This is a genomic window from Streptomyces sp. NPDC039462, from assembly GCF_055639375.1.
The window spans coordinates 109,648-163,258 of the sequence record NZ_JBVKAO010000010.1 but is presented as its reverse complement, the minus strand read 5'-3'; the positions used below and the strand labels follow the sequence as shown (position 1 = coordinate 163,258).

Sequence of the window (53,611 nt, the reverse complement as noted above, 5' to 3'; positions counted from 1 at the left end):
AGCCGAACGCGACCCTGCTGGACCGCGGTGTCACCATACGGACCGTCTACCTCGACAGCATCCGCAACCACCAGCCCACGCTCCGGCACGTCCAGTGGCTCCACGAGCGCGGCGGCCACGTCCGCACCGCTCCCAGCCTGCCGATCCGCATGATCATCGCGGACCGGACCGAGGCCGTCCTCCCCCTGGACCCCGCGGACGCGAGCTGTGGCGCCGTGGTCCTCACGGGGCAGGGCGTCATCACGGCCCTGTGCGAGCTGTTCGACAGCACCTGGCAGGCCGCGAACCCCTTGGTGCCCACGGTGGAACGGGACACCGACGGCCTCACCCCGCAGCACCGCGAGGCCCTCCGGCTGCTTGCCCAGGGGCTGAAGGACGATGCGATCGCCAAGCGCCTGGGCGTCTCCACTCGTACCGCCCGCCGCTTCGCGGCCGAACTCATGGACGCACTCCAGGCACGCAGCTGCTTCGAGGCGGGCGTCCACGCGGTTCAGAACGGCTGGCTCCCCGCGCACCGCACCTGACGGCCCGGCGGCGATCGCGCCACCGTTTCGACTGCCGGACACCAACCGAGACCCGACCGTCGACTCGTGCCACCGCCCCCTCCGCCCCCGGCACCCCTCTCCCCGTCAATGGCCTTCACCGCCCCAGCAGTTCGGCCAATCGGGCAAGGATGGCATCGATCTCATGCGGTGTGAGGGGTACGAGTTCGAACAGCAGCTCCTGCGCATCCCGCCGACCGGGCATGGCCCAGATCGACGGTGACCCTGCTCGCAGCGCTTCGTCCAGAGCGGCCGAGTCGATCGCCGACACAGCGGGATCCACCGCCAGCCGGGCGCGGGCGAAGGGCAGGCCGGTCGGGTCGGGGACGGACGACGCGGTGACGCCCCGGACGGCACCCGCCCGCTCGACGAAGTCCGCCACCTTGTCCGCCTGTTGCTGCCGCCACACCGCCATGTCCAGCTCCTGACGCGCCTCGAGCGCGGCGAGGACGCCGATCACCGCCTCCTTGCTCGCCTTCATCGCACGGCCGATGCCCCGTTCCTGCGCCCGCACCGCCGCCACCGCACCAGCCCGGCCCACCACCAGACCCGCGGTCGGGGAGCCCAGGTACTTCTGGCCACTGATGGCCACCAAGTCCGCTCCGGTGGCGAGGAGTTCACCGATCCTGAAGTCTTGCGCGGCACCATCGACGACGACGGGGACCCCCCGACGATGAGCGACCGCCACGGCGTCGGCCAGCTCGGCACCGGACCCGCGCACGAGACGGGACGACACCAGCAGCAGGCACGCGACGTCCTCTCGGGCGAGACCCGTCTCCAGATCCTCCAGCGTGAACCCGCTCTCCGTGCCCACGGGAACCGGGACCGCACCCGCCAGCCGGACGGCCTGCACGATGGGATGCCCGTAGTTGACCGCGTGTCCCGCCGGAAGGACGACTGCGCCGGGCATACCGGTCGTGTCCGGCAGCGCCTCGACGCGCTCCGGGGACTCCCCCGTCATCGCGGCGGCGACCGCGAGAGTGATCGCCGAGGCCGTGCAGTGCACGACGGTCCCCGCCTCCGCCCCGGTGAACCGAGCCAGGGACCGGTCAGCCGCCTCCTGCAATTCGTCCATCACGAAGAACTCCGACAGCGCCCCGGCGACCGCGGCGCCGACGTCGTCCCCACTGCGTGAGACACCGAGGGGTGTGTAGGGCCCTCGTGCGTTGATGATCCGGCTGAGTCCGTATGCGGCGTGCAGTCCCATGGGAGCCATCCTGCCCTCCCCAACTGCACCGGCAGCGACATGTAGTGCGACGCCCCCATCATCCGTGCGAAGCGCGGGCGCACCGAACGCCGCCCTCCGCTACGGGGCCGGCAACATGTGCCCTGGCAGTAGCCACGCTCCGCAGCGTCGCCGGGACGTCGGCAGTACCCAGGCAGCTCTGTGGGTCCGTGCAGCATCGGGGTGCTTCTGGTGAAGGTCCTGGTCATGCCGATGAGACCTGCGTTCGACCCGGGCAAGGGCCCGGAATACCCGGCGTCTAGGGTGAGCTTGTGCAGCATTTCGAGGTCGTGACAGCCGTCGCCGCACCCCCGGACCAGGTGTTCGCGGTATGCCTGGACGTGGAGTCGCATACCCGCTCGATGGCCGATTCTTCGGAGCGAGCGGTTGGCGGCAGGACCCGGGGCGAGCTGGCGCTCGGTGACACGGTGACCTTCCAGGCTCGCCATCTCGGTCTGACCTGGCGGCTCAAGGCCCGCATCACCTCCTACGACCGGCCCCGGTGTTTCGTGGACGAGCAGGAGTCCGGACCGTTCAAGCGATGGCGTCACGCCCACCACTTCGAGCCGGACGGCACCGGCGGCACCATCATGCGAGACGTCATCGACTTCGCCTCACCGCTGGAGCCTGTCGGACGCATCGTCGACAGACTCCTCCTGCGCCGGTATATGTCCCGCCTCATCAGAATCCGCAACGCCTACCTGGCCAGCACTTTCGACTGAGTGGCCGGGCCAGTAACCCGTGCTCCACCGCAATCGCCCCGCGCCGCCGGTGGACCGGGGCGGACGCGATGCGTCTCTACCCAGCAGCAACCCGACGGGACAGAGCACCAGGGCCCGAATTGACCAACAGCGTCCCCTCACGGGCGGCGGGCCGTCCCATGCGCTGACGTTATTTCTCGTGAACATTCCCGAGCCCGTCGGCCTCCAGCTGCTGCCACTTGAGGAGTCGTTTCGCGGTGAGTGCGGGTGTCGCGTTCTGCCCGACATTGCGATGTCGGTTTGTTTTGACGTCAGTCGGGGGCTCGCAGTGGGACTGTGAGGACGGCTAGGGCGATGACTGCGGCCAGGGGACCCAGCAGGGCCCACCGGGCCGAGCGGGCGAGGCGGCACACGCCGGGAGCAAAGCAGAGAGGGGCCAGCACGACAGCAGTCAGGCCGATCTGGACCGCCGCCACCTCCAACCAGGGGACCACCGACGTCAAAGGCTGTGCCCAGGCAACGCATAGAACGGCCAGGAGAAGGACCGGACCCACCACGATCAGTGCCGTCCAGCTCCAGAAGAACAGGGAAAGGCATCGGCAGGCTGGTCAGTCGGCCAGATCACGGGGTTTGACGTTCCTGGTGACGTTTACGATCCCAGCCTCCGGCGGGCGACCGGTTCACGACATGAGCGCGAATACTCAGCGGGCCCTCGCCGGCTACTCAGGCGGCCACGGTCACCGCCCCTCGCCTCCGGGCACCCTCACCCCGGGCCACCCAGACACAAAGGCCGACAGCGCGGCACGCTTGCCGCGCCTCCTCAGCCACCACCTGCGCGAGCGCCTGGCGGTCGACGTGCCGCTCCACCGCGGCGAGGACCAGGCGCTGCAGCTCGGCCGCATCCAGTGCCTCGACCTCCCACTGCACCGGGCGCCGGCGGTCGTAGCCGTGGCGCCTCGCCCATGCCGCCCACCGCGGGTCGGTGGCCTTACTCGCCGTGGGCGGCAACTCCTCCACGTACAGCAGCACCGTGGGGCGTCCATCGGCTGCGGTCCGCTCGCGGACCAGCTGTGCGTACGGCTCGCTCGAAAACCTCCGCACGGCCAGGGCCGGGCCCCCCAACTCATCTAGCCACGCGTCGATTTGGGCCCGGAGGGTGTCCTTCTCGCAGCACACGTACAGCGCCACGGCCTGGCCCCGGGTCCGGGTCCAGTCCAGCCGGAACGCCGCTTCAGGTGGCTGATTTGTCGAGCGGCTGCGGAGGTGCCTGGTTCGGTGGAGCTATGTCCTGGTCGGGAGTACGGGTCTGTGCTGCGTGGACCTGTGAGGTCTTGCGTCCTCGGGTTCCCATGAGGGTCGTGAGGGTGGAGGCGCCGGCGACTGCGGCGATGCCGAGCCACTGGGCCGTGCCGAGACGCTGTCCGAGGATGAGCAGGCCGAACAGGGCGCCCGCGGCGGGCTCCAGGCTGGTGAGAACGCTGAAGACGCGGGGCGGGATACGGCGCAGGGCCTCCAGGTTGAGGGTGTAGGGCAGCACGCTGGAGGCGATGGCCACGATGGCCGCGATGCCCAGGACTTCCGGGTCGAGCAGGCCGCTGCCGGCGTGGGCGATGCCGTAGGGGGCGCTGAGCAGGGCTGCCCAGCTGATGGCCACGGCCAGGCCCTGGCCGCCGCTCAGTCGGGTGGCCATGCGGGAGGAGGCGAGGATGTATCCGGCCCAGCAGCATGCTGCTGCGGCCGCCAGCGCGAGGCCGGCCGGGGGAAGGGGGCCGGTGCCCGTGCCGCTGAGCAGGATGACGCCGCCTGCCGCCAGGAACGCCGGCAGCAGGTCGATCAGCCGGCGTGAGCCGACCAGGGCGATGGTGAAGGGGCCGAGGAACTCGATCGTGGCGACGATGCCGAGCGGGATGTGGTCGACGGCTTCGAAGAAGGCGATGTGGTGGCCGGCGAGGAGGGTCCCGGCGGCGAGCACCGTCTTCCAGGCTCCCTTCGCCTCCGTCAGAGTGTGACGGCCGGGGCGCCACAGCAGGCACAACAGCACGCCGGCGATCAGCAGACGCAGGAAGACCACCCCGGCGGCGCCTGCTTGGGGATACGCGAGCGGGGCGAGGGCCGCACCGAACTGAATGCCGCTGACACCGGCCAGGACGAGCAGAGGGGCGGGCGCCCTTTCGGCCAGGGCGGAAACGCCCCGGGCCGGGCTGGAGTACTGCATGGGAATGTCCGTGTCCTCGAGACGGGGACGGCGCATGCGTCCCGGGCTGTTGCTTCTGGCGGCTGTCCGGCCTGCGACGGCGTGAGTTCAGGCGGCGACGCGCAGCAGGAGCTTGCCGGTGGAGGCGCGCCCGCCGACGAGGCGGTGTGCGCCTGCCGCGTCGGCCAGGTCGAATTCGGCGGTGACGGGCAGGGTGACCCTTCCGTCGGTGACGGCGCGCACAGCGCGCTCGGTCAGTGCGTGCAGGGCGTCGGGCGCCGACTGGGCGAGCGCGAGTACGGAGAAGCCCCCGATGGAGCGTCCTTGGGCATACAGCTCGCTCTGGCCGGCCTGCCAGGGTTCGGCCCCGCCGGCGTTGCCGAAGGACACCATGCGTCCGAAGACGGACAGTGCCTCAAGGCCGCGGCGCAGCGTGTCGCCGCCCACCGGGTCGAGGACCAGGTCGACGCCCTTGCCGCCGGTTGCCCGGCGCACGTCCCTGTCGAAAGCGGCGGGAGAGAACACTTCGTCGTAGCCGTGCGCCAAGGCGTACGCGGCCTTGGCGTCGGTGGAGGCCACCCCGTACACGGCACCGGCGCCCGCCGCCCGGGCCAACTGTCCCGCCACCGTGCCGATGCCCCCGGCCGCGCCGTGCACCAGCACGCTCTCGCCGGCTCGCAGCCGTCCCACCTCGTGGATCAGTGCGTGCGCGGTCGGCAGCACGATGGGGAGCGTGGCCGCGGTCCGCAAGTCCATCCCGCCGGGCAGCACGAACACCGTCGCGGCTTCGGCGAGGACCACTTCGGCATAGCCGCCGCCGTCGACGAGAGCGGCGACCTCCTGTCCCGTCCGCAACCCCTCGACGTCCTCACCGACCGCCCGGATGCGCCCGGACACCTCCAGGCCGGGGCGGTAGGGCAGCGCAGGCACCCGGTAACCCGCCGCCCGCGCTTTGACGTCCGCGAAATTCACCCCGGCCCAGACCACGTCGACCGTCACCTGGCCAGGACCTGGCTCAGGCACCGGAGCCTCCACGATGCGCAGCACCTCAGGGCCGCCGTGTTCCTGTAACTCAACCGCACGCATACGCAGCCCCCTGCCGCGAGTGTTCAACGGAAAGCGAACACTAGCACTGTATGATGAGCGTCGAACACTGGGCGCGGGAGGCTGAGTCGTGACGGACCGCACAGAGGGCAGAAGCCACCGCCAGTCACCGGTGCACACCCACCCCGACGATGTGCCACTGCTGACGGCCCTGTCCGCGCTCGCCGACCCCGTGCGCATCCAGTTGGTACGCGACCTCGCGAGCCACCCGGACTGGACACTCAGCTGCAGCAACTTCGACGTGCCGGTCGGCCGAGCCGCGAAGAGCCACCACTTCTCGGTCCTGCGCGACGCCGGACTCGTCGAGCAGCGCGACCAGGGGCCCAAGAGGCTCAACCGGCTGCGCCGCGAGGAGTTCGATGCCCGCTTCCCCGGCCTTCTCGACCTGACGCTCCGCGCCGATGATGCGGACTGACCTGCGGCTGACCTGCCCGTGCGCGGTGATGTGGCTCTGATCGACGATGGAAGCATGCCGGTTCGGCGGAGCGGTGGCGTTTCGATGTCGTCGGCCGGTCGTGGACGGCACTGCAAGGCCCAACCCGGCTCTGTGCGCGGACTGCGACTGGCAGTTCGTCACCCGCCTCCGGCAAGCCTGGTAGCACGCTTCACGGAAGTTGAGCGGAGAAGGACACCCTGCGCCGGCAACTGACCGGCCGGCTCGCCCCTGCGAGCATCCCGGTCCCGGTGGTTCGCGGCTTCGGCTCGCAGTCGTACGCCAACACCTTTCGGTGATGGGGCAGTTGGTTGGGGAGCGCGGTGCGGGTGGGCCGACGCCTGCCCATGTGGGCTTCTGCAGCTTCCTCGGTCACTTCTGGGATGCCGGGACGAGAGCGGGGGCGGCCTTGAAGGAGATGGCCTCCATGAGCGGCTTGCGCTTGGTGTTGTGGAAGGCGGCTACGCGCCACTGGCCGTCCTGCTCCCGGACCAGGGTGTAGGTCTGAACCTTGGTCAGCTTCTTCGGCTTGCTGCCCTTGTAGCTGTCGCCGCGGCCGGTGATCACTGCGGTGTCTGGACCGTAGAAGCGGATATCCAGGATCTCGTCGGCGAGTTGTGTGCCCTTGAGGAATTTGGCGAACAGCGTCCGGTGGCTGTCGATGATGTCGCGGCGGCCCTGGTAGTGCGTGCCGACGAAGGTGACGTAGGTGGCGTCCTGCGTGAACTGCGCACCGTACGCGTCGGCGTCGTGGCGTCGCCAGGCGTCGACGAGTGAGGCGATCACCGCGGTAACGGCATTCCTGTCGTCCGTGGTGGGCATGAAATCCTCCCGGTAGCTACACTGATGCAGATGTTGCAGGTAGACATTATCTGCATGTGTGCAGCTATCTAGGCAAGGGGCATCCAGGGACATGGCCGACCTGACGCCGGCGGACGAGCACGTGGTCTTCCGTCAGTACCTCGACGCTGTGGGACTCCACGGCATGGCCGGGGCGGAAGCGGTGGGGCTCAGCGCCTCCGAGTGGTATGCGCTCAGCCAGATCGCGTTGGAAGGCACGCTCACCTCGGGAGACCTGGCCGCACGCGCCGGTCTCACCACCGGGGCGACCACTCGCCTGATCGACCGCCTGGAGCGAGCCGGATTCGTCCGCCGGGCTGCCGATCCAGATGATCGGCGCAAGGTCATCATCGAGCCGGTGGCCGACTCCCTCGACCGTGTCGAAAGAGTGGTCGGGCCGGCCCGGCGCCAGATCACCGACGTCCTCAGTCGGTACACGCCGGACCAACGCGCCGTTCTCTTCGACTACTTCGCTCACGCCGCCCCTGCATTCCGGGTGGCCACCGAAGAGATCAGGGACGCAGCAGCACGCCGCCGTCAGCACAAGGGAGGTGCGGCGGCACGCCGCCCGTGAGGGTCGTGATTGTGACCGATGCAGGGTACGACGTCACTCGCCTGGCCTGGGTCCACATCGGCACTGGCAACCCACCGCCATCTACTGATCCGCCGCAACCGGACCACTGGCGAACTCGCCTTCTACCGCTGCTGGTCCCCCACCGAAGTGACGCTGGCCGAACTGGTCCGCGTGCCCAATAGAACCGCAACACCTCACCCGAACAGAGGCCGCCGTGGGTTCTTTGATGGAGAGCGCGCTGCGTCATCGTTGATCCGGCGGCCGCCGGATCAACGATGACGCAGCAAAACGAGATTTCACCCAGCCAGGTGGTCAGTCGATGAATGCGAAGCGGTTGTTGGCGGCTGAGCTGCACGACCACTGAATGAGGTCGGCGCCGTTGCCCCTGCTGGCGCCTTCAACATTCAGGCACTTCCCGCTCTTCTTGTTCTTGAGCCGGTACGTGCCGTCCGAGAACCCTTCCACGTACCACAGCCCGTTCGCCTGCTCGTTGCACGGCCACTGCACGACCTTGGCCCCGTTGGCGGTGCTGCCGCCCTTGACGTTCATGCACTTCTGGCTGTGGTAGTTCTTGACCTGGACTGTGCCGTCGCTGGCCCTGTAGAACCCCCACCAGAGGTTTCCCTGCGAAGCACATGACCACTGATCGAGCTGTACGCCGTTCCCGGTGTTCCACCCCGGCAGGTCGGCGCACTTCCCGGAGTGCGCAAACTTCATGTAGCCCCAGCCGTCACCGGCTTGAGCCGAGAACTGCTGCCCCACGCTCTGGCGCTCCACAGGAGTGTCTTGGGCCGCAGCAGTACCAGCGGGCATGACAGCGGCGGCCAGTCCGGCAAGAACCGCTGATGCGGCGATGCCAGCCCTCTGAAGTCTCAGCATGTTTCTCCCCGTGTTCCGGTCCGTTCGCGCCGGACCCCCCGGTGCGAATTTCACGGACGAGAACCTACGGAGCTTCGACTCGGTACAAATCAACCCAGGGGTGGGAATGTCAGTAAACCTTCGTTGTAGCTGTTCGTAAACTTGGGTGGTAGTGCTCACGCGTCCGGCCAGGCACGCACCGAGCTGGTGGTGCTGAGATCGATCCGTCTAGCCGCCCATGCCTGTCGGTGCTTCGACGGCCCCGGGCACCGCGCCCGCCTGGAGGAGATGCTGCGCACGCACGGGCCGGGCAGCAGGCCCGCCTCGCACGGCCGGTACGCGCTGATCGGACAGCCCGAGACCCTGGTCATCCTGGGGCGAATGGAGACTGCCCCATTCCTCCTGCGCGGCCAGTGGGAGAAGGAGTTGGAGACCGTCTTCCTGGACGGCCTCGAGTTCGTGCGGGGGCCGCGTGTCCGCCTCAGCCGGTGAGCAGCCGGGAGCGATGGCGGGACCCGGGCAGGGTGTTCATGTCCGGGCCCCGCTCTCGTCTCGTCAGCCGAAGTCGAGCGTGTCCTGTGCGAAGTCGGTTGGGGCCGGGCTGGGCTGGGGCGGTGGCGGTGCGCCGTCCTGACGCGTGGCCTTCCGGCGCTCGATCAGCTCGTCCTTCCAGCCCTTCTCCGGGGGCCACGGCACGCCCCGCTCAGCTAGTGCCGTATCAGGCAGCGTTCGCCTTGTTGTGATCGTGACTGGGTACCGCAGTTGACCAGTGGGCGCGCGATTTGTCAGCCTGCGCATTCGCGGTCCCGCTGGGCTCGGGCAGCCCAGGTGGGCCCGACTCTGGCGCGCTCAGCTGCGGACAGGTAGCTGGCGGGCGAAGCGGCGGACAGCGTCGGTGAAGGCATCTGGGTCGTCGAAGTTCGCGAGATGCCTTGCCCGCGGGATCAATTCGACGCGGGCGTGCGGATGCGCGCGGGCGAAGTCCCTCTCGCCGGACCGGAAGACGGCGTCCTTCTCGCCGTTCAAGATGAGCACGGGAGCCGCCACATGACGCATCGCACTCGCGTCGAAGCGGCCCAGCACCTCGCCCCAGGCGGCCGGCAGGGTGTGGAAGGCGTAGCCGGAGCGGATGGTCGCCTCCACCACCTCGGGTGGATAGAGCCGGCGCAGCAACCGGTCGTTCCACCGGGCCAGCCGGTCCGCCGGTAGGCGAGGGACGAGTCCGGCGACCCACCGATACGGCGTTGCCCATGGGCCACGAGTTGAGGCGCTGGCCCCAGCAAGGACCAGCCCCCGCAGCTGCTCGGGGCAGCGCCGCGCGAACTCCAGCGAGGCGTATCCGCCGAGCGAGTGCCCGACGATCAGAGCCGGTCCGCTGTCGAGCGAGTCCACCGCGGAAGCGATGATCTCCGTCGCCGTGTTCAGGCTCCAGGGTTGAGTCGAGCGGGCGCCGTGGCCTGGTAGGTCAACAGCGGCTACCGGGAAGTCCTCTTGGAGTGCGGCGAGCTGTGGGCTCCACTGTCCCGCGTTGAACCGCGTCCCGTGTACGAAGACGATGGGCGGTGCACCCGTTGCCGTCATGAGTCCCCCAGATCAGCGCTCTCCTCGGGCCGACTCTACCGGCGGGCCATCCCGGCGCTGAGGCGCGGAGGTGCCGGCCAGTGAGGACGCTCAGGCCCCATCCTTAGACCTGCACGTTGCGAGTAAGACCTCTGGCAGGAGCACGTGCTCGCCGTTAGCGTCGCTCGCATGCAGTGCTTCGCTTCCTGGCGTACTCGCCGCTGAGGGTCGGCCCGCCGCCACGACATGCCGCGAGCGGGCCACAGGTGTCCCCCTCTCCCCTCCCTCAGTTTTGCGAGGCACGCTTCATGCTCATTCGAGAGTTCGCTCAGAGCGACCTGGCACGCCTGACCCAGCTGACCATCGAAACCTTCCAGGCGTTCTACGAAGGGTCGTTCCGCCCACTGGTAGGCGACGCCGTCTTCGACATCCAGCACGGCAACTGGCGCGACGACTACCGCCAGCAGGTGCCTGGCCTGCACGACCCGGAGCAGAACAAGTACGTGGCCGTCGCAGAGACCGACAGCGTCATCGTCGGCTACGTCGGCTGGCAGGCAGACCCGCTCCGCGGACACGGCAGGATCGAGGTCCTCGTCGTCGCAGAGGACCACCGTCGCGACCACGTCGGCACCAGGCTGTGCCAGCACGCCTTCAGCGAGCTGCGCAGTCTCGGCGCGAAGATGGTCGAGATCGGCACAGGCGGTGACGCCTTCCATGCGCCGGCCCGCAGCCTGTACGAGAGCCTCGGCTGCGTCAAGCTGCCGACGGCGGTGTACTTCCGCCAACTCTGACCGGCCCTGGGTGGGCCGCAGGACCGCGGCCCACCCCAGTCAGCAGATCGCGTTTTGTGGTCAGGCAGGCTGCAGGGCGGGGGGCGGCCGCGGCACACGGCGCCCGGGACGCCTGAACGTCCTGCGCACATCCAACCGCCTCTGGACCTACTTCAGCCCTGCCGAGGAGATCGCTCCCGGCGAGCGCACCGGCCGTTTCCGGATCGGCGGCGACCAAGTGATCCGGCGCCGCCGGCCGCAGCAGCCGCATCTCAGCGGAGGATGCCGCCCTCGCCCTGGTCGACGAGGTGGAACTGCCCCGCTTCGCCCAACGCCGCCGGAGTGCTCGGGTGCACCTCACGCTCGATGCGCGGCATGATCTCGGGCAGATAGATCTTCTGGATGGCTTCGCCGGCATCGTGGGTCTCCCAGTGGCCCCGAGTCGCCCAGCGCTCGACCAGGACGAACCGGGCCGGATCCTCGTGCGAGTGGTACGCCTCCCAACTGACACAGCCGTCCTCGGCAAGGCACAGCGGGCGCATGCGGGCCAGGGCGTCGAGCCGCTCACGTGTGCCCGGCGCAGGCATCGACGGGCTGTCGTTGTCCGCCGGGTGGCGTGAGCGAGCGTTCGAACGTCCGGTCATTCGTCTTATTCGTCTCATTCGTCGCGCAGGCCGTCGGGACGCATCATGCGCCACATCGCCGGCAGGCTCAGCAGCGTGACCAGCAGGACGACTCCGCCACCGATCCCGGCCATCCCCGCAATGCTGGCCCAGGCCACCGCGAGCGGCAGGCCTGCCATCTTCAGCAGCATCGAGCCGAGACCCAGGCCGCCGACGACGGCCAGGGCCAGGCCGAGCAGGACCGGCAGCGCGGTCTGCCACAGCACCGACAGGCCGAGCGTCGAGCGCGGGGTGCCGAAGGCGACGAGCACCGCGAGCAGCTTCCTCCGCTCACGGAGCTGGTCCAGCATGATCACGAGCATGCTCGCGCCGATCAGCAGCAGCGTGACGGTCGCACCGATGAACAGGCCGCGCTTGATGTTCCTGAACTCCGGTGCCTGTTCGTTCTCCACGTTCTCTTGGACCTCGAGCAAGGGGTCGATCCGCGCGGCGGTGTTGCGGACTCGCTCGGCCGCGTCGCGGTCGGCAGGGTCCAGCTTCACCAGCAGTTCCGTGCCGGCGTCCGCCAGGTCGCGGGTCCTGATCGCCTCGGGCGTGGCGAAGACGCCGGTCGTGAAGGACCCCGCCGGGTCCGGCACCACCTGTGTGGCACGGGCGGTGGCAGGGACGGTCCACAGCTTGGGCGCGGCCTTCGGGGAACCCTCCTCCGAGGCGGCCAGGTCGACCTGTTCACCCGGGTCGGGGGTGTACGAGCCGCCCTTCAGGGGGTCCTCGCCCAACTCGTCGGCGACGGTGTAGACACTGCCGGGCCGGCAGCCTGGGGCCTCGACGACCTGCCGCAGGCTCGCGCAGTCACCGACGATCACGAAGGCTCCGGGCGCGTCGCTGCCGGGCTCGGCGGCATGGCCGAGCGTGTAGGTCAGGGCGGATGTCACGCCGGGCGTGGCCCGCAGGGCGGCCAGGTCCTCGCGCTGCCGGTTCTCACCCTCGTACGCCCCGGTGATCCGCAGCTCGCCGCGGACCGGGCTGCGGCCGGTGGTGTGCGTGTACCGGCTCTCCAGGCCCGAGAACAGCATGTGCACGGCGATCGCCCCGGCCACCGCGAGGGTGATGCCGCTGACCATGCGTGCGGCCGTGCCGCTGTCCGCCTGCAGGCGCCGGCCGGCGAGTTGCAGCGACAGCGGACCGCCCCGCAGCCGTCCGACGACGGCCTCCATCGCCCAGGGCAGCAGCGCCGTGACCCCCGCGAGGAGCAGCATCGCGCCCACCGCGATCTTCGGTTCGTTGACCCGGGTCTGCGGATCAAGGCCGTCGATCATCGGGAAGAGCAGCGCCACCCCGGCGGCCGGCAGCAGCAGCCGCCACCACAGCCGCCGCTTGACCGTACCGGCGTGCCGTACGACGCCGAGCGGTTCGACGGCGACGGTGCGCAGCGCGAACAACGTGACGGCGACGGCGAGGACCGGCACGCCGGCCACGATCAGCGCGGCGAGCACCGGGTCCGGGGCCACGTCGGAGGCGAAGACGCTGATCCGCCACAGTTCGACCGTGCCGACGAGCCGCCGTCCGCCCGCGAAGAGCCCGAGGCCCACGGCGAGTCCTGTCAGCGCGCCCACCAGGGCCTCACCGGCCGCGATGCGCCGGATCGTCGCGGTGTCCGAGCCGACGAGGCGCAGCGCTGCCAGCCGCCGGTCGCGGCGCTCGCCCCCGAAGCGGACGGCCCCGGCGATGAGCACCGCCACCGGCATCAGCAGCACCACGATGGCGATGACGAGCAGCAGCATGAGGAACGAGTCGAGTCCCTCGGAGGGGCTCGGGCCGCCGAAGTGGTCGGTCCGCGTCGGGTTGTCGCCCTTCGGGGTCAGGTCGTCCGCCCCCGCGTAGTAGGCCAGTTCGTGTGGGCCGAGCAGTCCCGCCTCGCCGATGGTGCCGGTGACGCGATGGTCCAGACGCTTCTTGAGCAGGGCGCCCTCGGCGGAGTGGAGCAGCTTCTCGAGTTCGGGGGAGACGACCATCTCGCCAGGGGCGGGCAGTTCGTCCAGGCCCGGCGGCAGGACCGGCCTGTCGCCGTCCGGCCGGACGAGCCGCCCGTAGATGTCCTGGCCCCGGTAGGTGGTGTTCGCTCCGCCGGTGACGACCGTCTCGTCGGTCGGTCGCATCGGCGTGCCGTACACGAAGTCGTTGCGGGCCGCGCCGCGGTCGTCCCGGGCGCTCAGCACGGCCGGAACGGCGGAGGCGAGGAGCAGCAGGGCCACGCCCAGGCCGACGCCGACGGCGGTCAGCAGCGTGCGGGTCCAGGCCGGGCGTCCGCCGCTCACCGCGAACCAGGCGCCGAACGCGAGGTCGCGTGCCCAGGCCGCCGGGCTGGTGCGGGCCTCGCCCCGGGCCGCGCGCCGGCGCTTCAGGCGGTCGCGGGTGCTGTGGCCGCCCCTCACGCGGTGCGCTCCATGTCCCGGGACCTGCCGTCGCGTACGACGATCTCGCGGTCGGAGTGGGCGGCGACCCGCGCCTCGTGGGTGACCAGGACGACGGCCGCGCCCGTGTCATGGGCGGCTTCGGTCAGCAGCCCGAGGACGAGTTCGCCGGTGAGGGAGTCCAGGGCGCCGGTCGGTTCGTCGGCGAACAGGACGCGGGGCTCCGCAACGAGGGCGCGGGCGAGGGCGACCCGCTGACCCTGGCCGCCGGATATCTCTCCGGGACGCCTGCGGGAGAGGTGGTCGATCTCCAGGCGCTCCAGCCATGCGAGGGCTCGGCGCATGGCGTCCTTGCGGGGGGTGCCGTTCAGCCACAGCGGCAGCGCCACGTTCTGCAGACACGTCAGTTCGGGCACCAGCTGCCCGAATTGGAAGAGGAACCCGAACTCGCTCCGACGCAGCCTGCTGCGTCCGGCGTCCGACAGCGTCGACATGGCCCGGCCCTTGTACGTGACCCGGCCGGCGTCGGGCAGGACGATGCCGGCGAGGCAGTGCAGGAGCGTCGACTTTCCGGAGCCCGACGGACCCATGACGGCGACGATCTCGCCCGGCCGGATGCTGAAGTCGGCGCCATCCAGGGCGTTGGTCGAGCCGTAGGCCTTGCGCAGGCGGGTGGCGGTCAGGATGGGGGCGTTCATGGACGGATCTTCGTGGCGAGCGGGCCGAGACGGGCGACGGTGAACTCTCCCGCCCCCAGAAGTGCGGTGCGGGCGCGACTGCTTGACATGCGGCGCACTCTACATGGCATGTATACCCGGCATGTATACCTGGCTTGTATAGCTGGCTTGTATAGCTGGCTTGTATAGCTGGCTTGTATAGCTGCCCGGGCTCTCCGCCGGGGCGGGGGGCTTCGACCGTCTTGGGGGGCGGGGCTTGGGACTTGGGGGCAGGGCTTGAGGTGGAGGTCCAGCCCTGGCCTGGGGGGCCGGCCCGAGCCGGGGGCTCCGCCCGCCGGGAGGTGACTCCCGCCGGGCCTGGCGGTCCGGCCCGTCCTCCGGCGGGCCGGCGGCTCCGGCGCGACGTCCTGGAAGATCTCCCACCATTCATGCGGCCCTAGCTGCTCAACTATGCCCAGGCCAGGAGCAACGAGCCGCAGCCAATCAAGACACCGTCCAAGCCGACGGGCGCACTCCAAATGCGCCATGGCCACGGCCGCTTGTGCGTCGTCAAAGCGGGCCCCGCGATCCAGGTTTGGTCAGCCAGGCATGACAACGCCCCCGCCCGGACTCCGGCGCGGGGGCGTCGTCGTGTGTGGCTAGCAGGTCACCGTGCGGTCGTACCAGCCCACGGTCCACACATCGTGGACGGTTCCTCCCGGCCGCATCGGGTAGCACGGGGAGTCCGGACCAGCCTTGATGATCACCTTGACCCGCATGTGTCGGCCGCAGTTGTTCTTCAGTTTGGCGTACCCCGGCGCGACGGTCCGCTTAATACACGCAGGGGCCGTGCCCTGCGCAGACATTTCCGAGGCACCCACCGCTGCTGAGCCCACGGACACAGAGCTCGCAGACGCGGGACCCGCCAGCCCGAGCACCCCGGCCACAGCACCAGCGGCCACCATCCCGACAATCGTCCTCCGCATAAGTCCTCCCCCGATGGATCACCAACCGAACGACAGGAGCGTAGATCCCGCCCTCCCCCCACCGAATCCCGCAGCAGGTTGAACCGTGCCTACCGCACACGGTTGACGACCCGAACACGTACAACTACCGCGGTAGGGACGCAAGCAACACAACACTGCCGCCCGGCCCTCTCCGCGCGGGCTTTGTGCTGCCCGGCCGAGAGGAGACGCACGCGAAACCGTTCAAATGCCGGGGGCAACGTGGCTCCATGCACCCCCTCATGCGCCGCGCACCGCGAGCCCTGGCTCATGCTCTCAAGGCCTGGGCGTACTTACGCGGCAGAGCCCTGACCTTGCAGAGAGGCTGGTGCGCACAGACGACTATCACCTTGGCGAGTGGATGAGCATCAAACCGCTGCCGGCTCTGTACGGGCTTTGGGCACTGTGCAGTCTCAAAGCCGAAGAGCGGCAGGTCTTGTTGTAGACGGCCGCTGTCTTGTGATGCCACGCGTGGCGGTTCCTCAGCTGACGCCGGGCATGAGGCCGTCAGTGGTCCGTGCTCGTGGGTATGGCCCCGGCTGGCTTGGCGCTCCTCGCCAGTGCGCAGTATGCCGCAGTCGAACTGACTCGAGCACCACAGCGGATACCGTCGATTTAACGTGAGTGCGTGTCAGCAACCGCTGGGTCGGGTTCCCGTGCCACGGTCTTCAAGTGGTCTCGGTACCAGCTCCCCCACCTTTCAAGCTGGTCGATCGTCTCTCGCAGACTTTCCCCGGCCTCGGTGAGTGAATACTCCACCCGTGGAGGGACTTCGGGGTAAACCGTTCGTGACACGAGGCCGTCGTCCTCCAATTCCCGGAGCTGCCGGGCGAGCATCCGGTGAGTGACTGTCGGCATATTGCGTTGGAGTTCGCCGAATCGGTGCGTTCCTGACAGGAGATACCTGAGGATCAGCAGCTTCCACTTCCCGCCGACGACCGACAGGACGACCTCGGTGTTGCACCAGTCGGCCATCTCGTCCACGCGCTCACGTACTCGCCTCATGGCCAACACTGTAAGCAGGTATACCGAACGACACTATGGGGCCGGAAGGGCACCGATGCACATTCAAGACCGTACTTGTGTCGCAAGTTTCATACAGCACACAGTGGTTGTGTGCTGACAGGGACTGAACGGACGACGCCGCACCGGTGGGCAGCCCTGGGTGTGCTGTGTGCCAGCCTGCTCATGGTCGGGATGGACCTGACGGTGCTGCATGTGGCCGTTCCGACGATCTCCAGAGAGCTCCTGCCGAGCGGGGCCGAACTCCTTTGGATCGTCGACAGCTATGCGCTTACCGTCGCTGCCGGGCTGATCACCTGCGGGACGCTCGGGGACCGGTTCGGGCGCAAGCGGATGCTGATGGGTGGCTTCGCGGTCTTCGGCCTCGCGTCGGTGGGTGCCATGCTGTCCGTCACGCCGGTGCAGCTGATCGCCGCTCGGGCGGCCCTCGGTGTCGGGGGCGCGATGATCATGGCGAGTACGCCGGCGATCATCAGGGCCGTCTTTCCCGACAGCCGCGAACGGGCGCTGGCCGTCGGCCTGTGGACCGCCGCGAACAGCGTGGGAGTGTCGGTGGGCCCGCTGTTGGGCGGTGTGCTGGTCGAGCACTTCTGGTGGGGTTCGGTCTTCCTGGTCAATGTGCCGGTCGTGGTGCTTGCCCTGGCCGGCGGCGCCCTGCTGGTCCCGGAGTCGCGCAACCCCCGCCCGCACCGGTGGGACGCGGTCAGTGCCGTGCTGTCGGCCGCCGGACTGGCTGCCGTGGTGTTTGCCTTTCAGCAGTTGGGAGAGCATGACGGGGTGTCGTCGGCGGTCTGGGGGGTCGGGCTCGTCGGAGCGGTGCTGCTGGTCGGTTTCGTCGTACGGCAGCGCCGGATCGCTGATCCGCTGCTGGACGTCACGCAGTTCGCCGACCGTCGCTTCTCTGTGTCGGCGCTGTGCATCATGGGGTGTTACGGGGCGTACACCGCGCTGTTGTTCCTGCTCACCCAGCGCTTCCAACTCGTGGACGGCTACTCGCCTTTGAGGGCGGGGCTGGCGCTGGTGCCGCTGGCGGTCGCCAATGCCGTCGGTGCGGCCCTGGCGCCGCGCTTCGCGGCGCGGTTCGGTCACCATCGTGGCTTGTGCGGCGGACTGCTGCTGTGCGCGCTGGCGTTGGCGGCGTTCGCGGTGTTCGGCGCCACGGGCAACTACGCGGCCCTGGTCGTCGTGGGGCTCGGCTCCGGGACGGTCATGACGTTGGGGTCGGACTCCATCCTGGGTGCGGCGAGGCCCGAGCGTACCGGTGAGGCCGGAGCCGTTCAGGAGACCGCCTTCTCTCTGGGGGCGGGGCTGGGACTCTCCTTCTTCGGGACCGTGCTCTCCCTGGCCTACCGCTCCGACTTCGATCCAGTGGCCGGCGCCTCGGCGCAGCAGTGGGAGACCGCGCGCAGTTCGGTGGGGGCCGCGGCCGAAGTGGCCGCGCGCGTCGGGGGAAAGGTCGGTGATGGGCTGCTGAACAGTGCGGAGCACGCCTTCGACACCGGTTTCGCGGTAGCGACCGGAAGTGCCGCTGCTGCCCTCGCGCTGCTGAGCGCCTTGGCCTGGAGAGCGTTGCGCGTGCCCGGCGGCAAGCACGATCCCCGGTGAGCGGGAGCGCGGGTAAGGGCACGGGGCTGGATCACCGTGCCCGGGCCTGCGCGAGCACCTTCCTCGTAAAGTTCACGCACTGTTACCTACTAAAACCGTACGAAGAGTGTTCGATGGGTGCTGGGCCGGACGTAGCCTGCTACTCCCCCACCTTCAGCTCTGTAGTAGGAGAACCACTCCCCTGCAGTGACCTTGCGGCCCGGGCCGGTGGTCGGGGTGGTGCGGGACTCGGCGAGGAGGACCTCCTCACAGGTGTCACACTCGTCACGGTCGTCATCAGTTCAGCGCTGGATGCAAGAGCGCTGGTATCCCTCCCCTTTCTCCGCGGCCGTGGGCAGAGCGGCGACCGCCTGCTTCAGCGCCATCGGAAGCGCAACCAGGCCGCCCGCGTCGGCGGCCGCAGCCGGAGACGCCGTGGAGGGGCAGGGCGAGGAAGGCTGCGGCCAGGGCACTCGTGATCACTCGCTGACGGCTGGAGTTGCCGCGGGCGCATCAGGTCTCTTGCTGGAGCCCTGGAAGCGGGTCTTTCCGAGAGCCCGTAACGGGCGCGGGACGCTCCTCGATTCGGTGGTCGAAGACAGCGCCCCCGACGCCGACCGTGGTCGCCCCGCCGTCGACGGTGAGGACGGCCCCGTTGACGTAGGAAGCGGCGGGTGAGAGCAGCCAGTTGATCGCCTCTGCGACCTCCTCTGGATCGCCCGGCCGCCGGGCGGGAGTCAACTGGTTCGCCTCCATGTAAGCCGCCTCAACGCCGCCTGCCAGTCCCGCCTCTGCCGCGAACCGCGCCATCCGCTGGTCGGCCATCTCTGTACGCACCCAGCCCGGGCACACCGAATTGGCCCGCAGCCCCCGCGGGCCATAGTCGACGGCGAGGGAACGGCACAGGTGGAGCAAGGCCGCCTTGGACGTTGCATAGGCGGCGTTGCCGACACTGTTACGGAGTGCGGCAACCGAGGCGACCGCTACCACCGCACCGCGGCTTTCCAGCAGATGCGGTAGCGCGGCGCGCAGCAACAAGAACGGGCCAGTGAGGTTGGTCCGTATCAGCTCTTCCCAGTCCTCGACCTCTGTGTCGCCTACCGCGCCGCCTCGTCCGATTCCGGCGTTGAGCACTATGCCGTCGAGTCTCCCGTAGGTCTTCACCGTCGTCTCGACGAGTTCACGCACGGCCTCGGGATCCGCGACGTCGGCAGGATGGGCCAGCGCTCCGGTCTCGGCAGCGACTTGCTGCAGCGGCTGCGGTCTCCGGCCAGCGATCACGACCTCGTGTCCGTCGGCCCGCAGCAACCGGGCCGTCGCGGCACCGATGCCCGTTCCCCCGCCAGTGACGACAACAACTCGCCGACCAGTCATGAACGTTGGGCTCCTCACCTGTTGACAACGTGCGGTTCGATCATATGCAGCACTGTCGAGTCCGGATGACCCGCTCTTGTTCGAACATGTCAGTGGCTGGTCATGTCGCTGACGATGGTGCAGCGGGTGATGTGTGGGGCGGCGAGTTCGCTGATTAGGTGATGTCGGCGGTGTGTTCGGCGGTCAGGACGTGGTGGAGGGCGGGGACGAAGGCGGCGACTTTGCGCTACGACGCCAAGGCCCGGCAACGGGCCCCCGAGCTGTACGAGCCGATCGACCGGGCCAGTGACGAAGAGGTGCTAGCGCGGCCGCGAACCGGGAGTTGATGGCCCAGCTGAACCGGTGACCGTGTCGTCACCAGTGGTTCAGTCGACGAAGGTCATCCGTGAATAATGGTGCGACTCTCCGATGCCCCAAGTCCGACAATCATTCGGTGACTGACAAGAAGCGTTGCCTCACCCTCCACGTTGCCGTTTCTAATCTTCCGCAGAGGGGCGCAATCGTGGAAGTCCGGCCGCTGGTCGACGGTGAGGACATCCTGGCGGAGGTGTTCACAGAAGGTCCGGGCGAAGATCCCAAATTTCTCCTGCTCCCGGAGGGTCCTCTTACGGCTGGTGCTGAGCCGCACGAGGTGCGACTGGCCGAGGCATCACGCACCGAGGGGTGCTGCGGCGCTCTCTACGTGACCATCCGACGTGACGGCGACCATGTGATCTGGAGCGAGTGGCGCAACTCCGACGAGAACGGCGTTGACCTGCCTGAGTTCTGGTTCGATGCAAGGAATACCAGGCAGAGATCGAGCGAGCGGTCGCGGACCATAGCTGGGAGTGGACAGCGCGCACTGTTGCGCGGCTGTTGGAGCTGGAGCTCAGTAAGCACACCGAGTGGCTCGTACAGTGGGGATGTGAACTCGGCGGTGTCTCCACCTGGCTGTGGGAGCCCGACCAGATCAACCTCTTTCTCTTCCATCCAGGCCGTTCGGCCATCAGAGAGAACCGCCCGTGGCGGCAGTTCCGGATGGTGCTTGATGTCTCCCGCGGCCGCCCCTGAAGTGCAGGCCGAGAGACTGGTTGAACAACTTGTGGCGGGTGACCCACGTGAGACAGCCGAGGTCTGCGGCGGATCGCCGGAATACGCCAGGCAGCTCGGCTACCCGTGGCCACAGCGGCGGAGAGTCTGAACGTCAGTACCGCCCGGACCCCCGTTCCCCGTGCAGCGCGCCCGGCAGTACCGCACGAGCTCTCCGGCGGCATGCGCCAATGCGTGCTGATCGCCCTGGCGACCGCCGCCCGTCCACGCCTGCTCGTCGCCGACGAGCCCACCTCCGCGCTCGACGTCACCGTGCAGCGCCGCATCCTCGACCACCTGCAGGATCTCGTGCGCTCCACCGGCACCGCGATGCTGCTGATCACCCATGACCTCGGCGTGGTCGCCGACCGGGCCGACGAGGTCGTCGTGATGGCCCGGGCAAGTGTCGTCGAGTCGGGACCCGTCCGGCGGGTCCTGACGGCGCCCGCCGACCCGTACACCCGCGCCCTGCTCGCGGACGCGCCGCGCCTGACGGCCCGCCCCCGGGCCCGGGCGGGCGCCGCCGGGAGCGCGGGCGAGGACGCAGGCACGGACGCGCTGCTGCGGGTGCGCGACCTCACCCGGATCTTCTCCGCGCGCGGGCCCGGCTCTCTCGGCCGGCCCCGCCGCGTCGCACTCGACGGCGTGAGCTTCGACATCGGCCGCGGCGAAACCCTCGGCCTGGTCGGCGAATCCGGATCGGGCAAGTCGACCACAGCCCGCCTCGTGCTGGGCCTGGACCGCCCGGACCACGGCACGGTGCGACTCGGCGGACAGGACGTCACCGCGCTGCGCGGCGCGGCCCGCCGCCGGCTGCACCGCCGGATGCAGCTCATCTACCAGAACCCCTACGCCTCCCTGAACCCCCGTTTCTCCGTCGCGGATCTCATCGCCGAGCCGCTGCACAACCACCGCGTCGGCGACCGGGCCGAACGCGCCGCCGCGGTGCGCCGCCTCCTGGACGACGTGGCGCTGCCCGAGCGGCTCGCCGGGCACAAGGCGGCCGAGCTGTCCGGCGGGCAGCGCCAGCGCGTCGCCATCGCCCGCGCCCTGGCCTTGGGGCCCGAACTGCTGGTGTGCGACGAGCCGGTCTCCGCGCTCGTTGTCACCGTGCAGGCCAGGGTCCTGGAGCTCCTGCTCGGCCTGCAGGAACGGCATGCCCTGAGCTATCTCTTCATCTCCCACGACCTGGCCGTCGTCGGCCAGGTCAGCGACCGGGTCGCGGTCCTGCGCGCGGGCCGTGTCGTCGAGACAGGGCCTGCGGCGGACGTCCTGCGCGCGCCTTCGCACCCGTACACCCAGGAACTGCTGGCCGCCGTGGCGGGCGGCCGGGGGTAGCTCCGCAGAAGCCGCAAGAGGGGGCGGGCCCCGTCCCCTGGACGAACCCCGCCCCCTCTTCCGCGCCCTACCAGCCCGTACCGAACCGCGCCATCGGTTCGATCAACTCCCGCTCCTCGTAGGCGAGGTGGGACAGCAGCGCGTCGGTGAGCAGATCGACCGCCGCGCGCAACCCCGTGCGGCCGGACCCGTCGCCGGTCTCGGTCACCGACGCGACCAGTTCCTGGTCGATGCGCTCGATGAGGCCGTGGATGGCATGGTGTTCCTCGGTCAGCCGGTCCAGCACCGGCCCGAGGGAGGGGTCGTTACCGCGCAGGTGGAGGAAGAGGTCCTGATCCTCCCTCATGTGGTGGGCGGTGGTGATCCGGCAGTACGAGGCGCAGTACGCACCCAGCGCCCAGGCGTTCTGACGCAGGCTCAGTGCCTGCAGCTCGGAGCGGGCCTCGCCCGGGGCGAGTGTCTCGGCGAGCACCTGGTCGACGATGTCCCGCAGCTGTGTCAGGTCCTCGCGCAGCTGGTCGTGGGCGGCGATCAGATTGCGCGCGGGTTCCTCCTGGGCCGGGGTGAAACGCCGCTGCGGGTCCCGGTCCGGTCCGGTCCGGCCGGCCGGGCCGCCTCGTCCCACAGGCGCTCGGCGCTGTGCCGCAGGCCCGTGTCGGGGGTCGGTTGCACGGAGAACGGGTGTCCGGCGGCCGCCGTCCCCGACGTGGCGCGTACGCCGGCCGCCGCCCGGGACATGCGCGGCTCGTCGCCCCGGGTGCGGGCCGCGGCGACGAGTTCCCGGGTGGCCGGGGCCACCTCCTCGGCGAACGTCCGGATCAGTTCCGGGTGCCCCGAGGGCAGCAGATAGGCGCTGGTGCCCACCTCGAAGGTGAGCTGTGCCAACTGCTCGGGCCAGTCGCCCGGCGTGCCCTGCGGGAAGCCGCCCGGGCCCGGGGAGAGGTTGTAGAGGCGGCGGACCTGCTCCGGTTTCCGCCCGGCCTCCTCGGCGGCCTCGTCGATGATCAGCTGCCCCCGGGCGAGCCGCGGCGGCGGCACGTGCGGCACGCTGGGCAGCCAGCCGTCGGCGGCGGCCCCGGCCAGGCGCAGCATCCGGGGGCCCACCGCGCCGAGCCAGACGGAGATCGGGTGGGCCGGTGCGGGCCCGGAGGCCGCGCCGGCCAGCTTGTAGTGCTTGCCCTCGAAGTGGACCCGTGCGCCGCCGGTCCACAGGGCGCGGAGGATCTCGATGGCCTCCCGGGTCGCGGCGAGGGCCTCACCGGGAGTGCGGTGGGGGCCGCCTTCGGCGGTGATGGAGTCCCAGTACGCCCCGGCGCCCAGGCCGAGTTCGACCCGCCCGCCGCTGAGCAGGTCGAGGCTTGCCGCGGTGCGGGCCAAGGCCGCGGGTGGACGCAGCGGCAGGTTCGCCACGTTGGGCAGCACCCGTATCCGCGACGTGGCGGCAGCGATCACCGCGAGGGTCGCCCAGGCGTCGAGGAACCCGGGCTGGTAGGGGTGGTCGGGTATGGATACCAGGTCCAGGCCGGCCGCGTCGGCGATTCGGGCCGCCGCAACGACCTCGCCGGGCCGGTCGGCCACGGGCGTCAGGACGGAGCCGAAGAGGAGTTCGTGACCGTAGTCGGGCATGCGGCGCTCCTCAGCGGGCGGCGGAGCCGCTGGGCTTGGGCGCCGCGGCACCGGAGGCAGGTGCGGTTCCCTTACGCAGGGCACCGGGTCCGGCGAGGGCGGCGAGGGTGGCCACGCCGAGGGCGACGGCCGACATGACGAACGCGGTCGTGTAGCCGGACTCGGCCGGCACGGGTGTGCCCGGTACGGTCTCGGAGGCCACGATCGACGCGGCGATCTGCGCGCCGAGGGAACCGCCGATGGTCCGCATGATGGTGTTGATGCCGGTCGCCTCCCCGACCTGCCGCGGGTCCACGGCGCCCACCACGAGGTTGGCGAGCGCGGCAAAGGCGAAGCCCACGCCGATGCCGAGCACACCGGAACCGGCGTACATGGCCCACTCGGTGTCGTGTGCGGCGGCGTAGACGACGAAGCCCACCACGCCGACCAGGCAGGCGAGTACCAGGGGCGGCTTGAAACCTACGGCCGCGCCCATGCGGGCGGCCAGCGGGCTCGCGAACAGCATGGTGGCCGCCATCGGCACCATGAACAGCCCGGCCTCGGTGACCGAGGCACCGAAGCCGTAGCCCACCTCGGACGGCGTCTGCGCGAGCAGCGGCACCAGGGTGAACGCGCCGTACATGCCGAAACCGATGATGAGCGCGGTCAGGTGGGAGGTGGCGACGGCGGGGCGGCGCAGCAGGTCGATGTCGATCAGCGGTTCCCTGATCCGCCGCTCCACGACCACGAACACCACGCTGAGGACCACGGCGGCCACGAAGAGGCCGACGACACAGACCGAGCCCCAGCCCCAGGACTTGCCCTCGCTGATGGCGAGCAGCAGGGCGACGACGGCGCCGCTCAGGAGGAAGACGCCGGCCCAGTCGATGCGGCCGGGCGAGCGGTTCGGGGACTCCTTGATGAACACGGCGACCGCGAGGATGCCGAGGACGATCACGATCAGTCCGAGCCAGAAGATCCACTCCCAGCTCAGGGCGTCCACGATCGGCCCGGGGATGACGAGTCCGACGCCGAAACCGATGCCGAACGTGGAGCTGATCAGGCTGATGGCGACAGGCACCCGCTCGCGCGGGAACTGGTCGCGCACGATCCCGAAGGCGAGCGGGAAGGCGGCGGAGCCGACGCCCTGCACGGCGCGCGCGAGGATCAGCATTCCGATGGACGTCGACAGGGCGGCGAGCAGGGTGCCGACGGCGAACACGGTGAGGCTGGCGATCAGCACCCGGCGCTTGCCGAACATGTCGCCGATGCGGCCCAGCAGGGCGGTTGCGACGGAGGCCGTGAGCAGGAACGAACTGAGCACCCAGGAGATGTTCGTCGTGCTCGTGTCGAACTCCTGCTGCAGGTCGGGCAGGGCGGGCACGACCATCGTCTGCATCAGGGAGAAGGAGAGCACCGCGAGCAGCAGCGCGGTGAAGGCGGCCGCCCCGCCGCCGGTGGCGGGGGCGGGTTCCGGCGCCGCCGGGGAGGCTTTCGAGGTGTTGGCATCGGTCATGGCGAGGTCCTTCGGAATGCGGGGGGAGCGGTCCTGTGGCCGGCACCGAGCGCACGGCAACGTAATGTCACCGAGAAATCATTACAAGACGACATGATTACGTCCAGTGATGCAGTCGGCTATGCTGGGGCCCATGGACACGAGGGAAGCGAAGGACGCGGACGCCTGCGGCAACGACGGCCGGGGCCGCCCGCCGAGCCTGCTCGAACTGCCCTCATACCTGATCAGCCACGTCTCCCGGATCGGGCACGACGTACTGATCTCGGCCGTCGCCGAGGCGGATCTGCGGCTGCCGCACTTCGCGGCCCTCACCGCCCTCGCCGACTTCGGCTCCCTCCCCCAGCACGAGCTGGCCGACCGGCTGGGGCTCAACCGCAGTCACCTCGTGGGCTACCTCGACACCATCGAGGGCCGCGGCTACGTCCGGCGCACCCGCGACCCCGTCGACCGCCGCCGGCAACTCGTCGCCCTCACGTCCGAGGGCGAGCGGCTCCAGCGCCACCTGTTCGAGGTGGCGCAGCGCTCGCAGGACCAGTTCCTCGGCTGCCTGGCGCCCCATGAGCGCGCCGCCCTGTCCGACCTGCTGCGGCGCGTCCTGGCCGCCGACGACCGGCACTCCGGCGACCTCGCGCCCTGACAGCACAACCCGTGCACCAGTCAGTGGACGAGGAAGACGTGCCGGCGCGGGCGTTGCCGTCCTGGAAAGAAGGGGACGCCGAGCTGCGCGCCGGGGCCGGCGAACCGGTGGGGCTGGGGCGGGTTCGGTGGGGTGGTCCAGCCGGGTGTAGAGGGCCTGTACGAGGGGCGCGGTTCTGGGCGCAGCACGCGGTGGGCTGGTGAGGAGGGCCCGGCCATGGTCATCGCCCCGCCACCAGGCGCCCCGGTCCGGCCCACCCGGACACGAACGCCGACAGCGCGGCACACTGCCGCGCCTCCTCAGCCGCCACCACCGCGGGCGCTTGGCGGTCGACGTGCCGCTCCACCGCCGCGAGGACCAAGCGCTGCAACTCGGCCGCATCCAGCACCTCGACCTCCCGCCGCACCGGGCGCCGGCGGTCGTAGCCGTGGCACCGGGCCCACGCCGCCCAGCGCGGATCGGCGGCCTTACCCGCCGTGGGCGGCAGCCCGTACTCCTCGACCTGGTCCCGCGTCAGCAACACCCGCTCCACCCCCGACCAACACCCGGCGCGCGCCACCCAGCCCCGCTCGACGCCCTCGCCCGATCCATCCCAGTCCCCCACGTACAGCAGCACCGCGGGGCGTCCATCGGCCGCGGTCCGCTCACGGACCAGCTGCGCGTACGGCTCAGTTGATGTCTTCGCGGTTGCCGCGGCTGCTGCGACTACTGCGGCCGGAAAGGAGAAAAACCGACGCCTCCTGACCGGCGGTCAGCTTTCCGGGTCCGCACCCTGCCGCGAGCATCATTGAATGTCCATCATCAATGAGACGCGGCAGGCCGACGACGGCGCGGAAGGGCCCGTGGTCTCTGCGAACACCGATGTGGTCCCGGCGGCGGAGCGGTTCGGCTGGTGGTCCGACATGGTCGGCGACGAGGTCATGCCGGTGACGATCCGCAGCCCGCACGCGGCCCGCTTCAGAGGCAGCGTGGAGGCCGTGGGGATGCCGCACAGCCAGGTGGCGGCCTTCGCCTTCTCCCCGATGACCGCGCGCCGTTCACCCCTGCAGATCCGGCGCCACGATCCGGAGGAGTACTACCTGGTCCTCGTCCGGGGAAGCCCCGTCCGGCTGGAACAGGCCGGCAGCGTGGCTTGCCTCGAAGCCGGTGACATGGCCCTGTTCTCCACTTCGGCTCCGCTCGTCAGCGACTTCCTCGACCAGGGCCGGCAGACCCGGCTGACGCTGCTGCGGCTGGCGCGGTCGGCGCTGCCGCTGGCCGGTGGCCGGGCGGACCGGCTGCTGGCCGAGTCGCTGTCCACCCGGCCCGGGGCGGGGTCAGCGGCACTGCTCGGCGCGTACCTGGGCGGGTTCCCGGCGGCCGCCCGCGCCTGCGATCCGGCGGAGTTGGCCCGGCTCGGCGCGATCGGCGCCGATCTGGCCGCGACCGTCCTAGCGGGGCGGCTCGGCGCCCAGGACACGCTGTCCCCGGAGACGCGCAAGGCCGTCCTGCGCGCCCGGATCAAGCTGTTCATCGAGCACAACCTGGGCGACCCGGAACTGCTCCCCGCAGCGATCGCCGCCCACCACCACATCTCCCTGCGCAGCCTCCACCTGCTGTTCCGGCACGAGCCGGAGACCGTGGGCGCCATGATCAGGCGCCTGCGCCTGGAACGCTGCCACGCGGACCTGACCGACCCGGCACTGGGCCACCGCACCCTCGCCGCGACGGCCGCGCACTGGGGCTTCCGCCACCCCGCGGACTTCGGCCGCGCCTTCCGCAAGGCGTACGGAGTCCCGCCGAGCGAGGTACGGGCGGCGGCCCGGGCACGGGCGCGTGCGCTGAATGCCCAGGAAGCGTGCGCTCGTTGCCGACGATCCACGGCCCGCCACGGTCCACAGTGAACGCACAGCGTTCCAGTGGCTTCAGGAGGGGACATGCGCAAGAGAATGGCGGCGACCGTCGCGGCGGTGGCGGCGGCCTTCGCGCTCGCCGCACCGACGGCGGCGAGCGCCGAGGAGAGCAGCGTCACCAAGATGCCGGGCGTGGAGGGCCTGTACTGGGTCAGCGGCAAGGATTATGGCGCCCGGGCCTGGTCGGAGTGCGGCAGCGGCTCGTGCTTCTTCCAGAACTCCAATGGCGGCGGCTGGCTCTGGGTGGTGCCCAGCTGCGGCCATCACGAGGTGCCCTCCTGGTTCGAGGACCGGGCGAGCTCGGCCTGGAACCGGACGCCCACCCGTATCCACATCTACAAGCACAGTGGCTACGAGGGGTACCTGGGCACTGTCCCCGGCTGGTTCCAGGGCAACCTCGCGTCCGGGCACAACGACGTGATGAGCTCCGTCTTCGCGGACTGCTGACAGCCCGACGCGCGGGCGCGCGTGCCCTGCACTGTCGAGGTGAGGGAGGGAGGGGAGAAGAGAGGAGGGACGCCACGGAGGGGAGGGAGAGGGCAGCGGGTGGACCGCCCGCCGTCCCCTCCCGGCCCTGGCTGGTCTGGTCAACCTCCCTTTGCGCTGCGTCCTGGCAGAATCCGTCGCGTCGTGACAGCGCGAACGGCAAGCGGGCACACAGGGAGCATTACGCCGCGCCCGCCCCGCAGTTCCCCGCATCGCATCGGTCTGCGCTCCGCCCCTTCCCCGATCGACGGTTCGACACGGGGCGAAGGCACGACGGTCTGGTGCGCGGCGAGCCCTCGACCCGTGCCCCCCAGACACAAAGGCCGACAGCGCGGCACGCTGCCGCGCCTCCTCGGCCACCACCGCCGCGGGCGCCTGGCGGTCGACGTGCCTCTCCACCGCGGCGAGGCCCAGAGCTTATTCTTCGCGGTCTGGCCTCAAACGATGTCCTGGACATGCTCGCGAATGGTGCGCCGTGTGGTGCACGGACGGGATGACAGGTGATCGACTACGACGGCGAGGCCCGGAGCTATGACGCTTCCCGAGGCGGCGAACCGCGGGCGAAGGCGGTGGCGGACGCCTTGGGACAGTTGCTGCCTCAAGGCCCCTGCACGCTCCTGGACATCGCGTGCGGCACGGGCATCGTCACCCGGAGACTGCTGCGGCCGGAGCGCACGGTGCTGGGGGTCGACCGCTCACCCGGGATGCTTGGCCTGGCCGCCCAGCGAGTGCCGGGAGCCACGGCATGCGGCGATGCCAGGCAGCTTCCTGTCGCGTCGGACCGTGTGGATGCCGTGGTGATGGTCTGGCTGCTGCATCTGCTGTCGGACCCTGCCGCGGTGCTGGCTGAGGCGGCCAGGGTGCTGCGGCCCGGCGGTGTGCTGATCACTACCGTCGACAAGGATGATGCGTACTTCGTCGAGGACAGTGACATAGCCCAGATCACAGCGGAGCTGCGACGCCAGTACGCGCCTCGTGTGCCTGATCACGTCGCCCGGGTGCTCGACTGGACGGCCGAGCACGGGTTGAGGCTGGTCGGCGAGGCCGTGTTCCCAGGTACGGGTCAGGGCCGCAGCCCGCGCAGGTGGCGCGAGGTGATCGGCGCAGGCCGCATCCCGTGGTGCACGCGTGCCGACCCGGATCAGGCTGCGGAGGTCAGTCGGCGGCTCTCCGAGCTACCGGACCAGGATGTACCGCGTCCGGACCCTCTGTATCGCCTCATCGCTCTGAAGGCATGAGACCGCAAGACGCAAAGTTCCCCAAGCGTCCCCCTCCCTCCTCCCCGCGAACTACGTGGCGGCCGGGGAGGGTTCGGTGAGGCGGTCCAGCCGGGTGTAGAGGGCCTGCACGAGGCGGGCGCGATTCTGGGCGCAGCGGGCGGATCCCTTGAGCGGGGCGGGCAGGCGGCCGTTCGCTTTCGCGGAGGACGACTTCGGCGAGGGCGCCGCGGCCGTCCCAAGGTCACCGAGATCAGCTTCACCGACAAGGTCTCCTGCGACGAGTTCGCCTACGCCTCCACCTACAACTCCGGCGGCATGCCCAAGAACATGGTCGGCTTGAACGAGGTCGACACCGGCAATGACTGCGTGCAGACCCATGCCACCCGGGTCAAGCAGGGTGAATGGCGCCTGTACGACGACGTCCGCACCGCAGCCCCGACCTGGAAGGAGAAGTGCGGCCGCTCGGCCATGTCCGGCTGGATCAACTCGACCTCGATGGGCGGCGCCTGGAGCAAGGGCTTCTCGGCCAAGTACCGCCTGCTGAACCAAGACCCCTACCGGGCGGACTTCCCCCAGTTCGCACACTGCGACGCATCCCGGCTGACCGTGACCTGCACGGTTCCCAAGCCGTAAGTTTCGGGACGCTGGTGGGGCGCAGTGGCAGCCGCTGCGCCCCACCAGCCCCGCCCGAAGACAAGGAAGTGGCTATGCCTGACAGCCTCGCCTGGATCGCCGATGCATGGCGCGCCACCAGCATGAATGCCGGTGACCTGTACATCACCTGCGCCCGCGGACTCAGCCCGCAGGCTCTGGCCGAGCGCCTCGCCGATCACCAGCCGGTGGAGGTCAAACCCGCCGCCACCCTCCACGAAGCATCCGCCATGGTCGACTTGGCCCAGGTCTACTGCGCGGGGCTCATCGGCCAAGCCGGCGACTGGGCGTTCATCGTGGAAAGCGGAGGCAGCGAGGGGTGGGCCCTGGACCCGGCTGTCTCCCACGGCGCCGAGATCCTCATCTTCGATCCACGCCCGGACGACCCGCCCGCCTTCTTCAGCTACCACGCCAACGGCGAGGTGCAGCTGCACTTCGAGCTGGGCGCAGGCTACGACCCTGCCGGAGCCCAGCCCGACCTGCTGCGCTCAGCCCTTGAGACGGACGGAGTCATCCCGCCACAGGACTCCGTCGACGACCTGCTCGGCATGGAGGAGGAAATGTCGTCACACGAACAACAACGCCGGGTGCTTACGGTCATTGGCGAACACTTCGGACTGTCCCTGCCCCAGCAGACCATCGTGAGCGGACGCCTGCCTGTCGTCACCACCCGCACCTCTCCCCCGACCTCCTGGTAGCACAGACCATCAGGATCTTGCCCACCGCACCATAGAGGGGTTGATTCGGCAGCACGTCGAGCACGCCACGGCCCTCAGTCGGTGGGTTGCGGAAGCGCCTCGATAGACCGGATGGCAACGGACAGCCCCGTCGCGATTCCGCCGGCCCCCAGCAGGACCGCCGCAGCCACGATCCAGTACCCGAGACTCTGGCCGCTGCTCAAAGCCACGGCCGCACCGATAACGCCTCCAACGGGCAGTCCCATCAGCGGCCTCCAGTCCAGCCAGCGCACAACGAGCGCGAAGCCAGGGGTGAGAACGATGACGCTGATGAACAGCATCAGCATGTGTGTGCCCGCGTTTGGGGCAGCGGGACATCCTCGCCCCTTTGAACATGGGGGCGCATCCATGAAGCCGGATATCGCCCACGCCAGGCCCACCGTGCCGACGAAGAAACTCACCGAGACCACGCTCTTCAAGAACATCCACGGATGTTACGTAGCAGCATGCTGGTCGCGTCAGCCCTCTACTCCAGCACGCCGAGCTCGGTGCCGGGCCGGCAGTGCGGGCAGGCGTCCACCCGGTCGACAGTGAGAGCGCGCCATGCCTGCTCGCGTGTGGCGCTGTGACTCTTCGGCGGGGCGGGCGCCATGCCGCAGTCGGCCGACCAGAGGTCTGGTCGATCTTTCTGTGAGGGATAGGGCCCTCAGGCACGCGGGCACTCCTGCCAGAACACAAAAACCGCAGATAAGAAGACTCCACATAGCGAGCCCCACACCCCGCATCCCCTCGTCCCACCCCGTCGCCGCCCGGGGTGATGCACGTGCAGTTCGGGGTCCGCGGGGTACAGCTGCCACGGCGAGCTCTCGCGGCTGCGTCACCCTGATCTACGCCGTCAGTGTCTCCGCCACGGCCACGTCCCAGACGGCAGCATCCGAGGTACGTACTTCAACGGGATGTTGTGCCCCCGCCCCCGTGACCGGGTCCTTCTGCGCTTCCTGCTTCCTGCTCCCTGCTTGATCGCATGTCTCCGACATCCGCGCGCGGTCCCGCCGAGAGCTGTTCCGGCGGGACCGCACCGCAGGTCAGCCCTCGACGGCCTCCAGGAAGTACTCGTAGGAATCCAGGCCGAGACTCACCTCGGCAAGCCGGCCGAGTGCGGCCGCCTGGCTCTCCTCAAGGGGGTACACGTCGACGAGACGATCGGCCGGGATGCCCACCACGTCGGCTGCAGTCTCCAGGCCAATCCCCGAGACATCCAACTCCCGCTCAGGAGAGTCGGAGTCCTTCCTGTAGAGGGTGATCAAAATCTTCACGGGGTTACCTCTCGTGGCTTGTCCGCGGACTTCGTCTCGGGCACCCGTGGTGGGGTCGTACTCGCCGAGATGTTTGCCTCGCTTGTTGTACTTCTCGACAGTGCCATGCTGGGAGTCCCATTCATAAATGTTGCCCTTCGGGTCCTTCCATCGCTTGCGAAGACCGCCGCCTCCCTGGACGAGTGTCTTGGGCTTGGCTTTGCTCGCTCCCGGGAATGCGGGGAGGTCATTCGGTGCACGTACCGAGCCGGGGTCTGTCTTCCTGGTGACGCCCCCTTGCTCTGGGCGTCCCGCAGTGCCGCTCTGAGGCCCTCGTCGATGCGGCCGATGCCGTCGGCGGACGTAAACGCGCCGCCGGCCAACAGCGTGGTGCTGACCGCTATGGCCGGGGCTCCGGCGAGACAGCCGACTCCAGTGAGGCGATGCCCAAGGCCCCGCTGCCGACGACCGTGTGCCGTCCTCCTACACCCCTACGGTGAGTGCGCTGACGCGGGCCCGTACGGTGCGGCGCGCCTCGGACCTCGACCGGCGCCTCATCCGGCGTCATCTGCTCGTCGCGCCCGCCGCCAGCGAACTCCCGGCGACCAGGCGAACGCCGGCCAGTCTCGCCACGCTGCTCCCCTCCAGGCAGCGCACCAGCCTGGTGGGCAGCGAGGCGACCTGGGACAAGGTCCACGAACTGCCCCGGCACGCCTGGGCGCATTCGTATCGCATGAGACGTATGCGCCGCGCTGATTGCGCCAGCCGAGGAGCCACGCAGTAGCGAGCACACCGACGCCACACCACGTCGTCGAAGTGGCGCCGGTTCCTGCACCGGTTCCTTGCGTTCGCCGGACCAGGTCGGCGGGACCGAAACCGCCAGGGCCGTGCAGGTCCGTCGAGCTCGACGCCGTCGAACAGAGCACACGCCCTGCACCGGGCCCTACTCCGCGAACGGGACCGCCGCCCCGAGCACCTGGGTGTCGTTCGTGCACTACGGCGTCTGAAGCCCCTCGGCTCAGCGCTTGCGGCCCACACCGCCCAACATGGCTGCCTCGTCCGGCTCTTCACCGCTCGCCGCCACACGCCAGCGCGAGCACGAGCACGAGACCATGCCCGTCCAGGAGCTCCAAGCCGTCGAACAACCGCTCGACCAGGCTCGGCCGGTGCGGCTGCAGTGGAGCTGGAGTTGTGGTGCCTGCGGATCACCCCGCACGCCGCCGCACACCCGAACGACAAGTGGGTACGTCACATCGCCCCCCCCAGCGCGACTCCATCGAATCCATCGAATCCACCCTCGGCCTCATCGCCAGCGCCTGCCCGTCTCTTTCGCGAGGACTGGCCAGCTTCGCCGGGCGGCCCCCGGCCGCAGGTCAACAGCGGGAGGAGAAGATGCGTCCACCGCCGCAGGTGAATGCGTGGCGGTGGATGCTGTCCAGTGACTTGTCTCCTGCGGCGAGGAGGAACCGTGGAGCGACACGACGGGATCATCGACATCGATTACAGCCACTTCTACGTCACCGAGCGGTTGGAGCACGGCTTCGAGAGCCTCGCCGAGGAACCCGGCTTCGCCGGCGGCCGTCCGGTACTGCTTACCCCCGGTCAGTTGACGGTGTGCAGCTGCGTGCAGTCCCACTACGCGCCGGTGGCACTGATCAGCACCGGACCGGACGAGAGCCTCCCGGAGCTCGGGGAGGGCTGGGCGCTGCTGGACACAGTGGAGTACCGGCCGGTGTACGGCGGGCGGATGGAGCTCTGGGGGTGCACCACCGGGCCCTCCAATCCAGCCGTCCATCTGAATGTGCCGACCTCGCGCACCCACACGGTTCGGGTGTACGCCAAGGGCCGGGAGGATGCCGACCAGCGGTTCATGGAGAGCCTTGACAGGGACGAAGTCCTCCACGAAGGGCTGGAGGAGTACGTGATCGTCTTCACGCCTGCCGGGTGGCAGGAGCCGCCACGGCCGGACGAGGAATTGCTGCGTGATTCGTTCCTGCTGGACCCCAGTACTGGACGGCGCAGGGTGCTCCATCCAAAGGAGTAGGCGGCTCGGGAGGCCGCCAGGCGGTCGATGGCAACCGAGCGCCAGGCAGAAAAGATCGATGCGGACGTTGGTGGCCTCTCGCCGCCCCTGCCCATGCCCATGCCCATGCCAGTCAATGTTCCCTGAGATCGGTCAAGGTTCAGTGAGACGGGACAGGATCCTCCCTCGGGGTGCCCGGGCGCGAGCTGTGTCCCGTCTCCGAGGAACTGGCCCCCGTCTCAAGGGAACTGGTCCAATCCGCTGGCGGTCTCAGGTAGCCTGGCTCGCCAACTTGTGAGACGCGGTGTGGGCGTACCACTGTGGCTCTCATCCGTGCACGGATGAAGTCACCTGTCGCCAGGCCGCTTCGCCCTCTCACTCGATGACTCGACCTGCCCGAAGGCGGACAGCACCGCAGCACCGACGGGAACCGGCACTGCGGTAGGGCCTGGACGAAGGCCCCGGCCGCCGCTGTGGCGGGCCGGGGCCTTGGAGCAACACGTCTCTTCAATATCCGATCGTGAAGCGCCGCTGCACGAACTGCGGCAGCTCCGCCTCGTCGATCAGGGCGACCGCCGCATCCTCCGCCGAGATGCGGCTGCGCCCCTCCGCGTCGCGGACCGCCTGGTCGCCGCCGATGCGGAAGCGGCCGGTGCGCTCGCCGGGGGCGATCTCCATGGCGGGGCTGAAGTAGGTCCACAGCCGGTTCGAGGTACGCAGGACGTCGAAGCCGTCACGGGCGCCGCGCGCCGCTGCCGCGTAGGCGCGGGGCAGCCCGAGCTGGTCGAGGATCTCGTGCATGCGCTCGTCCGAGTCGGCGAGCGCCAGCCCGGGCTCGACCTCCAGGCTGCCGGCGCCGCCGATCACGATCAGCCGGGTCCGCGGGTGGCTCTCCAGCGCCTTCGTCAGGGCGTGCGCCACGGTGGAGTGGGTCGTGGGGTCGCCGATCGAGCGCCGGACGGTGTCCTCGAAGTCCTTGGCGGCGTTGCCGGGCTGGTAGGCGCTGATAAGCACGTCGAGGCCGGGCAGCACGGCCGTGATACTCGCTGCGTCCAGGACATCGACGCTCGCCCAGGTGATGTTCTCCCGCTTCTCGTCGGCCCGTGGCCGCGACGCGTCGCGACTGAACGCCCTGACGTGATGCCCCCGTTCCAGGGCCTCGGCAACGACCCGGCTGCCGATGGTCCCCGTGGCTCCGACGACTCCGATGTGCATGGTTCTCCCCCTACTCGCATGCGGCACGAGGGCGCGGTCAACCGGATTGGTTGCGCCCGTGCAGCGACTATACGCCGTGAAGTTTCTATACGGCCATCAATTCGGGTAACGCTGTAGAGTGCCCGGGTGGCAGATACGGCGAGCAGGGCGGGAAACACGGGGCGGCGCGAGCGGCTCCGGGCCGAGACGACGGCCGAAATCAAGGACGTGGCAATGGAGTTGATGTCCTCGGGCGGACCCGAAGCCATCACCCTGCGGGCCATCGCCCGCGAGATGGGCATGACGGCCAACGCCATCTACGGCTACTTCGCCACCCGCGACGACCTGGTCACCGTACTTATCGGCGACGTGTACACCGAGCTGGCCGACGCTGTGGACACCGCGTGGGAGAGCGCCTCCGCCGATAGCCCGGCCACCCGGATCCAAGGCTGGGCCGGCGCCTTCCGGAACTGGGCCCTGGCCAACCCCGAGGGCTTCCGGCTCATCTACGGCGACCCCGTTCCCGGCTACAACACCCCCCACGGAGGCGCTGCCCCGGAGGCTGCCCACCGGGTCTGCGCCGGGCTCACCGCGCTCGCGGCAGCGGCCTGGCCGTACGCCGAACACCTCCATGAAAGCAGCGAGTTCGAGTGGTCCGACTTCGACGCCGGGCTCGTCGACAAGGTTCGCGCGGACTTCCCCGGCCTGCCGCCCGCCGCCGTCGCGCTCGCCCTGCGCATCTGGGGGCGCCTGCACGGCCTGGTGTCACTGGAGGTCTACGGCCATCTGCGCACCCAGACGGCCAGCCCGGACAAGCTCTTCCGGGAGGAAGTGACCCAGCTCGTGCGATCGTTGGACATCCCGCTGCGCAGCTGAAGTGCCCTTGGGTACAGCACGGCGCATGCAAGATTTTGTTCTTGTCCTTCGACGCGATGATGGACCGGTTCGTCGCTCGCGTGCATGACCTGGACAACCGCTTCGCTCGCCGGGGCGAGCGGGCGGCAGCCGCAAAAGGCCTTCGCGAAGCGTTCGGAGAGCAGTGGACTTCCGAGCCGCTGCCAAGCAGGGCGGCGGTTCGAAACGGCGGAGCCGGACCAGGACAGCTGAGACAACATCCGGCATCCACTCGCGCCGGACCAGATCAACCGGGATTCCCAGCATCCGCACGTCTCAACTGATCTGGTCGCTGCAGGTCACAGGTCTTGGCCGGGGACAGATCATTTGAGACGGGACAGGCTGTCCCGTCTCCGGCGAACGGCTCCCTGCCTCAAGTGATCTGGGCCGACTCGGCTGGCATCTCAGATGATCTGGCCCGTCAGGACTTGTGCATCCGGTCTCACCTGGCCCGGCGGGGTCTCACGCGTCTCAGGTGGCAGTCGGGTTCTGGCCCGGCTTGTGATGGTGAGTGTTCCGGGCGGATTCACCCGGAACACTCACCACGCCAGAGCCGCAGTTGGCTTACCTGGCGAGTTCAACCGGTTCGTCGAGTCTCGTCAGTTTCCGCGGGTTTCTCACCAAGTAGACCCGGGTGATCTGCCCGTTCTCCACGACGAGACTCACCGCCGTGGCCGGCTCGCCGTCGATCTCGATCCGGCCCGCAGGTGCTCCGTTGAGCCACACGGCCGTCGTCGCGAGCGGGGCCGCTTCCGCCCGGTTCGTGCGCGCGAGCACCTGCGCCACGAGCTCGACCCCGTGGATCGGAACCAGAGCGGCGGCCGCAAGTCCGCCACCATCGGCGATCAGGACCACGTCCGGCGCCATGACCTCCACGAGCTCCTGCAACTGCCCGGTACGCAACGCGAGCAGGAACCGCTCCACCACCGCCTGCTGCTCCGCCCGGCTCACCCGCACCCGCGGCTGGCGGGCCGCCACATGCCCGCGGGCTCGCCGCGCGATCTGCCGTACCGCGGCCGCGGACTTCCCGATGGCCTCGGCGATCTCGCCGTACGGCAGCTCGAAGACCTCGCGGAGTACGAACACCGCCCGCTCGGTCGGCCCGAGCGTTTCCAGGACGGTCAGCATCGCAATCGAGACGCTCTCCGCGAGCTCTACGTCCTCGGCGACATCTGGGGTGGTCAGCAGCGGCTCCGGCAGCCACTCGCCGACATAGTCCTCGCGGCTGCGCGCCAACGTCCGCAGCCGGTTGAGCGCCTGCCGCGTGACGGTCCTGACGAGGTACGCCCGCGCGTCGCTCACCCGCGACCGGTCGACGCCGGCCCACCGCAGCCAGGACTCCTGCAGTACGTCCTCCGCGTCCGCCGCCGACCCGAGCATCTCGTAGGCGACTGTGAACAGCAGGCTGCGATGGGCGACGAACGGATCCTCGGTCATGCCGTCGACGCTACGCCGGACACCTGAGGACGCCCGGCCAGCGGGATGTTGCAGGCATCGGAGTAGCCCTGCGAGGTGATCCCATGTGCGGTGTTGCACCTGGCCGCCAGGTTGGCGTAGCCGATGAACACGGTGAGCTCGACCAGCGCCGCCGGGCCGAGGCGGCCGAGCAGACTCGCCGACAGCTCATCGGTGACGGTCGTCGGCGTGTTCGTCATGGCCTCGGCGTACTCCATCACCTCCCGCTCCAACGGCGTGAACACCTCCGACTCCCGCCAGCGCGGCACCTGGCTCGCCTTGGCCAGGTCCAGGTTCTGGTTCAGTGCCGCGAAATAGTTGATGTCGAGGCACCAGCTGCAGCCGACCTGTGCCGCGACGGCCATGTGCGCGAACGTCTTGAGGCTCGCGTCAGCCGCGTCCCAGGTGGCCACCTGGGCCGAGAACTCCTGGTTGGCCTCGGCGAGCTTGGGGTTGTTCCACAGCACCTCGTGGGGCTCGGGCACGGAACCGAGCTGCTTGATCAGGTTTTCGCGGAGCCCGGCGGGGAGCTCGGCCTTCGGAATGCGTAGCGCCATGGTGTTCTCCTTGGGCGTCTGTCTGCTTTTTCATGAAGACACCGCCGGGCCCGCGAATGTGACAACCACCCTCGCCACCGCGCATGGATCGTCAGCGCGCACAGGCCGAACCACGCCCGCGCTCCTGGACGTCTACCAGGAGAAGTGGGGCTGTGACCCCGCCGCGATGGGGCAGGTGCGCGCGCATCCCAAGGCGGGTCCTCACCTGCAACATCAGCGGGAAGCCTTCTACTGCGCCGAGCAGCTGCGGGTGTTCGCCCGCGACAGTGTGCCGGAGGGGACCTTCGAATCGCTGCAGAAGAACGTCCACGACGGTGTCGTCAGTTACCGGTACACGGCGGCGTACCGCCGCAGCGACACCGGATCACTGGCGGAATCGATGACCATTGCGGTCAAGGACATACTCGGCACCTGCCCCGTCGACCTGGGCGGTGTGGACCGCGAGAAGCTCGCCCGCTGCATCGAGGAATGCATCGTCTGTGCCCAGGCGTGTACGGCCTGCTCGGATTCTTGTCGACTGCGCCGACATCTGCACCGCAACCCCGTCCCGCCACTTTGCCGACGGTGGCGTACGCCTGAAGGATCGCGCGGGTGAAGTCTGCGCCGACGAGTGCGAGCGCCACGCCGACCAGCACGGCCACTGCCGCGTGTGCGCCGAGGCCTGCCACCGCTGTGAGCAGGCGTGCAACGACTGATGCCCCCTGTGCCGAACACCCGGGCACGTCGAGATCACGCCGGACGGGCCCCTGCGAGCGTCCTTGGGGCAGGCGTGCGACGCTGTTCGTCGCGCGGGATCGAGTGCCGGCGCTTCCCTGCGGCGTGGCAGTGGCTACAGCCACGGTGCACTCGATGGGCGGCGTGCCAAGTCCAGGCACTGACCACCTCCGTGGAGGCTGCGCGCACTGACCAGAGGCGGCGGCTTCGCCCCTTCACCGACATGGCCGCCGCTGGGGGCGGTCTGCTGCCCGGGCCGTGGCACGAGAGGAGCCCGGGATGTCGGGGCTGATGGTCAGGCTTTCGTCGGCAGTTGGGCCGGCAGGGCGGCTGCTGGCTGTTCCTGCGCGGGCGGGGGCTGGGGTTTCCCGGTGCGCAGCACCTTGTTGACGTGGGCGGTGTCGAGGGCGTTTTCCCAGCGGGCGACGACGAGGGTGGCGACCGCGTTGCCGGCGAGGTTGGTCAGGGCGCGGCATTCGGACATGAACTTGTCGATGCCGAAGATGAGCATGATGCCGGCGGTGGGAATGGTGCCGACGGTGGTGAGCGTGGCGGCGAGGGCGATGAAGCCGGCGCCGGTGATGCCGCCGGATCCCTTGGAGGTGAGGATCATGACGGCCAGCAGGCCGAGCTGCTGGCCGATGCTCAGGGGGGTGTCGGTGGCCTGGGCGATGTAGACGGCGGCCAGGGACAGGTAGATGGAGCTGCCGTCGAGGTTGAAGGAGTAGCCGGTGGGGACGGTCAGGCCGACGATGTCGCGACGGATGCCGAGCCCTTCGAGTTTCTGCATCAGCCGGGGCAGGGCGCTCTCGGAGGACGAGGTGCCCAGGACGAGGACGAACTCCTCGCGCAGGTGGCGCAGCAGCCGGAAGATGTTGATCCTGAGCGCGGCGGTCACCGTGCCGAGGACGACGATCACGAAGAACGCCGAGGTGCCGTAGAAGAGCCCGATGAGCCGGCCGAGGCTGGTCAGGGTGGAGAAGCCGTATGTGCCGATGGTGAAGGCCATCGCGCCGAAGGCGCCCACGGGCGCGGCCAGCATGACGTAATGCAGGATCTTGAAGACGACGGCGCTCAGGCGCTGGATGCCGTCGACGAGAGGCTCGCCGACGGGACCGACGGCTTTGAGGGCGATGCCGAAGAGGACCGAGAAGAAGAGGACCTGAAGGATGTTGCCCTCGGCGAAGGCGCCGACTGCGCTGGTGGGCACGAGGTCGGTCAGGAAGTGCCACCAGGACTGGTCTTCCCCGTCTTTGACGTACTGACCGGCGTCTGCTGTCAGCTGGAGGTCGCCGGGGTGGGCGTGGACGCCGGCTCCGGGCTGGAAGACGTTGACCGCGACGAGGCCGATGAGCAGAGCGGTGAGGGTGCCGGCCTGGAAGTACAGCAGGGACTTCAGACCGACCCGGCCCACCCGGCCGAGGCTGTCGACGCCGCCGATGCCGGCCACGATGGTCACGAACACGATCGGCGTGATCAGCATCTTGATCGCGGTGACGAAGGTGGTGCCGACGGGTTCCATCGCGGTACCGGCCGAGGGCCACAGCCAGCCGGTGAGGACACCGGCGACGATGGCGGTCAGGACCCAGAAGTACAGCTGCCGGTACCACGGCTTCCTGGGCGCTTCGGCCGGGGAGGGTGCGGGGGCTGCGGGTGGCGGGGCGGATGCTGCCATGGCGTTTCTCCTCGTTGAGGAACGGGGCACAACCGGGACGCGGAAGGGTCCTCAGGGGTCGGGAGGGCCGGTGGGCGGGCGCGGGCGCGTAGGGGACGCGGGCGCGTAAGGGGCGCGGGCGCTGGCGGAGTGTGGGGCGGCTTCGTCCGGGGCGGCGTCGTCCGGGCCGCCGTAGAGAGGGTGCAGGGTCAAGAGGGCGCAGGGTCAGAGGAGTTCGAGGAGCTTGTCGGTGAACTCGGCCGTGGAGGCGGTGCCGCCCAGATCCGGGGTGCGTACGTCGGTCTTGGCCAGGACCGCGGCCATCGCATCGGTGATGTCCCTGGCCGCTTCCGGGTGGCCGAGGTGGTCGAGCATCATGGCGGCCGACCAGATCGCGCCCAGCGGGTTGGCGATGCCCTGGCCCGCGATGTCGGGGGCGGAGCCGTGGACCGGTTCGAACATCGAGGGGAACTCCCGCTCGGGGTTGAGGTTGGCCGCCGGGGCGACACCGATGGACCCGGCCACCGCGGCGGCGAGGTCACTGAGGATGTCGCCGAAGAGGTTGGAGGCGACCACGACGTCGAAGCGGGCCGGTTCGAGGACGAACTTGGCCGCGAGCGCGTCGATGTGCTCCTGGTCCCAGCCGACCTGCGGGAACGAGGCGGCCCGCTCGGCGACGAGTTCGTCCCAGAACGGCATGGTGTGCACGATGCCGTTCGACTTGGTGGCCGAGGTCAGCCGGCCCTTGCGCTGCTCGGCGAGGTGGAAGGCGTAGTCGAGCAGGCGTGTGACGCCGGCCCGGGTGAACACGGCCTCCTGTACGGCCATCTCGTCCGGGAAGCCCCGGTTGAGCCGCCCGCCGGCCTCGCTGTACTCGCCTTCCATGTTCTCCCGGACGACGACGAAGTCGACCTCGCCGGCCCGCGCCCCTCGCACCGGGCTGTCGATGCCCTCGAAGACTCGGATGGGCCGCAGGTTGACGTACTGGCGGAAGCCGCGGCGGATCGGGATCAGCAGTCCCCACAGCGAGATGTGGTCGGGCACCGCGGGGTGGCCCACCGCGCCCAGCAGGACTGCGTCCTTGTCGCGGAGCCGGGTGAGGCCGTCGGCGGGCATCATGGCGCCCTCGCGCAGGTACCGCTCGCACGACCAGTCGTCGTAGGAGATGTAGGAGAGGGTGAAGCCGTGCCGGCGGCCGAGGGTGTCGAGCACCTGCTGCGCGGGGGGCAGTACTTCGGTGCCGATGCCGTCACCGGGGATGAGGGCGATGCGGTGGTTCGTCATGCCTTCGATTCCAGCAACGTGCCCAGGCAGACGTCCAAGACCGAAACCGGATCTCCCTTATAGCGGCCGCCTATCAGTCGGTGGCCGCCGTCTGTCAGCCGGTGCCGGTGGGGACGGCCATCCTCCAGAAGGCGGCGGCTGCCGGGGACAGGACACCCCGGCGGCTGATCAGGGCAACATTCAGCGCGGTCGCGGGTTCGATGTCCAGCACGTCGGCCCCTGACCGCCGGGCGATCTCCCGCCAGGAATCCGTCACGACCGCGAGCCCGACCCCGGCCAGCACCAGAGGCAGCAACGCGACCCGGTGCTCCGTCTCCGCCGCCACGCTGAAGTCGATGCCCTGGTCACGCAGAGAGTCGACGTATGCCCGCATCCCCGTCCCGGGCTGTCCCACAATCAGCCGCTGACCCGCCAGTTCCTCGCACGCCACCGCTTCCCGGCCGGCGAAGGGCCCGTCCGGCGGGACCACCAGCACGAACCGCTGCTCCCCCAGGCTATGCGCGCGGACCTCCGTGTCCGGCACCCTCCCGGCTGACGCCAGCAGGCCGAGATCCGCAGCCCCTGTCCGCACCGCGCCGACGACGTCCCGAGCCGTGAAGACGGCCCGGACCGCCACCGTCACGCCCGGATGGCGGCGGGCGAAGGAACGGATCAACGACGTCAGCGGCTCGACGGCCTGGGACGGCATCGAGGCCACATCGAGGCGTCCTTCCCGCAGTTCGTGGACGGACGCCACGCTCGCCCGGGCGACCTCCAGGCTCCGTACCGCCGCACGGGCCGGTTCGATCAGCGCCCGGCCCGCCTCCGTCAGCACCGCGCGGCGTCCGATCCGGTGGAACAGCTCCGTACCCAGATCACGCTCCAGCCCACGGACAGCCTGTGACAACGACGGCTGCGACACATACAGCGCCGAAGCGGCCCGGTTGAAACCGCCGCGGTCGACGACGGCCAGGAAGTACTCCAACTGCCGGATATCCATGACTTCGATCTTCACTGGCCAGGGAGGTGCGCTCCGCTGTGGGGCCCAGTGTGCCGGATCAGCATGCCGCCCGGCGCGGGGCCGGTGCGGCCCGGAACCGCGGGCGAGTGGCCGGCCGACGTCCACCGAGGCAGTCGTCGCGGTTGATCCGGCCAACGGCAGCCGGGGCCGGCGCGTCACGCGAGCCGCGCCAGGGCCGCCTCCGACGGGCTCCCGGCGTCGCCTGGTACACGATGATCACCTGTTGCTCGGCGCCGCCGACGGTGAGCGCCTGCCTGCGCAGGGCGAGGCCGCCGACGACCGGGTGTGCGAAGCGCTTGAGCTCGTCACGGGCGGGCCGCGGGGCGCGATACGGCTCGGAGTCGGGCCGAGGCGTGGAGCAGGGTGGCACGGGTGAGTTCGGCACCCCACCAAGCTGTGACCGCGCATGGAGCGTCACCATGACACGTGCCGACCGCCGGGCCGGCGTGGCGTGATCTTGGCCCTGCCAGGTGTGACGCACGCCACCCCTTCTTCTTGGCCCATGCACTTACCTAGCCATAAAATGCCGAAATTCTACCTTTTACATAAAAAGCGTGTCTTGCGAAGTTGGTTACCTTAAGAGCCAACCCGCAGCGACGCGAAGTGGACTTTGCGGAAAACGAGAACATGGCCTGTGTGAAGTCGGGTAACCGGGCATGGCCACCTCTGTCTCTTTCGCTGCCATTCTTGACGCGAAGAGTGGGGCATTTCTAAAGTTCAACCGGAGTTCGCAAAAGGCGAATTGGGGAGTTCCTGAACAGGCGTTGCAGCGGGTCGCCGCGCCAGCCAAACGCGCGAACGGTGACATCCGCCCACCTGCCCACGCGGTTATTGCATCCGGAGGACGGCATCATGGCTTCAACTGACCAGGTTTCCACACCGGCGGCCATCCTGCGCGAGGGCGGCGTGTTTTGGATTACCGGACTCGCGGAGTCGGGCAAGACGACGGTATCCAAAATTCTGGCTCGGCAGATCCGCTCTCACGGCATACGGCCAGTCCTGCTGGATGGCAATATCGTGCGGGAGGTCATCGGGGAAACCAGGTCGTTCGACCGTGAAAGCCGACGCAGGATGGCCTACACGTACGCCCGCTTCAGCCGCATGCTGGCCGGCCAGGGACAAGTCGTGATCTGCGCGACCATCTCCCTTTTCCATGACGTACACAAGTGGAACAGGGAGAACATCGAGCGCTACTACGAGGTGTTCCTCGACGTACCGCTGGAAGAGCTGAAGAAGCGAGACAGCAAGGGAGTGTACAGCGAATCGGATGACAAAGATATTGTCGGCATCGGAGTCGAACCAGAATTCCCGGAGAACCCCGACCTGGAGATAGCAAACTTCTCTGACGTCGACCCGGATGCGGCGGCCTCGCGCATTCTGGATGAATGCCTGACGGGAGCAGCCCGCTGACCGGAACCGTTTCACCCGCAATCAGCCGCATCTCAAGCCCTGCGTGACGGAAGAGGAATCAACGTGACTGTGACCCTCAAGCACGGTGACTTCACCAGCCTGGCCGAGGACTACTCCAAATACCGCGAAGGGTATGCGCCCTCAGTCGTTTCTGCCCTGGTCGGGCTGCTCGGCGGATCCGCCGGGGCCTGCGATGCCGTCGACGTGGGAGCGGGAACCGGCATCTGGAGCCGCATGCTCGCAGAAGCCGGCTTTCGGTCCGTGACGTCCGTCGACCCGAACGACACCATGCGGGCGACCGGGGAGAGGGACTCCGCACACCTCGACATCACCTGGCGCGCCGGCAGCGGCGAGGACACCGGCCTGCCCAGCGCGTCGGCGGATCTCGTGACGATGGCGTCGTCCTTCCACTGGGTGGACTTCGACAAGGGCACACAGGAGTTCAGCCGCCTGCTGCGCCCCGGCGGGTGGTTCGTCGCCCTGTGGAATCCTCGCTACATCCAGGCCAGCGCCCTGCTCACCGACATCGAAGCGGAACTGGAGAGGCTGAAGCCGGACATGAAGCGGGTTTCCTCCGCCCGGCAGGGGCTCATGGACGAACTCTCCGACCGACTGGCGGCCAGCCCGCACTTTGACGACGTGATGCTCCTGGAGGGACGTCACCACGTGCGGCAGAGTGTCGATCACTACATCGGCGTCTGGCGTTCGGTGAACGATGTCCGTGTACAGCTCGGCGAGGAGAAGTTCGAACAATTCCTCGACTACGCGCGGCGTCGCATCGGTGACGCCGAGACGGTGGAGACCACCTACCTCACCCGCGCGTGGGCAGCCCGTCGCGCGACCGCGTGAATCCGCTGTTGTCTCACCGCGCCAACTGGTGGCGTGACAGACCCCTCGCGCCCGGGCAGGTTGTAGATCATGACTGGCTCTCTCGTTGCTGAATGGATTCGCCGTCATCGGGCGCTTCTGCTCACTGCGCTGCTCACCACCACCAACTTCCTCGTCGTCTTCGACGGCCTGGTGGTCACCGTGGCCCTTCCCGCCCTGCAGCACAGTCTCGGCCTCAGCCAAGCCGGCACGCAGTGGGTCATGACGGCTTACACCCTGCCCCTTGGTGGCATGCTGCTGCTGGGCGGCCGACTGAGCGACCGCTACGGACGCCGTCCGGTCCTCATCACCGGCTTCGCCCTCTTCATCGCCGGCCTGTTGCTGGCAGGGCTGGCCCCGGCACTGTGGCTGCTCCTGCCAGGGCGCATGCTGCAGGGCGCGGGCGCCGCACTCGCGGTCCCCACCTCTTTCGCGATCATCAGCGCGAAAGCCTCCCCGGCCCAGCGCAACCGCTTGTTCGCCGCGGTCGCGGTGGCCGGCGGACTGGGGGCCGCAGGCGGCGCCATCATCGGTGGCGTCGTCACGCAAGGGCTCGGCTGGCGCTACGTCTTCCTGCTCTCCGTGCCGGTCGCACTCCTCGCCGCCTTGCTGGCACCCAAAATCCTCGACCACGAGGCGCCGGCCTTCAAGACCAGCGGCCTGGACCTGCCTGGCGTCGCCCTGTCCATGGCCGGTCTCATGCTGCTCGTCCTGGCCATCACGAACACCGAGAGCGCGGGCGCACTCTCCCCCGGCACCCTCGGTTCCCTGGTGCTGTCCGCCCTCGCGTTCACCGGCTTCGTCATCCGAGAACGCAGAGCAGCAGACCCCCTCCTGCGTCTGGCCATCCTGCGTGTGCCCTCATTCCGCACTGCGGTACTCGCCATGCCGGCCAACGAATTCGCCTACCAGGGCAGTGTCTTCATCGGGCTGCTCTTCTTCCAACAAGCACTCGGCTACAGCCCCGTCGCCGCGGGACTGGCCTTCAGCCCCCTGGGGCTGGTCGTTCTGATCGGCTCGTCCGTGTCCAACCGGCTTCTTCGCCGCTACCGCTGGACGCTGGTGGCAGCAAGCGCACAGTTCGTCAGCGCAGTCGCCCTGGCGTTGCTCGCCCTGGCCGGTCCGGACAGCGCCTACCTGCCGCACATCCTCCCGAGCCTCCTCATCCTGGGTCTTGGAACCGTAGTCGGCGCTGTCTCTTTCAATGTCGCCGCGGGCAAGGACATCTCCCCCGACGACAAAGGTGTGGGCTACGGCGTCTTCGAGACCGCCAAGTACGTCGCGGGCGTCCTCGCCATCGCGGGGCTGGGCAGTACCGCTGCGGCCCGCACCGCTTCCGCAACAGCGACCGGTCATACCGCGGCGCTGGCATCCGGCTACCAACTGGCCTTCGCCGTCGCAGCGGTCATCGCCGCCATCGGCGGAGTTCTGGTCGCGCTACTGGGCGATTCCCCAGGAGCCGGGACGAGCCGCTCCGGCCAGGCATCGGCGGTCACCGGCACAAGCGACGCACCGTCCTCGCCCCATCCTCCCGTACACGTGAACAGAGGAAAGCGATGAGCGACAAGATCTACTACCTCCTGCACGGCATACAGGACCGGTACAACGCCCTCTACCAGGACAACATCGAAAAGCTCGGCCACCAGGACATCGCCGTCGCCAGCATCGGCGGCTCCGGCCAATCGCTTTTGGGTAATATTCTTCTCGAACTCGGCCTCAACTACGCCGACCCCTACATCGACTCCCTGAACGCCGACGGCACCAGCCATCCCGTGCCTGCCTACGCCGAATACCGCAGCAGGCTGGCAGCCACCGACCACCGCACCTGGGACGGCCAGGAGCTGGGCAGGCCACGGTGGCCCCGTTTCGTGAAGACACACCTCACCCCTGATTTCCTGGCACCACGCCCGCTGCTCGGGGCCTGGATCCTCATCAGGGACCCGCGTGACTCCCTCTACTCCTGGCACAAGTTCCGCACCAACTTCGCAAAAGACCCTGTAGATCTCCTGCCCGGCACCTTCGAGCAATGGCTGGAGCAGCCGGGCCCCGCCGGAGTCAGCCGACTTGAGGACTGGTCGTCGTTCTACGACGCGTGGGATCAGGCGCGCGGCGGTTTTCAGCGAAGCACGGTAACGACCTTCGAGGACCTCAAGACCGACCCGGTACCGGCCCTGCGCAAGAGCCTGGAGGACCTCGAAGTGGACGTCAAACACTCCGACCTCGTACGAGCGGTCGAGCGGAGCAGTTTCGACAACATGCGCGCGCACGAAGAGCAGCGATCGGGCACCGGAGACGGCACCGGCGCCACGAACACCCGCATCATGCGCAGCGGCACACCCAACGAATGGCACAGCTGGATGACGCCCAGCCTGTGCCGAAAATTCGGCGCCGGAAAGATCGCCGACGTAGCCCGACAATTTGGCTACGAGATGACCGCAGCCTAGCCTCGATCCTGCATGAGCCCTCGACGGTGCCTCCGTCGAGGGTTTTCTGCTTGCTGGTGGCGGAATTTCGATGTCAGGGACCGTGAAGCTCGGTCTCCCACGCTTCGAACGGAGGCTCCACCTGATAGGCGGGGTCACAGCGTCTGCGGACCCACTGAGCAGCGCGGTACTGGGCTTCACCGTCGTTGAGCGTCTCCCCGTGATCATCCACTTCGAGAACGTTGGCGAAGATCGCAAAAACCGTCTCGAGGTCTGAGCCGTGCTCGAGCAAGTGACGGCGGTAGTCGATTCCGTCAAGAAGCTCGACATCCAATGTGCCATTGCCCAGGTAGAAAGCGAAGAAGCGGAGAGCAGCCCGCACATCTGTCGGAAGGTGTGGCACGAGATCATCCTTTACGAGACCGGTGATGCGTCAGGTCATCCTCGCGGTTGGCTGGGCAGTCCAACTCGGACGACAGAAGATCCAACTTCACCATCAAAGGACAGCGGAGCCATCGGAACTTTGCGTCCGGTCAACAGGTCGCTGTACGTCGTCTCACCACACGACCGCAACCAACTGGGGGAGGCTGTTGCCGACCCTGGCCTGCGGGGCCAGCCGGGCGGCCGGAGAAGCATCCCCACAGCCGCCTCAAGCGCCACCGGTCTGCAGCCACGTACGAGAAGTTCGTGGTCCGCTACGAGGCGTACGAGGCGACCGTGCTGGTCGCAGTCCTCAACGAGTGGCTGGTACCGGCGCTTTCACCGCAGGCCCTCGACACGCGGTCCGCGGGACCGGGATCGTGGCCTTGATCCCGGGTCTGCGCAGGTGGGCGCGATTGCTGAGGGAGCACATCGTCCGCCACGCTCGGACCGCAGCCGGCGTCCGATGCGAGCCTGGTCGGCGTCCAACTGGTCGCGTTCGGCCCCGACGGAGCATCACTCTCGTATCAGGCACCAGTCCCCCGTCCGGGGGTACAGCAACCGCCCGCATTCCCACGGCAGTCACCGCGGCGTACGTTCCCCTCATGAGCATCCCCACAGAGCCCATCGGCAGCATCCCCCGACCGCCCGCCCTGCTGGACGCCCTCGCTCAGCACGCCCAAGGCCAGCTCTCCGAGGCCGAGTTGGCGAAGTTTCAGGCACAAGCCGCCGCAGACACTTTGGCGCACCTCGAGCGCATCGGCTGCCCCGTCCTCGTCGACGGCGAGCAGTCCAAGCCGAGCTTCGCAACCTACCCGCTCAGCGGCCTGGACGCGCTCGCGCCCGACGGCGCGGTCATTCCCTTCGCCGACGGGCACACCCGGCAACTGCCCCGCCTGACGGCCGGACCCTTCCGCTACCAGATCCGCGCCGACACCTACCTGCGCGACGCCCGACGCCACACCGACAAGCCCGTCAAGCAGGCCGTCATCGCGCCCTCCGCCCTCAGCCTGCTCTACCCGCCCGAGCCCCTTGCGGGCTACTCGCGCGAGGCGTTCCTGGCCGACCTGGTCAACGAGGCCGAGGCCGACATCCGAGGGTGCCTCGAGGCGGGCGCGCATGTCGTGCAACTCGACTTCACCGAGGGCCGGTTGTCCCTGAAGCTGGATCCCAGCGGTGGCCTCCTCAACAGTTTCGTCGACCTCAACAACCAGGTCCTGGACCGCTTCACCGACGCAGAACGGGCCCGCATCGGCGTCCACACCTGCCCCGGCGGAGACCACGACTCCACCCACAGCCTCGACGTCGACTACACCTCGCTGCTGCCCGACCTCTTCCGGCTCCGGGCCGGCAACTTCTACCTCCAGCTCGCCAGCGAGGCCGACCCCGAGCGCGTACTCGACGTTGTCGCCGCCCAACTCCGGCCTGGCATCCGGGTGTTCATCGGCGTGACCGACCCCATCGATCCACGCGTCGAGACCCCCGAAGAGGTATGCGCCCGCATCCTGCTCGCGGCACAGCGCATTCCGGTCGCACAGCTGGGCACGTGCGACGACTGCGGCTTCTCCCCCTTCGCCGACGACACCTCCACCTCACGCGACATCGCCTTCGCCAAGATCGAGGCCCGGGTCCACGGCACGGCCCTCGCCGCCCAGCAGCTCGGGCTGTAACGAACAAACGAGCACCGGCGGGCCGAAACCGCTCCGTGTGCGATTCCGGCCCGTCCCTTCGGTATCCGTTACGGCCTGTCGCTGGATGCGCAATGTTGCCGCCGGTGGGCCGGCTGTGGTCGTCTCCGTGGTCATATCCGCCGGTGGCGGACCCGCACCAGGGAACCCGCCCCCCGAATCCTGCCCCCGGTCTTGACCGTTACAGGGGCCCGGTCAGGGCAGGTCCGCACGGCTCGCCGGAAGTCCTAGTCAGTGGGGGCGGTCTCCCTTTCGGTGCGGGGGAAGAAGGGGAGTTCGATGTGGACGCGGTCGGCGGCGGCGAGGATCTGGGTGGCGTCGTCGACCGGTGGGTGGATGTGGTGGTTGATGCGTTTCTTGACGTCCGCGCCGTCGGCGCCCGAGGCCATCACCCTGCGGTCCCAGCCCCGGGTGAAGACCGCACCGGCGTCGCCCAGGTCCAGGCAGGTGACGTAGGGGCCGGGCGTGAAGTCGCGCAGCGGCACGTCGAGCAGGTCGGCCGCCGCGTTGTACCCGGCCACCTTGCCGAGCGGGGTGGCGTGCTGGCAGGACTGCATGACCGGGTGGTCGGCGTCGAATGCCGCTGCGGCCGTGTCGCCGGCGACGAACACATCGGGCAGGGCGCGCAGTTGCCGGCCCACCGGCACCCGGCCCAGGGAGTCGAGTTCGTCGGAGATCTGCCGGGTGAGGTCACTGGCCGTGAGCCCCGCGCACCAGAGCACCGCGTCCGCCTCGACCCTGGTGCCGCCGGAGAGGACGGCGTATCCGTCGCCGACCTCCGTCACCGTTGTCCCGAGGCGGCATTCCACGCCGAGCTTCTCCAGCGCCGCCTCGATCTCCCGGCGTGGCCCCGGGCCGAGCTGGTCGGCGACCACTTCCGACCGGTCCACCAGCAGCACCCGGCCCCGGGCGGCCAGCGCGGTCGCGGCCTCCAGGCCGACGAACCCGGCGCCGACCACCACGGCACGGTAGTTGTGCCGTTCCCGCAGATGGTCGGTGAGCCGCCGGGCCCCGTCCAGGGTGTCGATATCGAAGAGCCGTTCGGCCCCGGGCAGAGTCCGGGGCCGCACGAGTTTGCTGCCCGCCGCCAGCACCAGGCGGTCGTAAGCGATCTCCTCGCCGTCGGCCACCACCACGCGGCGGCCGGTCTCGATCGTGCTCACCCGGGCCCGCAGATGCCCGACGCCGATCGGCTCCAGGATTCCCCTGAGCTCCACCTTGGCCAGATCCGGCTCCGGTTCGTACAGGCGCGGCCGCAGCACCAGGTGGTCGTTCGGCGCTATGAGCGTGATGCGCAGCTCCGCGTCCCCGCGCGCCAGTGCTGCTCCCGCCGCGCTCCACACGCCCGCGAAGCCGCCTCCGACGATCACAACGTGCCCCATCGTGTCTTCCTTTTCGCCGTCCGTGCCCCTCCGGGCATCGGAGGGGCGACAGGGAGACAAGACGGCGGGCTCAGATGTGACCGAGGCCGGCGAGTTTCTCAGGATTGGCCAGCCTCCTGTACGTCGTGATCCGCCCGTCGGCGATTTCCACGGTGTCGAGCCAGACCAGTTCGCCGCCGCGGTAAGTGGCCAGCGCCGGCTGCCCGTTCACCTCGATGATCCGGGATGCGTCGGGACGCCTGATCCGGACCTGCCGGATCATCAGCAGGGCGATCGTCTGCGCGCCGTGAACCGGCCTGCGCGCGGCCGTCGTCTTGCCGCCGCCGTCACCGACATAGACGGCCCCCGGGTGCAGGAGTGCGACGAGCCCGGCGACGTCCCCGGCCTCGGCGGCCGCCTTGAACGCTTCGAGCACGCGTTGGGCGTCGGCCCGGGAGGCGCCGGGCGGTGCCTCGGCCCCGGCGACCCGTGCTCGCGCCCGGGAGGCGAGTTTGCGGCTGGCAGCGGATGTGTTGCCGAGCACCTCGGCGATCCGGCCGAAGGGAAAGCCGAAGACGTCGTGCAGCACCAGTGCGACACGTTCAGCGGGAGAAAGTCTCTCCATCACCACCAGCATCGCGGTGCTCACCGACTCGTCCAGGAGCACCTCGGCCGAAGCGTCGGGTCCGGTGAGCAGCGGTTCGGGCAGCCAGGGGCCGACATAGGCCTCGCGCCGTACCCGTGCGGACTTCAATACGTTGTACGACATGCGGGCGGCCAGGGTCACCAGCCAGGCGCGCAGATCCCGCACCTCGGACAGGTCGGCGTCGGCAGCGCGCAGCCAGACCTCCTGCGCCACGTCCTCGGCCTCGGTCACAGAGCCCAGGATCCGGTAGGCCGTCCCGAAGACCGCGGGGCGATGCGATTGCCAGTCCGCCTCCGCCAACATGCCGGTCAGCGTCATCTGCGGCCCTCCCCCCTCTCGGCACCATGGTCGGCCCTCAACTCTAAGCAGACCGATCTCCGGAACGATCTCCCGGCCCGAACGGGACGGCCCGAGCACGACAGCGCGCACCGCTCATCGGGTCGGCCATGAGGGGCGGCCGGACGCGATGACGTAACACGTGGTTGGTTGAGGCCATGCCGTAACGCCGCGGCAGTAGGGCTCCAAGACGAACTCGGGTTGACAGACGCCTTGTTACGGCGCCTGTGTCTTTGACCGATCAGGATCAGCGTTGCCCTCTGACAAGCTCGCCTCCTGAGCGTTGATCAGCTCGTCCCAGTGTTCCCGCGCCCACTCGCAAGTTGCGTCGAGCGGGCCCAGCAGGCCCAGGCCAAGCGGGGTCAGGGCGTACTCGACGCGACGCTCCGTGCCCTCGTACTCCTCCCGTGCGACGAAACCGTCCCGCTCCAGCCTGCGCAGGGACTGGGTCAGCGACTTGGCCGTGACACCACGCAGCGGGACCTTCAGCTCGGAGAAGCGGCGCGGGCCGTCCTGCAGGCAGCGCAGGACCAGCGCGGCCCACTTGTCACCCACACGGAAGGGCACCAGCGGGGACGGGCAGACAGGGTCGAACATCTCGGGATCCAGAGGGGCCCGCTCGGCCTGCAGCTTCGTCATGATCCACACCGTAGGGCGGTATCCGATCGGAAACCAGCCCTTGGCCTACGATCCAGCCCATGAAAGCGAAGAGCGGCAGGATCATCGTCTTCGGGGCAGGCGGCCGAGTCGGCCGGACGGCCGTGACCGAGGCCCGGCGAAGGGGCCACGAGGTCACGACGGCAGGGCGGGCCGACGGGGAGGTAACGGACCCAGCGGTCGTAGCGCGGCTCGCGGTCGGGCACGACGCGGCGATCGTCGCCGTGTACGACCCCGGCGCCCGCCCCGGTGAGTTCTACCCCGCCGTAGCCCGCGCCCTCGCGGAGGGGCTCCCGGCAGCCGGGGTGCAGCGGCTGGTGTCGGTCGGGCTGGCGTCCGTACTGCCCACCGCGTCCGGGGACATGCTGATGGACACCCCTGGGTACCCCCAGGAGTGGCGGGAGTTCTACCTCGGTCACGGTGCCGGCACCGAGGCCCTGCGGGCAGCCGCGCCGGAGACGTTGGACTGGGCGGTGCTGAGCCCGGCAGGGGACTTCGACCCCGAGGGCGAGCCCTGTGGCGGGTACGCGCTCGCCCCCGCTGTCGCCGACAGCCGGATCACGCACGGGGACTTCGCCCGCGCGCTGCTGGATGAGACCGAGGTCCCGACCCTGCACCGAACTCACGCGGGAGTGTCCGCCGCATGACCGACACGATCCACGACAACCCGAACCCCTGGATCGCCGACCACATCCGCCGCTTCGAGGAGACCGGCGGCCACCCCCGCCCCGGGATGGCCGACCTGCTCCTGACCACCCGGGGCCGCAAGTCCGGCCTGCTGCGCCGCACGGCGCTGGCGTACGTCCGGGACGGGGACGCGTACGTCCTGACGGCGTCCAACGCGGGCGCGGACCGCCACCCTGCCTGGTACCTGAACCTACTGGCCACCCCGGAGGTCACCCTCCAAGTCGGCGCGGCCACCTTTCCGGCGACGGCCCGGCCAGCCACGAATGCCGAGTCGGCCCGCCTGTGGCCGGCGGTGGTGGCCGCGATGCCCTCGTACGCGGCCTACCGCACCGCGACGGCCCGGGAGATCCCCCTGGTTCTGGTCACCCCGGCGAGACGTCGTTGATCCAGACGCGGCAGCCACCGGCGGTTTCGGCGGTCCAGGTCGTGCAGAGGCATCACCGCTGACCAGGTGGTGAGTTCGCCGACCATGACGAT

56 protein-coding genes and 4 pseudogenes (1 of these 60 cut by a window edge) are annotated in these 53,611 nt (G+C 69.3%); 27 read left to right on the top strand and 33 right to left on the bottom strand.

The annotated features are described in order from the left end of the window. A protein-coding gene (locus ACZ7LU_RS38010; RefSeq protein WP_471919397.1) for a helix-turn-helix transcriptional regulator crosses the window boundary here: on the top strand, window positions 1–524 show its 3' portion. Its footprint begins 424 nt before the window's first position; only the last 524 of its 948 coding nucleotides appear in the window; its start codon lies off the left edge, out of view; it ends in the stop codon at window positions 522–524. A gap of 115 nt (window positions 525–639) precedes the next feature. Here the strand turns inward: ACZ7LU_RS38010 and ACZ7LU_RS38005 are convergent, their stop codons facing one another. Further along, window positions 640–1,758 carry an aminotransferase class V-fold PLP-dependent enzyme gene (locus tag ACZ7LU_RS38005; protein ID WP_471919396.1) on the bottom strand — a complete coding sequence of 373 codons (1,119 nt, stop codon included), beginning with the start codon at window positions 1,756–1,758 and terminating at the stop codon, window positions 640–642. A gap of 281 nt (window positions 1,759–2,039) precedes the next feature. Here ACZ7LU_RS38005 and ACZ7LU_RS38000 point away from each other — a divergent pair, with 281 nt between their 5' ends. Continuing rightward, the gene (locus ACZ7LU_RS38000; RefSeq protein ID WP_398310390.1) at window positions 2,040–2,489 is read left to right on the top strand and encodes an SRPBCC family protein; all 450 of its coding nucleotides are present in this window, start codon (window positions 2,040–2,042) and stop codon (window positions 2,487–2,489) included. A gap of 702 nt (window positions 2,490–3,191) precedes the next feature. On the opposite strand, the gene ACZ7LU_RS37995 is transcribed toward ACZ7LU_RS38000, so the two are convergent. From ACZ7LU_RS37995 to ACZ7LU_RS37985, 3 genes are all read right to left on the bottom strand, one after another. After that, on the bottom strand, window positions 3,192–3,569 hold the full coding sequence (locus tag ACZ7LU_RS37995; RefSeq protein WP_471919395.1) for a hypothetical protein: 378 nt from the start codon (window positions 3,567–3,569) through the stop codon (window positions 3,192–3,194). Between the two features lie 130 nt (window positions 3,570–3,699). After that, on the bottom strand, window positions 3,700–4,683 hold the full coding sequence (locus ACZ7LU_RS37990) for an EamA family transporter (protein ID WP_471919394.1): 984 nt from the start codon (window positions 4,681–4,683) through the stop codon (window positions 3,700–3,702). An 87-nt stretch (window positions 4,684–4,770) separates the two neighbouring features. Beyond that, window positions 4,771–5,748, bottom strand: a complete 978-nt coding sequence (locus ACZ7LU_RS37985) for a quinone oxidoreductase family protein (protein ID WP_471919393.1) — start codon at window positions 5,746–5,748, stop codon at window positions 4,771–4,773. 88 nt (window positions 5,749–5,836) lie between these two features. On the opposite strand from ACZ7LU_RS37985, the gene ACZ7LU_RS37980 reads away from it, so the two are divergent. Beyond that, window positions 5,837–6,181 (top strand): ArsR/SmtB family transcription factor, encoded by a 345-nt coding sequence (locus ACZ7LU_RS37980; protein ID WP_398310401.1) that lies wholly within the window; start codon window positions 5,837–5,839, stop codon window positions 6,179–6,181. Between the two features lie 390 nt (window positions 6,182–6,571). Here the strand turns inward: ACZ7LU_RS37980 and ACZ7LU_RS37975 are convergent, their stop codons facing one another. Next, the gene (locus ACZ7LU_RS37975) at window positions 6,572–7,021 is read right to left on the bottom strand and encodes an SgcJ/EcaC family oxidoreductase (protein WP_471919392.1); all 450 of its coding nucleotides are present in this window, start codon (window positions 7,019–7,021) and stop codon (window positions 6,572–6,574) included. A 91-nt stretch (window positions 7,022–7,112) separates the two neighbouring features. Here ACZ7LU_RS37975 and ACZ7LU_RS37970 point away from each other — a divergent pair, with 91 nt between their 5' ends. After that, window positions 7,113–7,613: a MarR family winged helix-turn-helix transcriptional regulator gene (locus ACZ7LU_RS37970; RefSeq protein WP_471919391.1), complete on the top strand. Its 501-nt coding sequence runs from the start codon at window positions 7,113–7,115 to the stop codon at window positions 7,611–7,613. Window positions 7,614–7,925: 312 nt separating this feature from the next. Here the strand turns inward: ACZ7LU_RS37970 and ACZ7LU_RS37965 are convergent, their stop codons facing one another. Then, complete coding sequence (locus ACZ7LU_RS37965; RefSeq protein WP_471919390.1) at window positions 7,926–8,546, bottom strand: RICIN domain-containing protein; 621 nt, start codon at window positions 8,544–8,546, stop codon at window positions 7,926–7,928. 135 nt (window positions 8,547–8,681) lie between these two features. Between ACZ7LU_RS37965 and ACZ7LU_RS37960 the strand changes: the two genes are divergently transcribed. Next, on the top strand, window positions 8,682–8,963 hold the full coding sequence (locus tag ACZ7LU_RS37960; RefSeq protein ID WP_471919389.1) for a hypothetical protein: 282 nt from the start codon (window positions 8,682–8,684) through the stop codon (window positions 8,961–8,963). Between the two features lie 63 nt (window positions 8,964–9,026). Here the strand turns inward: ACZ7LU_RS37960 and ACZ7LU_RS37955 are convergent, their stop codons facing one another. After that, window positions 9,027–9,167, bottom strand: a complete 141-nt coding sequence (locus ACZ7LU_RS37955; protein ID WP_471919388.1) for a hypothetical protein — start codon at window positions 9,165–9,167, stop codon at window positions 9,027–9,029. Between the two features lie 153 nt (window positions 9,168–9,320). Continuing rightward, window positions 9,321–10,052 carry an alpha/beta fold hydrolase gene (locus tag ACZ7LU_RS37950; RefSeq protein WP_471919387.1) on the bottom strand — a complete coding sequence of 244 codons (732 nt, stop codon included), beginning with the start codon at window positions 10,050–10,052 and terminating at the stop codon, window positions 9,321–9,323. A 287-nt stretch (window positions 10,053–10,339) separates the two neighbouring features. On the opposite strand from ACZ7LU_RS37950, the gene ACZ7LU_RS37945 reads away from it, so the two are divergent. Continuing rightward, window positions 10,340–10,822, top strand: coding sequence for a GNAT family N-acetyltransferase (locus tag ACZ7LU_RS37945; protein WP_471919386.1), 483 nt, complete (start codon window positions 10,340–10,342; stop codon window positions 10,820–10,822). Between the two features lie 112 nt (window positions 10,823–10,934). Further along, window positions 10,935–11,145 (top strand): annotated as a pseudogene (locus ACZ7LU_RS37940) (NAD(P)-dependent oxidoreductase); the annotation flags it as partial. Here ACZ7LU_RS37940 and ACZ7LU_RS37935 read toward each other — a convergent pair. From ACZ7LU_RS37935 to ACZ7LU_RS37915, 5 genes are all read right to left on the bottom strand, one after another. Then, entirely contained in the window at window positions 11,074–11,445 is a 372-nt protein-coding gene (locus ACZ7LU_RS37935) for a putative quinol monooxygenase (RefSeq protein ID WP_471919385.1), read from the bottom strand. The pseudogene ACZ7LU_RS37940 and the gene ACZ7LU_RS37935 sit on opposite strands and share 72 nt — an antisense overlap. Window positions 11,446–11,459: 14 nt before the next feature. Beyond that, a complete protein-coding gene (locus ACZ7LU_RS37930; protein WP_471919384.1) occupies window positions 11,460–13,859 on the bottom strand; it encodes an FtsX-like permease family protein in 2,400 nt (799 codons plus the stop codon). Continuing rightward, the gene (locus tag ACZ7LU_RS37925) at window positions 13,856–14,536 is read right to left on the bottom strand and encodes an ABC transporter ATP-binding protein (RefSeq protein ID WP_471151697.1); all 681 of its coding nucleotides are present in this window, start codon (window positions 14,534–14,536) and stop codon (window positions 13,856–13,858) included. The genes ACZ7LU_RS37930 and ACZ7LU_RS37925 overlap by 4 nt, the downstream gene beginning before the upstream one ends. 617 nt (window positions 14,537–15,153) lie before the next feature. Next, window positions 15,154–15,360: a hypothetical protein gene (locus ACZ7LU_RS37920; RefSeq protein ID WP_468316219.1), complete on the bottom strand. Its 207-nt coding sequence runs from the start codon at window positions 15,358–15,360 to the stop codon at window positions 15,154–15,156. 753 nt (window positions 15,361–16,113) lie between these two features. Continuing rightward, window positions 16,114–16,503 carry a winged helix-turn-helix transcriptional regulator gene (locus ACZ7LU_RS37915; RefSeq protein ID WP_471919383.1) on the bottom strand — a complete coding sequence of 130 codons (390 nt, stop codon included), beginning with the start codon at window positions 16,501–16,503 and terminating at the stop codon, window positions 16,114–16,116. A gap of 111 nt (window positions 16,504–16,614) precedes the next feature. Between ACZ7LU_RS37915 and ACZ7LU_RS37910 the strand changes: the two genes are divergently transcribed. Next, window positions 16,615–18,126, top strand: a complete 1,512-nt coding sequence (locus tag ACZ7LU_RS37910) for an MFS transporter (protein ID WP_471919382.1) — start codon at window positions 16,615–16,617, stop codon at window positions 18,124–18,126. Between the two features lie 492 nt (window positions 18,127–18,618). On the opposite strand, the gene ACZ7LU_RS37905 is transcribed toward ACZ7LU_RS37910, so the two are convergent. Beyond that, window positions 18,619–19,479: an SDR family NAD(P)-dependent oxidoreductase gene (locus tag ACZ7LU_RS37905; protein WP_471919381.1), complete on the bottom strand. Its 861-nt coding sequence runs from the start codon at window positions 19,477–19,479 to the stop codon at window positions 18,619–18,621. Between the two features lie 1,263 nt (window positions 19,480–20,742). Here ACZ7LU_RS37905 and ACZ7LU_RS37900 point away from each other — a divergent pair. Further along, window positions 20,743–21,885 (top strand): ATP-binding cassette domain-containing protein, encoded by a 1,143-nt coding sequence (locus ACZ7LU_RS37900; protein ID WP_471919380.1) that lies wholly within the window; start codon window positions 20,743–20,745, stop codon window positions 21,883–21,885. Window positions 21,886–21,952: 67 nt separating this feature from the next. On the opposite strand, the gene ACZ7LU_RS37895 is transcribed toward ACZ7LU_RS37900, so the two are convergent. Genes ACZ7LU_RS37895 through ACZ7LU_RS37885 form a run of 3 tightly spaced genes read right to left on the bottom strand, consistent with a single transcriptional unit; the run spans window position 21,953 to window position 25,006 of the window. Further along, window positions 21,953–22,510, bottom strand: a complete 558-nt coding sequence (locus tag ACZ7LU_RS37895; RefSeq protein ID WP_471919379.1) for a hemerythrin domain-containing protein — start codon at window positions 22,508–22,510, stop codon at window positions 21,953–21,955. Further along, the gene (locus ACZ7LU_RS37890) at window positions 22,417–23,511 is read right to left on the bottom strand and encodes an LLM class flavin-dependent oxidoreductase (RefSeq protein WP_471919378.1); all 1,095 of its coding nucleotides are present in this window, start codon (window positions 23,509–23,511) and stop codon (window positions 22,417–22,419) included. The genes ACZ7LU_RS37895 and ACZ7LU_RS37890 overlap by 94 nt, the downstream gene beginning before the upstream one ends. Window positions 23,512–23,521: 10 nt before the next feature. Next, window positions 23,522–25,006, bottom strand: coding sequence for an MFS transporter (locus ACZ7LU_RS37885; protein ID WP_471919377.1), 1,485 nt, complete (start codon window positions 25,004–25,006; stop codon window positions 23,522–23,524). Window positions 25,007–25,139: 133 nt separating this feature from the next. Between ACZ7LU_RS37885 and ACZ7LU_RS37880 the strand changes: the two genes are divergently transcribed. Continuing rightward, window positions 25,140–25,643, top strand: coding sequence for a MarR family winged helix-turn-helix transcriptional regulator (locus ACZ7LU_RS37880; RefSeq protein ID WP_471919376.1), 504 nt, complete (start codon window positions 25,140–25,142; stop codon window positions 25,641–25,643). 220 nt (window positions 25,644–25,863) lie between these two features. Here ACZ7LU_RS37880 and ACZ7LU_RS37875 read toward each other — a convergent pair whose 3' ends face one another. Continuing rightward, window positions 25,864–26,247 carry a hypothetical protein gene (locus ACZ7LU_RS37875; protein ID WP_471919375.1) on the bottom strand — a complete coding sequence of 128 codons (384 nt, stop codon included), beginning with the start codon at window positions 26,245–26,247 and terminating at the stop codon, window positions 25,864–25,866. A gap of 187 nt (window positions 26,248–26,434) precedes the next feature. Here ACZ7LU_RS37875 and ACZ7LU_RS37870 point away from each other — a divergent pair, with 187 nt between their 5' ends. From ACZ7LU_RS37870 to ACZ7LU_RS37850, 5 genes are all read left to right on the top strand, one after another. Further along, entirely contained in the window at window positions 26,435–27,526 is a 1,092-nt protein-coding gene (locus ACZ7LU_RS37870; RefSeq protein WP_471919374.1) for a helix-turn-helix domain-containing protein, read from the top strand. Window positions 27,527–27,559: 33 nt separating this feature from the next. Beyond that, window positions 27,560–27,982: a peptidase inhibitor family I36 protein gene (locus tag ACZ7LU_RS37865; RefSeq protein WP_471919373.1), complete on the top strand. Its 423-nt coding sequence runs from the start codon at window positions 27,560–27,562 to the stop codon at window positions 27,980–27,982. A 539-nt stretch (window positions 27,983–28,521) separates the two neighbouring features. Continuing rightward, window positions 28,522–29,259 (top strand): class I SAM-dependent methyltransferase, encoded by a 738-nt coding sequence (locus ACZ7LU_RS37860; protein WP_471919372.1) that lies wholly within the window; start codon window positions 28,522–28,524, stop codon window positions 29,257–29,259. Between the two features lie 297 nt (window positions 29,260–29,556). Further along, a complete protein-coding gene (locus ACZ7LU_RS37855) occupies window positions 29,557–29,874 on the top strand; it encodes a hypothetical protein (RefSeq protein ID WP_471919371.1) in 318 nt (105 codons plus the stop codon). Window positions 29,875–29,948: 74 nt separating this feature from the next. Further along, the gene (locus ACZ7LU_RS37850) at window positions 29,949–30,590 is read left to right on the top strand and encodes a DUF6461 domain-containing protein (protein ID WP_471919370.1); all 642 of its coding nucleotides are present in this window, start codon (window positions 29,949–29,951) and stop codon (window positions 30,588–30,590) included. A 74-nt stretch (window positions 30,591–30,664) separates the two neighbouring features. Here the strand turns inward: ACZ7LU_RS37850 and ACZ7LU_RS37845 are convergent, their stop codons facing one another. The 4 genes and pseudogenes from ACZ7LU_RS37845 to ACZ7LU_RS37830 all read right to left on the bottom strand — a co-directional run. Then, a complete protein-coding gene (locus ACZ7LU_RS37845; protein ID WP_471919369.1) occupies window positions 30,665–31,054 on the bottom strand; it encodes a hypothetical protein in 390 nt (129 codons plus the stop codon). 41 nt (window positions 31,055–31,095) lie between these two features. Further along, window positions 31,096–31,221: a DUF6233 domain-containing protein gene (locus ACZ7LU_RS37840; protein ID WP_468091945.1), complete on the bottom strand. Its 126-nt coding sequence runs from the start codon at window positions 31,219–31,221 to the stop codon at window positions 31,096–31,098. 433 nt (window positions 31,222–31,654) lie between these two features. Continuing rightward, window positions 31,655–31,885 carry a DUF7683 domain-containing protein gene (locus ACZ7LU_RS37835; RefSeq protein WP_471919368.1) on the bottom strand — a complete coding sequence of 77 codons (231 nt, stop codon included), beginning with the start codon at window positions 31,883–31,885 and terminating at the stop codon, window positions 31,655–31,657. A gap of 96 nt (window positions 31,886–31,981) precedes the next feature. Then, window positions 31,982–32,290: pseudogene (locus ACZ7LU_RS37830) on the bottom strand (colicin E3/pyocin S6 family cytotoxin); the annotation flags it as partial. Window positions 32,291–32,360: 70 nt separating this feature from the next. Here ACZ7LU_RS37830 and ACZ7LU_RS37825 point away from each other — a divergent pair. Both ACZ7LU_RS37825 and ACZ7LU_RS37820 read left to right on the top strand, forming a co-directional pair. Next, a complete protein-coding gene (locus ACZ7LU_RS37825; RefSeq protein WP_471919367.1) occupies window positions 32,361–32,648 on the top strand; it encodes a hypothetical protein in 288 nt (95 codons plus the stop codon). Window positions 32,649–33,332: 684 nt separating this feature from the next. Beyond that, window positions 33,333–33,908 carry a hypothetical protein gene (locus ACZ7LU_RS37820; RefSeq protein WP_471919366.1) on the top strand — a complete coding sequence of 192 codons (576 nt, stop codon included), beginning with the start codon at window positions 33,333–33,335 and terminating at the stop codon, window positions 33,906–33,908. A gap of 486 nt (window positions 33,909–34,394) precedes the next feature. Here ACZ7LU_RS37820 and ACZ7LU_RS37815 read toward each other — a convergent pair whose 3' ends face one another. Then, window positions 34,395–35,102, bottom strand: coding sequence for an NAD(P)-dependent oxidoreductase (locus tag ACZ7LU_RS37815; RefSeq protein ID WP_398310449.1), 708 nt, complete (start codon window positions 35,100–35,102; stop codon window positions 34,395–34,397). A 126-nt stretch (window positions 35,103–35,228) separates the two neighbouring features. Between ACZ7LU_RS37815 and ACZ7LU_RS37810 the strand changes: the two genes are divergently transcribed. Continuing rightward, window positions 35,229–35,957, top strand: a complete 729-nt coding sequence (locus ACZ7LU_RS37810) for a TetR/AcrR family transcriptional regulator (protein ID WP_471919365.1) — start codon at window positions 35,229–35,231, stop codon at window positions 35,955–35,957. 582 nt (window positions 35,958–36,539) lie between these two features. Here ACZ7LU_RS37810 and ACZ7LU_RS37805 read toward each other — a convergent pair. Both ACZ7LU_RS37805 and ACZ7LU_RS37800 read right to left on the bottom strand, forming a co-directional pair. Next, window positions 36,540–37,412 (bottom strand): RNA polymerase sigma-70 factor, encoded by an 873-nt coding sequence (locus tag ACZ7LU_RS37805; protein WP_471919364.1) that lies wholly within the window; start codon window positions 37,410–37,412, stop codon window positions 36,540–36,542. Beyond that, window positions 37,409–37,987 (bottom strand): carboxymuconolactone decarboxylase family protein, encoded by a 579-nt coding sequence (locus ACZ7LU_RS37800; RefSeq protein WP_398310458.1) that lies wholly within the window; start codon window positions 37,985–37,987, stop codon window positions 37,409–37,411. The genes ACZ7LU_RS37805 and ACZ7LU_RS37800 overlap by 4 nt, the downstream gene beginning before the upstream one ends. Here ACZ7LU_RS37800 and ACZ7LU_RS37795 point away from each other — a divergent pair. Continuing rightward, window positions 37,974–38,306 (top strand): annotated as a pseudogene (locus tag ACZ7LU_RS37795) (ABC-three component system protein); the annotation flags it as partial. The gene ACZ7LU_RS37800 and the pseudogene ACZ7LU_RS37795 overlap by 14 nt on opposite strands. A gap of 60 nt (window positions 38,307–38,366) precedes the next feature. Further along, window positions 38,367–38,682, top strand: a pseudogene (locus tag ACZ7LU_RS37790) (four-helix bundle copper-binding protein). A gap of 314 nt (window positions 38,683–38,996) precedes the next feature. On the opposite strand, the gene dctA reads toward ACZ7LU_RS37790, so the two are convergent. The 4 genes from dctA to ACZ7LU_RS37770 all read right to left on the bottom strand — a co-directional run bounded on the left by dctA (window position 38,997) and on the right by ACZ7LU_RS37770 (window position 43,060). Continuing rightward, entirely contained in the window at window positions 38,997–40,376 is a 1,380-nt protein-coding gene (gene dctA / locus ACZ7LU_RS37785; RefSeq protein WP_471919363.1) for a C4-dicarboxylate transporter DctA, read from the bottom strand. 204 nt (window positions 40,377–40,580) lie between these two features. Next, a complete protein-coding gene (locus ACZ7LU_RS37780; RefSeq protein WP_471919362.1) occupies window positions 40,581–41,639 on the bottom strand; it encodes a tartrate dehydrogenase in 1,059 nt (352 codons plus the stop codon). A gap of 94 nt (window positions 41,640–41,733) precedes the next feature. Continuing rightward, a complete protein-coding gene (locus ACZ7LU_RS37775; RefSeq protein ID WP_471919361.1) occupies window positions 41,734–42,618 on the bottom strand; it encodes a LysR family transcriptional regulator in 885 nt (294 codons plus the stop codon). A gap of 58 nt (window positions 42,619–42,676) precedes the next feature. Next, on the bottom strand, window positions 42,677–43,060 hold the full coding sequence (locus tag ACZ7LU_RS37770) for an MmyB family transcriptional regulator (protein WP_471919360.1): 384 nt from the start codon (window positions 43,058–43,060) through the stop codon (window positions 42,677–42,679). A gap of 431 nt (window positions 43,061–43,491) precedes the next feature. Here ACZ7LU_RS37770 and ACZ7LU_RS37765 point away from each other — a divergent pair, with 431 nt between their 5' ends. From ACZ7LU_RS37765 to ACZ7LU_RS37750, 4 genes are all read left to right on the top strand, one after another. Then, window positions 43,492–44,049, top strand: coding sequence for an adenylyl-sulfate kinase (locus ACZ7LU_RS37765; protein WP_471919359.1), 558 nt, complete (start codon window positions 43,492–43,494; stop codon window positions 44,047–44,049). A 63-nt stretch (window positions 44,050–44,112) separates the two neighbouring features. Further along, on the top strand, window positions 44,113–44,898 hold the full coding sequence (locus ACZ7LU_RS37760; RefSeq protein ID WP_471919358.1) for a class I SAM-dependent methyltransferase: 786 nt from the start codon (window positions 44,113–44,115) through the stop codon (window positions 44,896–44,898). Between the two features lie 69 nt (window positions 44,899–44,967). Then, window positions 44,968–46,476 (top strand): MFS transporter, encoded by a 1,509-nt coding sequence (locus ACZ7LU_RS37755; protein WP_471919357.1) that lies wholly within the window; start codon window positions 44,968–44,970, stop codon window positions 46,474–46,476. Beyond that, window positions 46,473–47,360: a sulfotransferase domain-containing protein gene (locus ACZ7LU_RS37750; RefSeq protein WP_471919356.1), complete on the top strand. Its 888-nt coding sequence runs from the start codon at window positions 46,473–46,475 to the stop codon at window positions 47,358–47,360. Before ACZ7LU_RS37755 ends, ACZ7LU_RS37750 begins: the two co-directional genes overlap by 4 nt. A gap of 73 nt (window positions 47,361–47,433) precedes the next feature. On the opposite strand, the gene ACZ7LU_RS37745 is transcribed toward ACZ7LU_RS37750, so the two are convergent. Continuing rightward, window positions 47,434–47,742 (bottom strand): DUF7677 family protein, encoded by a 309-nt coding sequence (locus tag ACZ7LU_RS37745; protein ID WP_398310485.1) that lies wholly within the window; start codon window positions 47,740–47,742, stop codon window positions 47,434–47,436. Between the two features lie 622 nt (window positions 47,743–48,364). Here ACZ7LU_RS37745 and ACZ7LU_RS37740 point away from each other — a divergent pair. Next, window positions 48,365–49,429 carry a cobalamin-independent methionine synthase II family protein gene (locus ACZ7LU_RS37740; RefSeq protein WP_471919355.1) on the top strand — a complete coding sequence of 355 codons (1,065 nt, stop codon included), beginning with the start codon at window positions 48,365–48,367 and terminating at the stop codon, window positions 49,427–49,429. Window positions 49,430–49,674: 245 nt separating this feature from the next. Here ACZ7LU_RS37740 and ACZ7LU_RS37735 read toward each other — a convergent pair whose 3' ends face one another. The 3 genes from ACZ7LU_RS37735 to ACZ7LU_RS37725 all read right to left on the bottom strand — a co-directional run bounded on the left by ACZ7LU_RS37735 (window position 49,675) and on the right by ACZ7LU_RS37725 (window position 52,429). Further along, window positions 49,675–50,829: an NAD(P)/FAD-dependent oxidoreductase gene (locus tag ACZ7LU_RS37735; RefSeq protein WP_471919354.1), complete on the bottom strand. Its 1,155-nt coding sequence runs from the start codon at window positions 50,827–50,829 to the stop codon at window positions 49,675–49,677. 70 nt (window positions 50,830–50,899) lie between these two features. Further along, entirely contained in the window at window positions 50,900–51,772 is an 873-nt protein-coding gene (gene sigJ, locus ACZ7LU_RS37730) for an RNA polymerase sigma factor SigJ (RefSeq protein ID WP_471919353.1), read from the bottom strand. Window positions 51,773–52,006: 234 nt separating this feature from the next. Further along, on the bottom strand, window positions 52,007–52,429 hold the full coding sequence (locus tag ACZ7LU_RS37725; protein WP_471919352.1) for a winged helix-turn-helix transcriptional regulator: 423 nt from the start codon (window positions 52,427–52,429) through the stop codon (window positions 52,007–52,009). Window positions 52,430–52,488: 59 nt separating this feature from the next. On the opposite strand from ACZ7LU_RS37725, the gene ACZ7LU_RS37720 reads away from it, so the two are divergent. Beyond that, entirely contained in the window at window positions 52,489–53,094 is a 606-nt protein-coding gene (locus ACZ7LU_RS37720; RefSeq protein WP_471919351.1) for an NAD(P)-dependent oxidoreductase, read from the top strand. Then, window positions 53,091–53,519 (top strand): nitroreductase family deazaflavin-dependent oxidoreductase, encoded by a 429-nt coding sequence (locus tag ACZ7LU_RS37715; RefSeq protein ID WP_471919350.1) that lies wholly within the window; start codon window positions 53,091–53,093, stop codon window positions 53,517–53,519. The genes ACZ7LU_RS37720 and ACZ7LU_RS37715 overlap by 4 nt, the downstream gene beginning before the upstream one ends. Window positions 53,520–53,611: the final 92 nt, after the last annotated feature.

Excerpts from the sequence above, each read along its gene's own strand:
- ACZ7LU_RS37945 (WP_471919386.1), top strand. The coding sequence starts at position 10,340 with ATGCTCATTCGAGAGTTCGCTCAGAGCGACCTGGCACGCCTGACCCAG.
- ACZ7LU_RS37735 (WP_471919354.1), bottom strand. The coding sequence starts at position 50,829 with ATGGGGCACGTTGTGATCGTCGGAGGCGGCTTCGCGGGCGTGTGGAGC.
- ACZ7LU_RS37765 (WP_471919359.1), top strand. The coding sequence starts at position 43,492 with ATGGCTTCAACTGACCAGGTTTCCACACCGGCGGCCATCCTGCGCGAG.
- ACZ7LU_RS37770 (WP_471919360.1), bottom strand. The coding sequence starts at position 43,060 with ATGGTGACGCTCCATGCGCGGTCACAGCTTGGTGGGGTGCCGAACTCA.
- ACZ7LU_RS37905 (WP_471919381.1), bottom strand. The coding sequence starts at position 19,479 with ATGACTGGTCGGCGAGTTGTTGTCGTCACTGGCGGGGGAACGGGCATC.
- ACZ7LU_RS37780 (WP_471919362.1), bottom strand. The coding sequence starts at position 41,639 with ATGACGAACCACCGCATCGCCCTCATCCCCGGTGACGGCATCGGCACC.
- ACZ7LU_RS37935 (WP_471919385.1), bottom strand. The coding sequence starts at position 11,445 with ATGACCGGACGTTCGAACGCTCGCTCACGCCACCCGGCGGACAACGAC.
- ACZ7LU_RS37845 (WP_471919369.1), bottom strand. The coding sequence starts at position 31,054 with ATGTTCTTGAAGAGCGTGGTCTCGGTGAGTTTCTTCGTCGGCACGGTG.
- ACZ7LU_RS37800 (WP_398310458.1), bottom strand. The coding sequence starts at position 37,987 with ATGGCGCTACGCATTCCGAAGGCCGAGCTCCCCGCCGGGCTCCGCGAA.
- ACZ7LU_RS37715 (WP_471919350.1), top strand. The coding sequence starts at position 53,091 with ATGACCGACACGATCCACGACAACCCGAACCCCTGGATCGCCGACCAC.
- ACZ7LU_RS37815 (WP_398310449.1), bottom strand. The coding sequence starts at position 35,102 with ATGCACATCGGAGTCGTCGGAGCCACGGGGACCATCGGCAGCCGGGTC.
- ACZ7LU_RS37850 (WP_471919370.1), top strand. The coding sequence starts at position 29,949 with ATGCCTGACAGCCTCGCCTGGATCGCCGATGCATGGCGCGCCACCAGC.
- ACZ7LU_RS37975 (WP_471919392.1), bottom strand. The coding sequence starts at position 7,021 with ATGCCCACCACGGACGACAGGAATGCCGTTACCGCGGTGATCGCCTCA.
- ACZ7LU_RS38005 (WP_471919396.1), bottom strand. The coding sequence starts at position 1,758 with ATGGCTCCCATGGGACTGCACGCCGCATACGGACTCAGCCGGATCATC.
- ACZ7LU_RS37915 (WP_471919383.1), bottom strand. The coding sequence starts at position 16,503 with ATGAGGCGAGTACGTGAGCGCGTGGACGAGATGGCCGACTGGTGCAAC.
- ACZ7LU_RS37865 (WP_471919373.1), top strand. The coding sequence starts at position 27,560 with ATGCGCAAGAGAATGGCGGCGACCGTCGCGGCGGTGGCGGCGGCCTTC.
- ACZ7LU_RS37805 (WP_471919364.1), bottom strand. The coding sequence starts at position 37,412 with ATGACCGAGGATCCGTTCGTCGCCCATCGCAGCCTGCTGTTCACAGTC.
- ACZ7LU_RS37985 (WP_471919393.1), bottom strand. The coding sequence starts at position 5,748 with ATGCGTGCGGTTGAGTTACAGGAACACGGCGGCCCTGAGGTGCTGCGC.
- ACZ7LU_RS37870 (WP_471919374.1), top strand. The coding sequence starts at position 26,435 with ATGTCCATCATCAATGAGACGCGGCAGGCCGACGACGGCGCGGAAGGG.
- ACZ7LU_RS37920 (WP_468316219.1), bottom strand. The coding sequence starts at position 15,360 with ATGTCTGCGCAGGGCACGGCCCCTGCGTGTATTAAGCGGACCGTCGCG.
- ACZ7LU_RS37755 (WP_471919357.1), top strand. The coding sequence starts at position 44,968 with ATGACTGGCTCTCTCGTTGCTGAATGGATTCGCCGTCATCGGGCGCTT.
- ACZ7LU_RS37885 (WP_471919377.1), bottom strand. The coding sequence starts at position 25,006 with ATGACCGATGCCAACACCTCGAAAGCCTCCCCGGCGGCGCCGGAACCC.
- ACZ7LU_RS37725 (WP_471919352.1), bottom strand. The coding sequence starts at position 52,429 with ATGACGAAGCTGCAGGCCGAGCGGGCCCCTCTGGATCCCGAGATGTTC.
- ACZ7LU_RS37855 (WP_471919371.1), top strand. The coding sequence starts at position 29,557 with ATGCCCAAGAACATGGTCGGCTTGAACGAGGTCGACACCGGCAATGAC.
- ACZ7LU_RS37925 (WP_471151697.1), bottom strand. The coding sequence starts at position 14,536 with ATGAACGCCCCCATCCTGACCGCCACCCGCCTGCGCAAGGCCTACGGC.
- ACZ7LU_RS37775 (WP_471919361.1), bottom strand. The coding sequence starts at position 42,618 with ATGGATATCCGGCAGTTGGAGTACTTCCTGGCCGTCGTCGACCGCGGC.
- dctA (WP_471919363.1), bottom strand. The coding sequence starts at position 40,376 with ATGGCAGCATCCGCCCCGCCACCCGCAGCCCCCGCACCCTCCCCGGCC.
- ACZ7LU_RS37740 (WP_471919355.1), top strand. The coding sequence starts at position 48,365 with ATGAGCATCCCCACAGAGCCCATCGGCAGCATCCCCCGACCGCCCGCC.
- ACZ7LU_RS37880 (WP_471919376.1), top strand. The coding sequence starts at position 25,140 with ATGGACACGAGGGAAGCGAAGGACGCGGACGCCTGCGGCAACGACGGC.
- ACZ7LU_RS37750 (WP_471919356.1), top strand. The coding sequence starts at position 46,473 with ATGAGCGACAAGATCTACTACCTCCTGCACGGCATACAGGACCGGTAC.
- ACZ7LU_RS37890 (WP_471919378.1), bottom strand. The coding sequence starts at position 23,511 with ATGCCCGACTACGGTCACGAACTCCTCTTCGGCTCCGTCCTGACGCCC.
- ACZ7LU_RS37990 (WP_471919394.1), bottom strand. The coding sequence starts at position 4,683 with ATGCAGTACTCCAGCCCGGCCCGGGGCGTTTCCGCCCTGGCCGAAAGG.
- ACZ7LU_RS37970 (WP_471919391.1), top strand. The coding sequence starts at position 7,113 with ATGGCCGACCTGACGCCGGCGGACGAGCACGTGGTCTTCCGTCAGTAC.
- ACZ7LU_RS37840 (WP_468091945.1), bottom strand. The coding sequence starts at position 31,221 with ATGGCGCCCGCCCCGCCGAAGAGTCACAGCGCCACACGCGAGCAGGCA.
- sigJ (WP_471919353.1), bottom strand. The coding sequence starts at position 51,772 with ATGACGCTGACCGGCATGTTGGCGGAGGCGGACTGGCAATCGCATCGC.
- ACZ7LU_RS37720 (WP_471919351.1), top strand. The coding sequence starts at position 52,489 with ATGAAAGCGAAGAGCGGCAGGATCATCGTCTTCGGGGCAGGCGGCCGA.
- ACZ7LU_RS37950 (WP_471919387.1), bottom strand. The coding sequence starts at position 10,052 with ATGACGGCAACGGGTGCACCGCCCATCGTCTTCGTACACGGGACGCGG.